A 57,671-nucleotide genomic window follows, 5' to 3' on the forward strand; every position below is an offset into this window, starting at 1 on the left:
GGGTACGCTCAATCATACCTTCTTATCACTTGAGGCCCTTTGGAGGCGTGATATACCTATTCTGGGAGTTGTCATGAATGGTCCGGAGCACCAGAGTAACAGAGAGGCAATTCAACACTACGGCAATATTGATATTCTTGCCGAGATCGACACTATGCAGGATATTAATCCCAATGCATTGCAAGCCACTTTTGAAAAGAGTTTTCTATAGTATTTAACTGTATTTTAATTTTAAAGGATATATTATTTACCGTGCCTGAATTTCATCGAAACATTTGGTATCCATTTACCATCTTAAAAGAAGCACCCACGCCTGTCAAAATTGAAAGGGGCGACGGTCTTTGGCTTGAGCTTGAAGACGGTCGCCGCATCATGGATTGTATTTCCAGCTGGTGGGTTAACATTCATGGACATGCTCACCCCAAGATGGCCAAAGCTATTGCGGAACAAGCCGAAAAGCTGGAACAGGTTATTTTTGCCAATTTTACGCATGATCCTGCCGAGCAACTCGCTGAACAGGTTACCGAGCAGCTCCCCGGTGATCTTAATCGTGTATTTTTTTCTGATGATGGATCTACGGCCGTAGAAGTAGCTATGAAGATGGCCTATCAGTATTGGCACAATCGGGGCCAGGAGCGTAAAAAATTTATTTGTTTTGAGGGCGCCTATCATGGTGATACATTTGGAGCAATGTCGGCCGGAGAACGGTCGGTATTTACCGAAGTATTCGATGATTTGTTATTTGATGTAGATTTCTTGCCGTATCCCGATACGTGGATTGGTGACCAGACGGTCGCCGAACGTGAAGATGAGATTATTACTCGGTTAGAGCAGATGCTGGACGAGCACCCCGAAACCTATGCGGGCATTATGATTGAGCCGCTGATACAGGGAGCGGGGGGGATGCGTATGTGTCGCGAAGATTTTTTACAGAAACTGCACTGGGTGAACCGACAGTTTGATACGTTACTTATTTTTGATGAAGTAATGACTGGTTTTGGCCGCACCGGAGATTGGTTTGCCAGCCGCCGTGCACAGGTTGAACCAGATTTGATTGCACTTGCGAAGGGACTTACTGGTGGTTTTTTACCGCTTTCTATTACTGTTGCTTCTGATAAGATTTTTGAGGCTTTCAACAGCTCAGATCCTATTAAAACATTTTGGCACGGACACAGCTATACGGCAAATCCCATAGGGTGTGCGGCAGGACTGGCATCAATGCAGCTGATGCATGAAAATGAGCCTACCTTTACTGAGATGGAACGATGGCACAAAGAGGAATTACATCAGCTGAGAGATCATCCCAAGTTAAAGAAGCACCGTGTAAAAGGAACGATAGCAGCTGTAGAAATTGATAATGAAGGCGAAGACGGTTACCTAAACCCCGTAGCTAACCGCATAAAAGAAAATTGTGTGGATGAGGGATTGCTGCTGCGTCCGCTTGGTAATGTGCTGTACCTGATGCCCCCGTATTGCACCACCAGAGAACAGCTAAGTGAAATGTATGAAGGTATCAAACAGTTACTTGAGTAAACCCTTTGCAAAGCCCTGTTGAGTAATAATAGTATTAAGTTAGATTCCGAAAACTGAGCTTGCCATCCATCTGCAAATTAATTCGCAGATGGGGGACCATATGCCTTTAGTTATTCGCCGGAGCCTTGTTGGTTGTGAACATTGATATCGTGGTTTTGGAAAAAAGCTTTTATTTTTTCGAGCATTTGTTGTTCCAGAAACAACGGACGGCCTCCGAATTCAAAGACATATAAACGGTTTTCGGTGTCATTGAAAGCAACTTTCATTGTGGCCGAACGAGGTAAAAAGAATCGTTGTATAATATTTTGACCAGATTGGGTAAGAAATAAATAATCTATTGATGAGGCATCAAATTGTTCTTCATGTATTGTTCGGCTTCCCTGTTTATAGGTAACAAGCAACTTGTCATCAGAGAATGAGGCAATAATATTGAGTGCCCCATTCATAGTATTCAGATATCCCAGTACCGTCAGGGCAAAGAAGGCAAAGGAAAGCAGTCGGAAGATGCTTATCCAAAACGCATCAGAGAGATTCCAGAAAATGATAAACAGCACTAGGCAAAGGAGGCCCGAGAGATACGTACCCGCTTTCCAGTATTTATGTGTTTGTTCTTCTACTTGAACGGATGGATCCATTATAATAATTTGACTTTATCAATAGTAAATGACTATAAAAACTGATAATAGGTTTTTTGAAAGTAAACTTGCAAATGGAAACACAACCGCATAGCTTACTTCAAAATCCAAATAAACAATAACTGTGATGGCTGCCAAAAACAATAAACCTCCTTCCAAAAAAGAAATGTCAGAAGGTAAAGCCATAACAATTACCGTATTATTGATTGCAGCAGGGCTTATTGCGTTGATATATGGGGTTCAATTTATGATGGAATATTTCTTCCCAAATTTTTGAAATTTCTAATTTGGTTATCCTCTGTTAAATACAGAAGTTAGAGAGACTAGGAGAATGGCTTTAAGTAGTTAGAGTACGGCTTTTTAGGTACAAATTTGCCCATTTGGTTCTTCTTGACTATCAATTATGGCATTAATACATTATTAATTAATAATTACTGACCACTCAGTAAAACAAATAGTTTAGGAATTATGAAGACAATTGCATTTACAAATCAAAAAGGCGGGGTAGGGAAAACTACTTCTACCATTAACGTTGGTGCTGGTTTGTCTAGAGAAGGATATGATGTGTTACTGGTTGATTTAGATCCACAGGCCAATTTGACATATTCTTTGCGGTTAAGTTCTAATCGGCTTGATACCAGCATTTATGATGTTTTAAAGGGTAATGCAGATGCAGAAGAAACCCTTATTACCCATAATGACGGGTTTGATATTATGCCGTCTTCTATTGATCTGTCGGGTGCCGAAATGGAGTTTGCCAACGAACCTGCTCGTGAACAGATTTTAAAGAATAAATTGCATCCATTTTATGACAGATATGATTATATGTTGGTAGATTGCCCTCCGAACCTGGGCTTATTGACTCTGAATGCTTTTACTGCGGTTAATGAGATTTTTATTGTTCTGCAGTCAGAATATTTGGCTCTGCATGGACTTTCTAAGCTTATGGATGTGGTGCAGGTTGTAAAAGATCGGCTAAATCCGGCGATCGAAATTACTGGTATTATTTGTACATTATATGATGGTCGTAAGAATCTAAACCGAGAAGTAGTTGATCATATACAGGACTATTTTGGTGATAAGGTTTTTGATACGCTTATCAGAGATAATGTAGCTCTGGCAGAAGCTCCTAGCCACCATAAAACAATTTTTGAATATGATCCGTCCAGTAATGGTGCCAAAGACTATGCCGCTTTGGCGAAGGAAATTAGAAATGGTCAAAGCTAAAAGAGCTTTTTATTATGTCGAAAAATAGTAGTTTAGGTAGTAGTCCGATAGGGGGATCGTCTAAGAAATCGGAACGTTCATCTCAGAAAGATACAGAATCAAAAAAATCTGATGATGAAAAGAATACGGGCCGAAGCTTAGGCAGCAGTCCTGTTGATATTAAACCTGATAATAGCCCCAAGTACGACTTTATTCCTGATTTGGGAGTTTCCAAATCACAGCAAAGCACATCTAAAAAGAGTTCTGGCGAAAAGAGTACCTCAAAAAGCAGCGACAGTTCGTCTGATTCATCAAAAAAGCGAATTGTAAGTTATAACTTAGAAGTTGATTTAATTACCAGAGTTAAAAAAGCTGCCAAAAGAGAAGAGATGTACTATTCAAGCCTCGTAAGCAAGGCGTTAAAACAGTGGCTCGTCGAAAATCAGTAATAGTATGTTCAAATACTGCCTGTGATTAAGAATTACATTTTACTAATAGTTTCTTTATTTCCTTTCAAAAATATTTCCTTACTTTAAACCTGTTTGTTTAATTAAATAGTTATGTATGTCTGTACCGAACAGGTTTTCAAAACAATTACCTTCTACAAATAAATATCTGGTTCGTATTGCCGAAACAGATAAAGAGCTTAGGCAGGCCCAGTCTCTGCGATATAATGTATTTAACGTGGAATTGGGAGAAGGCCTTGATAAGTCTCATCAAAATGAGCTGGATAAAGATAAATACGATCGCCAGTGTCATCACCTGTTGGTAATTGTACGTTCAACAAATGAGATTATTGGTACGTATCGTATGCAAACCTATGAGGAGGCCCAAAAGCATGAAGGGTTTTATTCTGCTAACGAGTTTAAGCTTTCCATGCTCCCCGATGATGTGTTAAAAAACGCAGTTGAGGTTGGTCGTGCCTGTATTGCTAAAGAACATCGCAACGGGCGGGTATTATTCTTGCTTTGGAGAGGAATTGCAGAGTATATGAAAGCAACAGACAGCCGATATCTTTTTGGCTGCTGTTCCTTTACTGGTACTGATGCACAATTAGCTCGAAATGCTGAACGATATTTAACTGATCAGGGATATCTACATGAGGAGCATGTTATTGATACAACTTCAGATTTTGAATGTCCTGAGGTTTCAGTTGATGAAAATGAAGCTGAAAATACTGAGATCCCGCAATTATTTCGCCTCTATCTTAACGTGGGGGCTAAGGTGATTTCAAAACCAGCTATTGACCAATCATTCCAGACTATAGATTTTTTGATACTCGTGGATGTACAAGAACTTGATTCTAAGAGTAGAGCCCTCTTTCTACGATAAGTTTTATCTATCAAATGATTCCAACCCTGCGTGCATCAGTGCGGATGACATTGTTTATGATGGTATCTCTGGTAACCGTTCTGTTGGTTGCAGCGGGAAATGCAGTGTTATATTTCTTTAAGGATGAGTGGAGGATATACTGGAAAAATAGTGTTACCAGCGCTTGGGCAAAAATAACGGCCTTTGTTTTGGGCTTGCAGGTTGAGGTTAAAGGACAGCCTCCCAGCCCACCTTTCTTTCTGGTATCAAATCATCTTAGTTATATTGATATTGTATTGTTGTGGCAAAATATAGACGCAACCTTTGTGGCTAAGGGTGAAATTAAGTCGTGGCCTTTTTTTGGATGGGCGACTCAAACACTGGGTGTATTGTTTATTAACCGGTTATTAAGACGCGATGTATATAGAGTCAATGAAAAGATATCAGAGGCCATAAGTTCTGTTCAGGGCATCATTCTTTTCCCCGAGGGGACAACAAGCCCCGGAGCTGAGGTTTTATCTTTCAACGCACCACTTTTGGAGTATCCGGCTACAAAAGCAATGCCGGTACATTATGCAACAATATCATATACAACCAATGATGTTGAGAAACCGGCATCCAGACACATTTGCTGGTGGGGGGATATGGAATTTATACCGCACCTTTGGAAGCTATTGCAATTGAAAAATTTTCGGGGTACAATCACCTTTGGAGAACATACGGTGAAGGAAAATAGCCGAAAAGAGCTGGCAAATAAATTACATGCTGCAGTACAACGACAGTTTATTCCAACAGCAGAAGAGGATAAACCTATAACGGGACAGGAGTGAAGGAATAAGTAATTATGTTGGGATTAACGGGGTGGAAAAAATATTTAGGGATTTATCTTATCCTTTTGGTGGCTTCCCATCTGACGATTTCTCTCTTTGGTGGAGCAATGGATCAGCAAAAAGCATCCGGCCAGTCTATATCTTTGCAAGTCGTTACCTCCGATTCATCTCAGTCCGACCAAACCTTTAATTTATTTTATGAGGACCGGTACAAAGGCAATGAAGAAAATCCAACAGTGTTATTTCTTTTGCCCGGTGGGCCGGAAGGACCTGAAGTTTTTGATAGTCTTGCTGCAGATCTTTCTAGTCAATTTCGAGTTATAATACCCCATCTAACTAGTGGTAAGGAGGGCACGAATGAACTACCTGACTATTCGTTCCAAACCAGAGCTGAATACGCTCATCAATTGCAAAAAGAGTTGGGATTTCAAAACGCCCACGTTGTTGGATATGGCCTGGGTGGAGCCAGCGCCATCAATTTAGCTCACAGCTATCCTTCGGATATCCAGTCACTAAGCCTTATCTCATCTATTGGTGTGCAAGAGCTGGAATTGCTGGGGAGTTATCGATTGAATCATGCCGTGCATGGTGTACAACTTGCTGCGGTATGGCTGTTGCACAATGCTGTACCTCATTTTGGTTTGTTAGACAGCGTGGGTTTTAATGTATCATACGCCAAAAGTCATTATGAGTCAGACCAGCGTCCGATTCGGTCATATCTGAAACAATACCAGAAGCCCCTGTTGATTCTTCATGGGCGGGATGACCCGTTTGTACCTGTTGCAGCTGCACAAGAACATTACCGAATTGTTCCCCAGAGCAGTATTCAACTTTTTGATGCCGATCATGATTTGATAAAAACACACAGTGATTCGGTCAGTCAATCCTTGGTGCAGTTTGTTTTAGACGTTGAAAATGACAAAGCTCTAGCAGCGGATGATGCGTCAGCCCAACGTGTGGAGCAAGCACAAGAATCATTCTCAAATGTGGATTTCCAGAAGTTTAAGGGAGTTTCGCTGGCTATTATTATGCTTATTATTATTTTTAGTACGCTAATAAGTGAAGATTTGACCTGTATCGGTGCGGGATTGTTGGCCGCTCGGGGACTTATTGGTTTTTGGCCCGCGGTCATTGCCTGCTTTATTGGCATTGTAGTAGGAGATGTAGCTCTTTATTTGGCCGGCCGATTCTTGGGACGACCCGCTACGAAAAAAGCTCCATTCAAGTGGTTTATTTCCGATAAAGATCTTATACAAAGTGCCGAGTGGTTTGAGTCAAAAGGCGGAACAATAATCATTGCCACCCGATTTTTACCAGGTAGCCGGTTGCCCACTTATTTTAGTGCCGGCGTTATTGGTGCAGGTTTTTGGATGTTTATCTCATACTTTTTGCTCGCAGCCGCAATTTGGACTCCCATTCTTGTAGGTATTTCTGAACTGCTGGGTAATAAACTGTTGGGATACTTTTCCCTCTACAAAGATTATGCACTTTGGGTCGTACTGGGAGCCTTATTTTTGTTTGTAATAGTGATTAAAGTGGTTGTGCCGGTCTTCACCCATAAGGGAAGGCGCATCCTGCTCTCTCGGTATCGCAGGCTTACACGTTGGGAGTATTGGCCTCCTTACGTGCTTTATGCACCCGTTTTTTGCTACATACTTTTCTTAGGGATTAAATATCGCTGCATGACGCTCTTCACAGCGGCGAACCCGGCTATTCCTGAAGGTGGATTTGTAGGAGAGTCGAAAACAGCTATTCTTGATTCATTTAGTCGGCAGGATGTAGCCACATACGCTCGAATATCATCCGTATGGAATGCCCAGAAGAAATATGAACATGTACAACAGTTTATGCAGCAACATCAGCTTGATTACCCCATTGTCCTTAAACCGGATGTGGGCCAGCGGGGAACAGGCGTTCAGGTGATCCGTCATGAAGAAAAATTACATAAATACCTGGAAGAAGCTGAAAAAGATATTATGGTGCAGGAATACTGTGGTGGAAGAGAGTTTGGTATTTTCTATTATCAGTATCCTGATGATGAAACCGGCAACATTTTTTCAATCACCCAGAAGCATTTGCTATCAGTAACCGGAGATGGGAGGAAGACGGTTGAAGAGCTGATCCTTGATGACGATCAGGCCGTAGACCTTGCTAAATATCATCTCAGTGCTAATCGCTATCAGCTCTATGATATACCTGAAGATGGGGAAGAAATACCGATTGTGGAGTTAGGCACTCACGCCCGCGGTGCGGTCTTTACTGATGGACAATCACTCATAACTAATGCACTTGTTGAGGAAATGGACCGTATCTGTAAGATGGCGTCGGGCTTTTGTTTTGGTCGTTTTGATGTAAAAGCCCCTTCGGCTGCCGAGTTGAAGGATGGAAAGAATATTACCATAATTGAAGCGAATGGCGTAACGTCTGAATCAACGAATATTTATGATTCTAAGTTTTCTTTTTGGGACGCTCAAAAAACGCTCATGAATCAATGGAAGCTAGCTTTTGAAATTGGCCAACAAAACCGAAGTCATGGAGCAGCTGTTACTTCATTGAGAGAATTCTTCCAGCGGTTGGGGACATATATCGTAAAGTAATATAAAATTAACTTTCAAAGTATTGGCTAACCATTTGCTGTGCCTGATCATAGCCCATTTTATCTGCTTTCCTTAAATCTTTTTCTGCCAGCTCAAACTGATTCAAAATAAGGTAGCTGCACCCTCGGTTAAAGTAGGTAGCAGCATTATCTTTGGTCAGTGCTATAGATTTGCTGAAGTGGGTAATAGCTTGTTCATGATCATCTAGATACTGAGCACTAATTATTCCCATAGAGGTATGTGCCGGCGCATTATCATTATTCAGTGCTATTGCTTTTTGTAATTGGTTCAGCGCCTTCTCGTATTCATCTTGTTGGTGGTAAAAGTTACCCAGGATTTGGCGTAATATATCATCTTCAGGTTGCTGCTCAACCGCAAATAAGAGAAAATCCTTTATGTCGGTGGCATCATCTTCTTCAATTTTTATCAATGCTTTATTTTGTAAGGCTCTGGCATGGCTAGGTTCTCGGTTTAATACTTGGTTGAAAAGGCGAAGTGCTTGTTCGCGATTATCATTATCGAGATACCTTTCTGCCCGGTCGCAAATTTTTTCAGTTCTTTTACCCATTAGTATTATAATACCTATTAAAAATTATGATAATTAATTAGTCAGCTAGCAAGTACAGTGTTGCTAGCCGTGCATTTTCTTTGATACTACAACCAGATTTAGGAACCTTAAATGTAATTTCAATTCGCTTATTGGCTGAGTTATTTTTAATAATAGATGTGTTGGCAATCAATCCCGCTTTTCGAGCATGAGGATGAAGACTCAGCAGGGGAGCAGCCTGTTTAGACGTGTTAAGTTCTTCGTTCATTACTGCATTATACATTCCTTCGGATAATTCCCACCATCCATAGTCGTCATCGTCATTTCTTTTTTGAGGAATGATAGTTTCTTCCTGAGCCGCTTCAAACTCACTGCCTCCAAAGTCCAGTGCTCCCTTTTGGGTGAGTACAGAAATGCTGGAAACTGTTAAATCAAAGTGATCCTCATGTTGTTGCGTGTCTTGGTGGATGAAAGAGTCTATGTATTTGGTCAGTTCATCGGATGTAATAAAATGCATAGTCGGTTACCCAGAGGTTATTTAATTTTACGTAATAATATAACAAAGCATGCGCGGCATGATGAATCTATTATCCCTAATAAGGGGTATCATGCTCCCGTTCCTTTTTTAAAGCTCGCAGATACCATTCAAACTCATCTAAAAATTGGGCAGATCGTTTATAGTAGGCGTCATCGTTGGGGATCCCATCTTTGGTGAATGCTTCCGTAATTTTGGGGATAGGGAGTATAGATGGGATACTACTCATTCCCATCTCAGCGAGCATACTTCGTAGCTGCATAGCTGCCCGCACGCCACCGAAATGTCCTTTTGAATAACAAACTATGCCCGAAGGTTTAAAGAAATATTCTTCTAAAAAGTGATCCAGCAAATTAGAAAGAGCGGGAGGGATGCTATGATTATATTCCGCAGAAACGATAATGTAACCATCAGCCTTCCTGATAATTTGCGCTAGCTGCTCAAGCTTATCAGGAGCCTCTCCATCCTCAAACTCTTTGTACATTTTATCCAATAATGGCAAATCAAAGTCGGTGGGATCCACCAGCGTAGCATCATGATCGCGATTGATACATTGTTCAGTGATGAACCGAGCTGCCCGCATACCTTTTCTATGGTGACGTACTGATCCGTAAATTACTGCAATATTATAATCCATGATATTTACCTGAGGTTAATTGGTACAGTTTTAAAAAATGGAGAAGCTAAATTTACTTCCTATTTAACCAGCTTCCATACAGTTCGGGACGCCTATCGCCTAAAAACAGTTTTTTGGCGTGAGACTGAGATACCTCATCCAGGTCTATTGAACAGTAAAGGATTTCTTCGGTACCTCCTTTAGCTTCAGCAATAACTTCTCCCGATGGATTACAAACGAAGGATTCTCCCGCGAAAGTAAGTTTAGGTTCGTTCCCCACACGATTGCAGAGTGCAGTAAAATATCCGTTTTGAAAAGCTGCTGTGCGTAACTCCGACTGGTAGAGTCCTTCCGGCCATTCACCCACAGCGCCGGCCTGTGGCACAAACACGATATCAGCACCGGCCAAAGCCAGGGCACGCATGTACTCGGGATAATGCCGATCATAACAGATAGCTACGCCGATATTGCCAAATGGAGTTTCATAAACCGGAGCTCCGGAATCCCCCGGGGTATAATACTGCTGTTCGTGGAAGCAGGCATAATCGGTAATATGCACCATGCGAGTTGTACCCAGTATAGATCCGTCAGTATTAATGACCGGAGAACTGTCATAAGCCTTGTCTCCGGCTTTTTCGTAAAGATTTAATATGAGGACCACGCCAAACTCTTTGGCCAATTCAGAAAAGGCCTGTGTGGTAGAGCCCGGAATCGGTTCGGCATTTGAGATGGGGTTCTCAGGATTATTGAACTGTGGGTAGAAGGGTTCAAATGCAAGTTCAGAGAAACAAATAATATCAGCACCGGATTTTGCTGCCTGCCGGGCATTTTGCAATCCCTTTTCTATATTTTGGGATTTATCTGTTGAGCAACTTTGCTGGATGAGTGCAATTTGCATGGGTAGAGACTTAATCTAATTATTGAGAATAGAATATTGATATAAATATAAAAAGCTGCCCACCGTCAATGATGAGCAGCTTTTCGTTTTACTATCACAAAAATTAGTAAGAATTACTGCGGGTATAGCTTGTGCAGCTTCCGTTTTCTTTTCCGTCTTTCTTTGCATCTTCTTTTGTTTCAAATCCGCCGTTGGAGTAGGCTTCAATATCACCGTTTTTTGCAGTTTGTCGCCATCTCCATTCTCCGTGGGCGTCCTGATATAATTCACATCGTGGCATAAAAAATATCTACCTTATTAGTATTCTTATGATCTGTTTAGCACCCAAAATAGTTTTGGGAGCTTTAGTAAAGGTGCAAAAAAAATCGCAGATTTCGAAGTAAAATTGCGGTTTCTTTTCGTGTCTAACGATTCCAAATATACAATATAAATGCGTTAATTATTCTCCGGAAGCAGTTTAAAGTCATAATCCACATTATCCTTCACTTCTAATCTCGGCAGATCGATAGGCACGTCATGTTCTTCGGCTTCCTTTTCAAGCGCTGTATAGTAGGTTCTTGAAACCAGCAGCCGTTTATATTCTACTCCTTTATCGTAAATATAATCTGTAATTGCATCACGCAGGCGATCCATCTTTTCCATGGTAAATAGGTGATCTATAGATTATTATTCTTTGTTTAAAAGCATAACTTAACATTATTTACGAGCGGTTCAAGATAAAAATCTGTTGTGTATAAAAGGTTTAAGCAGTAGATTAAAATATTGAATGTATAGCTTGTGATATTTCATAAGGTCCAAAAAGAAATAGGATACTTGATATGGAACTGAGTAAAATATTTTTAGCTCTTATCACAGATACACTTATAATCTTTGCAGTAGGAACGGTAGCCTCACTGTAAGGACACTCATTAGCGGGGCCTGAAAGTAGGTATAGCTTGCTTTGGAGTATACCAAAAGTATGGTATCATAAATATATCTTTGAATCTAACTAAATTATGATGGCTAAATTAACTAAAAATCTTCGTATTGTACTTCCAATACTATTAGCTGGAGTCTTATTGATTGGTTGTGAAGCCAGACAAGAAAATAATGCTCAAAAAAATACTGTATCTACTGATAAGGCAAATAAAGTTGTGCAGAATTCTGATCCTAAGGCATTGGCTATAGCTGATAGCGTAATTGAAGCAATGGGAGGTGCACAGGCGTGGGAGGAGACGAAAGTTATTCGCTGGAATTTCTTTGGCCGGCGAACACATACCTGGGATAAAGAACAAGGCCGTGACCGTATATCAATACCCGGGCAAAATATGGAGATAACCCTTGATCTGAAATCCAAAGAGGGAACGGTTGTTAAAAATGGCGAACCACTCACACAACCTGATTCAGTGCAAAAATATCTCGAAACAGGATATAGTATGTGGGTTAATGATTCATATTGGCTGGTGATGCCGTTCAAACTTAAAGATCCGGGCGTTTCATTGGGGTACATGGGGTTGGATACCACTCGGGTCGGAACACCAGCGCACAAGCTTAAACTCACCTTTGGCGATGTGGGGATGACACCCGAGAATAAATATCATGTTTATGTGGATACAACAGATCACCTGATCAAGCAGTGGGCATATTTTTCTAAGGCATCAGATGATACTGCTCGATTTGTTTTGCCGTGGAAAGATTATAACCGATATGGTAATATTTTACTAAGTGGAAATCGCGGCTCAAATACACTTTCGGATATTGAGGTGTTGGAGGAATGGCCTTACAAACAGTAGGGGGATTTGCAAAACGAAAGATTTGGTCACTTCGATTTTAAGTATCCGGCGGGGAATGCTCTGGTTTAGGTATTGCTCAAGCTGTTAGATACAGGTTGAGAATAAAGATGATCTTCATTTCAACTATTCACCTTCTTGGGGTGATGCAGTAATAATTGGAAAAGTACTATTCATTAATCTGTCCCAGTCGAAGAAATATGGGGAATTGGACTTCAAAATTCTGCGGATTGGTAATTTTTGCTTCTAACTTTTTAATGGTTTTGTTTATGGGATTATAATCCTGCTCGGTTTTTATCTTTTGAATGGCTGACCAAGAATTAAAATACCCTTCCAGCTGATTGAGTGTCCACTGGTACGTATTTATGATGTGCGGTGTGGCAATTTCATCAAACGGAAAGGGAATAGTTTTATATTCTTCATCGAGATAGGTGCGGTTTTTGTCGTAATAAGTTCCAAACGCTTCTTCATATAGCTCATCAATAATAGGGTTAGCTGCCGCATTGACCCGTACCATGCCGTAACCAATTACTGCTAACAGCGCATCGTGTTTGGCTACGCGTCGAACCTCTTGATAAAACTGATCAACATTAAACCAGTGGATGGCCTGTGCTACTGTTATTAAATCAAATTTATTTTCAGCTAACTCTGAATCTTCGGCACGGGCTATTTGGTATTGAATGTTATCCTTTTTGGGAGCATGTGACAGCTGTTCTTTACTAATATCGGTAGCTAAGACTTCATCAAAATGGTTGGAAAGGTATTTTGCTACTTGCCCCGAACCGGTGGCACAATCCCATGCGGACTTATTTGAAGCAATATGATTAAAAATAATGTCATACATGTCCTCGGGATAATCGGGACGGTACTTGGCATAAAGGTCGGCTTGTTTTGAGAATCGAGAAGCCATAAGCGCTCTTTATTTGTTGTTATACATTTTTTCGCCAGCGGTAATTTTTACATCCAGACGGTTTTGCGTGGGCGGCAGTGGACAAGTGGCAAAGTTGGTAAATACGCAGGGTGGATTGTAGGCTTTATTAAAATCGATGTGGGTGATGTTGTTTTCGTCTGGAGTCGAAACATACATATATCGTCCTCCGCTGTAGGTGCTTTCACCGTTGGTTTGATCCCCGAAAATGATAAAAAACTCCTCATCGTTTTCCGGGTGTCCCAGTGGGGAAATCGAATAGTCTTGTCCATTGATATTAAACTCAAGCATACCGTATAAACTATCCTGATAGACTTCTCCCATTACATCGGGGATAGAAATAACTTTGGGCTTATCAAAGGGAATAAACTGTGCTTTTTTGCGCCAGCGCTTTGTTACGGGAAAATGCTTTATCCCGCTAAACGAAGTCAGGTTTGGGTGGTCGGTATCCTTAAGTCGCAGATAATAGGTGCCGCGTCGCTCAATGATATACCATAGCAGATCATTATGCCGAAGGGTAGTGGGTTCATCCTTTAAGTCGGTTTGCAATTGCATGGATGAAATGCGGCTGGTGTCATGCATAACGGTGATACCTTGTTTGATCTGAACACCAAATGAGCTGTCCTTTTTGGTAATGGTACCTATTTGTGCCGCAGCTTTGGCTGGAAATATGATATCATTGGATGAGTCGGCTCCAAAGGTATGAGTTCCGTCCGGTAGAGTATATAAACCGGCAAGTGTAAGCCAGCTGTCCTCTTCAGTTAATGAGCTGGCACGCTGCTGATGCCATTTTCGAATCTCTTGTTGATACTGTTGGTCGGTTTGTTGATCGGGGTTGTTACTGCAAAAGGTAGTGACAAACAAGAGAGGCAGAGAAATAAGGAGCAAAGATGGAAATTTGATCTTATTCATTTTTTAATAATGTATTTATAAAAGTTAAAAGAATATTTTTTTTAACTCGATTCCCTAATCTCTCTTCCCAAAGGAGGGAAAGTCTTGGCAATTATCCTACCTACTGAAAGCGGAGATTAAGAAAGGTTAAGAATCATATGCCAGCTCTTAATGCTAGCTTCGCAACTAATTACTGATCTACATCCAACTCAATGGCTACTTCTTCGTATTGTTTATGGAATATGGGTACTAGCATACTCCAAAGATAGCAAATAATACCTATGATCATGAATATCACGCCAAAGGTGATGTCATGTTCCAAGGCACCCATTTGAGTAAGCAGGTTATGCCAGTCATGAGATTCTTGGCCGAGCCCGCCAATAAGGGGCAGTTGGGCGGCTCCACCATCAGCGGCATAGGCAGCTATATCCATCCAGCTGTATCCCAATAGCACCAGTGAAAATTGCATACCAATATTTTTTTGATTAACCCAGCAAAAGAATACGATAGCGGATGGGAGTAGTATTTGAAACAGAGATCCTCCTAAAATTGTGATAAAACGAATACCGAAAATACTAAAGAAGGTATGTCCGGCTTCATGGGTAATCAGTAAAAAGGTATGTACACATAAGTGAATGATGTTTAAAGGGAAGGGATAGTCGTAGTTGTAAGAGTAAAAAATATTGTACTCCAGGGCCCAGTAATAGTGGTGGATGGAGTAGATAATGAAGGGTAACAGGAGTAGCACTCCCCACCAATTCTTTAAAAAATAGATGCCCCAGCTTTTAAGTTTTTCGGTATTCATTACATTAAATCACCTAAGGTTACAGAATGTTTTTATACCTTTGACAAAGTATTGAAAAATGATGCTAACTTGTTGTATTGTAGGGGGATCGGAGTGGGTGGTACGACTATTTTGTAAGGTTGACCGCTTTTGACTTGTGGCCGAAAACGATCGCCAAAAATCCAGATGTGCACGGGCAATTGCTTTGTATTCTTCCCAGTTGCCGGTTACTAAAGATCGCAGAGCGGCGATAAAGTCGAGCAGGTAGCGACCTCCGAATCGCCAAATCAAGCTTTTACTGCTGCAGTTTTTCCACAGCATGCGCAGATTATTTCGATAGTTATAATATACTTTTCGTGGAGATCCCATAGCCATTGATCCGCCACCCAGATGGTAAACGGTACTTTTAGGGGTGTATTTGATGTTGTAACCGGTATTCCAGAGTCGCCAGCAGAGGTCAATTTCTTCCATATGGAACTCAAAATCCTCATCAAAACCGCCCAGGCTTTGAAATTGTTGCTTTCGAACTGCAAGTGCCGCACCGCTGGCCCAGAAAATGTCTGTTTCATTGTCGTATTGTCCCTGGTCTTTTTCAATGGTCTCAAACAAACGTCCTCGGCAAAAGGGGTAACCAAAACGATCGATGAATCCGCCTGCAGCACCGGCATACTCAAAATGATCAGGCTGTTTATCTGCAAGCAGTTTAGGTTGTACGGCTGCAGTCTGTTCATTTCGTTGGAAACAGTCGGCTATACCATCTAGCCAGTCAGGCTCTACACGAACGTCATTATTTAGGAACAGCAGGATTTCGCCATTGGCATAGGGTACAGCCCGGTTATTGCCTCCGCAGTATCCGTAATTTTCATCCAGGGCTGCAATCTTCACTTCTGGAAAATGTTCTTGTACCCATGCTTTGGATCCATCATCAGAGGCATTATCAGCCAGTATTATTTCGTAGTTGGGATAGCTGGTGGCTGCCACGCTGGGCAAATAGTTTTTAAGGTGGCCTAGCGCATTCCACGAAACAATGATGATACTAAAAAAGGGCATATTTTGTTTTTAATGACGAAGAATTTGTGTTGTTTGATGTGCGATTTGCTTTTACCTTGTACAAGCAAATCACGTTGATACTCGAGCTGAAAATCGTAAAGAATTATCTATGATCAAAGTTGGACTTATTTCGGATACACACAGCTATTTTGATCCCCAGATACGGGATTTTTTTGATGGCCGTGATGAAATTTGGCATGCCGGAGATTTTGGCACCTTAGAGGTTGTTGATCAGCTAAACGAGATTGCCCCGGTAAAGGGGGTTCACGGTAATATTGACGGACAAGCAATCCGAAGGGAGTTCCCAGCACATCAACGATTTGAGATTGATGGTATTAATTTTTGGATGACGCATATCGGGGGCACATTGGGACGCTATTGTCTGCCAATAAGAGAGGAGATTGCAGAAAGTCCACCGGATGTATTTATTTGCGGACATTCGCATATTCTGAAAATTGGCCGTGACCAGGACCACGATAAAATGCTTTTTATAAATCCAGGTGCTGCTGGCCGACACGGTGTTCAGATATACCGCACTTGTGTACGCTTTACGATCCAAGACGGAACAATTGAGAATGTGGAGGTTATTAATTTGGGGAAACGAGGGGAATAATCTGTAGATTGTATTAAGTATCAAGTAAATAGTATAAGATACTGAGCAACAATAAATTATAGGATGCAAAAGAAATATAAATAGTATAAAGAGGGGCATATTCTGAAGACGTGATCTTTTGGAGTATCACGTTTCTAGCATCCAGAGTCTAGTGACTAACAGTCTGAAATTAGGTTTCATACCTGTCAATAAGATTTACGGCATGAAAAGCAGAAAGGGTAACAAGTGGAATTCCGCCTCCGGGATGTGTACTTCCGCCAACGAGATAAAGTCCATCTATGGCTCGGGATTTATTACGGGGCCGCATAAATGCTGCGAATTTACTATTCGAAGAAGTACCGTAAATACTGCCGCTGTTGCTCCGATACATCTTGTAAAAATCGCGGGGGGTAATGGTTTGGGAATATACAATATGGTCTTCTAAATCTGTTAATCCACGTTCTTGCAACGTGCGAATAATATGATCTTGATACTGTTGGGTTTGTTGGTTATCCCATCGATAATTATCGGTTAAGTAAGGGGCGTTGACTAATACAAAGAGGTTAGAACCTCCATCCGGGGCATGGTCAGGATTTGTCTGTGAAGTGTTGGCAATGTAGATTGTCGGGTCGTCGGGCATCACCTTCTGGTCAAAAATATCCTGAAATTCTTGCCGGTAGTCTTGTGAAAAGAATATATTGTGGTGGGTAAGCCCATTATATTGTTTGTCGGTTCCCAAGAGCAGTACAAAGCCGGAACAGGAGGGCTCAAGAGTATCCATTTTGTTCTTTTTGCGGGATGAAAGTTCATCCTCGTCAAGTAAGTGCCGATAGGTCTCATAGGCATCGGCATTTGAGACAACTAAATCAGCAGGGTAGCGATGTCCCGATGTATCAACCAGCTCCCTGACGCTGTCGTTTTGTGTAGTAATGTGAGAAATATCTACATTGTACTTCAGTTGCACGTCAAATTTATTGGCAAGTTCGATCAGTGCTTCAACAAGGGCGTACATACCACCGTTGATATAGTATCCTCCCATGGTTAATTCTACATAGGGGATGATATTGAGAGTAGCCGGAGCCTGAAAGGGAGAGGAGCCATTGTAAGTGGTAAATCGTTTAAAGAATTTTCGTAGTTCAGGGGATTTAAATTTTTGATCAATACTTTCTGCAACCGTGTTAAAGGCATCAATTTTAAAGAAATCTATGGGATTAAGTGATAATAGATCGGATAGTTCATAAAGCGGATTAAAAAGAAAAGCGTCTTTAGTGTGTTCATAAATTTGTTCAGAATAGGATAAAAATTCTTTGTAGGATTGGACATCATCAGGTGCAAAATCTTGAACTTGGGCTATATTTAAGCTTGTATCTCGATAACAGTCGAATTTGACTCCCTGTGGATAAAAATACCGGCAAATGGGATCGGTAGTTTGGATGTCTAAGAAATCATCCATATCCGCATCACACTGGTTAAACAGTCTCTCGAGGATAAAGGGCATTGTAAGTAGCGAGGGACCAATATCAAATCGGAAATCCTGCGCGTGGATTTCGTTTATTTTACCGCCGGGAGTGCTGTTTTTTTCTAAGACAGTAACAGTATGTCCTTGTTTGCCCAGCAGACAAGCAGTAGCCAAGCCCCCGAGTCCAGCACCAATGATTTTGATATTCATGCGTTATGTAATAATAAACTTTGCCTGGGCATTAAAGATCCCCAAAGTGGCAAAATTTAGATTTAGTTGCCTGTAGCGTTGTATTGGGACGCAGGGGATGGGTTTGAAATTACGGATTTGATTCTTATTCATCTTCTCCGGTAATGTAGGTCCCAAACTGTAGAGCAAAAGCATGTTCAGGAGTACTTACTTCTTTAAGCTCATTTGTTACAATTTCCAGTTGTTTCATTGCAATCATTGCCAGAGTCTCCATAAACTTAACAGCAATACTTGGATGTCTCTTTTTGAGGGTTTCAAAATCTGGTTTAAAGAATCCCATTAAGATACAGTCAGTCAAGCACTTAGCACTTGATATTCTGCGCAGTTCATATCCGATGGAGAGGGCTCCAAAACTTTCGGGAGCTGTAATGGTGCGGCTTTGTTTGCTGTCGTCACCGTCAGACTTATGTTCAACAATAAGTTCCACTTTACCGTCTTCAATAAAATACATGCCTGTACCGGGATCACCCTGATAATAAATATGATCGTTTTTTTTGTACCGTCGTCGGTGGCAATACTGCAAAAATTCGGACCGTTCCAGAGTTGTTAAATTTTGAAGAAACCTGGAGTTAAAAATAATTTCGCTCTGATTTTTGAGCTTATTGAACTTTTCGGATCCCAGCATAGCAGATTGTTAGGTTATAAAGTTTGTTCCGTACGGTAATTAGATATGCAATATATTAACTGAAGGTGTTTTTCAAAACGAATGTCCAATTCCAAAGCTAAAATATAATTTTTTGTCCTCAAACCATCCCTGTTGCAGATCATGTATCCGAAATGCAAAGTCAAAACGAGCTACTACATATTCCCAGTCGAGACGAATGCCTAATCCGGATCCAACTGCTATTTGTTTATAAAACTCATCAAAATGAAATTTACCGCGTTCGAGTAGTTGCTCACGCTGTGATTGATTGGGGATGTTATTCATTTGGGATTGTCCGGATGGGAACTCCGTTTTCGGTCCATACCAAATATTGCCGGCATCTGTAAACCAAGCGGCAATCCAGTTGGCCGAAATAAAGTCTCGGATAAAACGCTGCCGCACTTCAGTTTGAGCTAGCAACTTTATCTCACCTCCGTTAATGGTAACATTGTCAAGGGCAATGCCACCAGGTCCCAGGCTATATATATCCCATCCGCGGATGTCATTACTACCTCCTGCGTAAAATCGCTGGTTGAGAGGGATAGAATTGCTGTTTCCATAAGGTATTGCGACCCCAAAAAATCCGCGATAGGCAAATACGCCGTTATTTGAAATGGGTATATATTCACGGTAATCGGCAGTTCCTTTTACAAACCTGCTGTATGCAAGACTGTTTTGACTGTTGGGAAATATTGGTGGCAAGTTTCCCTCAACGGTATCGGGAGTAATGATATACCGGTCACCCAAATAGGGCAGGTTGCCGCCTAGGGCAATAGAATATTCACTAAAGTAACCGTAATTTCGCTTGATGAGATTTGTGCGCTGGCTCCGGAATGTATACCGCAATATAGATGAAACCTGGGGACGAAAATCTTCGAGGATCCGTTGGTATTCAAAGGAATTTTCGCCGAAGTCCTCGCGCAGTGACTGACGAAATTGTGGGGAGGGGTCGGTATCTAATAAGTCAAGTTCAATAAGATCTAAATAGCTGGAAAAACGTTCATTATGGTCCACCTCATACCGCAGATTGAAACGAATATCGGAGTTGATATCAAACAGCAGCTGATTAGATCGGCTAAATGATAGGCTATATCGGGTGCGACCATTCAGGAAGTTAAGGTTATCGTCCAGGGCGCGGAATGGAAAGGTTAAACGGGGTAGTGAGTATTCTAGACGAGACTCAAAATTTTGAAAAAAGCGTCCATTGAATGATTGAGTAGATGAGTCTGGTACAATATCGGCAATAGTATTGGAACTAACGTACTCGAAGCTACCGTTAACACTTAGCTGAAGGTTCTCAGCCTTCCCAAATAAATTGTTATTAGTATATGTAAGCCCCGCACCGGATCCGAAGCCGTATCTTTTCATTCCAAAAATATTGAAGTTGATGGAATGCTTGGGCAATGTCTGAAGGGTAAAAGTTACCGGAATTTGCTCTTTGGAGTAGTCGGGCAGAGAACCATCTTCACTTAAACTAAACTGTTGAATAGTGAGCATCCTCAAATTCTGAAATTCGTTAACCGTTCGTATATATTGGGAGTTGTCGAACGTATCGCCCGGTTTAAATAAAATCTGGTCTGTTAATAAGCTAAACTTTGTTTGAGCTGAGCTTTCCTTCTGAAGAAATATTGCATTATCTCCAGCAGTAAGGGAAGATTTTCGTACTGTATCTTGTTGATTATATGTCAGTGTATCGTCTGGGCCGGCCAGCGAAATGCGAAGGTCGCCAAAGGTATATTTTGGACCGGCATTTATCTTGAAAAGGCCATCTAGTGTAAACTGATCAGTTGAATCGTGCTTTATGAGTATCTTTACCGAATCTCTTTGTACCGAAGCGTGCCCATTATTTCTCAGAAAGGTGATAATACGATTTCGTTCCTTGGCAAGTTTTTTTTCGGAGTACTGCTTGTTGACCGCATATGTGGAATCGTTAATACGACCTTTAGTAAGGGGACTGTCTTTAAAAAATTTGCTTACTTTAGTGGTATCCTTAAAATCGGGAAGTCCCGAATAGGAGAGCGATTGGATAGAATAGGCGTTACCCTCATCAATTAAAAAAGAAACTTCAATCTTGTCTTTTTTGAATTCAACGACATTCGTATCTACTGTGGCGTCAAGATAGCCTACTGTCTTGTAATATCGTTTAATTCGTTTGATATCGTTGCCTGTGGTAGATCGGTTGAACAGAGCAGGACGTTCGCCAAATTTACCGGTAAGCTTGAAGATGAAATACCAGGGCGTAAAACGGGGAATGCCGAGAAATTCTCTGTTGGTCTTAGTACGTATTAATGTTTCCAGCGTGTTGTCCTTCACATTATCGTTCCCTACAAAACGTATAGCCCGAACGACGTTGTCAGTGGTGTCATTTTCTGTAGCATTTGTTTGGGCAATAGTAATAGCAGGAAGAGCTACCAGTATTATAGCTGATAGATACAGTATAGATTGTAAGGTCTTAGCACAATCCTTCAAGGGGGCAAAGATATTATAAATTCAAAAAAAACGGTTGCATGCTATAATAACATGCAACCGCCAGAAGATAATCTTATTACACTAATATTTAAACGTCGTCGTAATTAAATCCTTCATCGTCTTCGTTGTGAAAGAAGTCCTCCTTACTGATATAGTCGGGCCAGATATCTTCTATACCTTCGTAAACAACATCTTCTCCCTGTTCGATTATTTCGAGTTCATGTAAATTATCGAGTACTTGTTGGGGACTCCCATTTCGTTCTGCCCATTCGATAAGTTCATCTCGAGTAGCGGGAAATGGGGCTTCATCTAAAGCAGCCGCTAATTCAACGGTCCAAATCATAAATAATGTTTCTTGTTTTTAGTTCAAGTTCAATTACATAACCAAGCACCTTAAGAAAAGGTTTCATACATTAAATGCAAGTCAATTTTTAGTGAAAATGCAATTATTTTTTCGATTGATTTACTCAAAGATCTACAAAATTATTCTTATCTTCTGCTTTGAAGATAAATATTAATTAAATATCAGCAAATATGGGCGGTACATTTGGTGGCATGGAAATTCTAATTATCCTGTTGGTGGTCCTACTCTTTTTTGGAGCAAAGCGCATTCCCGAGTTAGCTCGTGGTATTGGGCAGGGCATTAATGAATTCAGAAAAGCCTCAGACGAAATTAAAAAAGAGCTTAAGGAAGGAAAAAAGGAAGGTATTTCTTCGTCAGAAACTTCTGAAGAAGACAAATCAACAGAAAGTAAAGCTAATTAAACCATACCAGATCGTTGCATTCTACAACTTTTACCCAGATCCGAGAATCGCTGTCATCAGGTGAGGAAACACTTTCGGATATCGTATCACAGTACATTGACAATATTGAAGATAAGAATGATGAGATTAATGCCGTTATCAGCATTGACAAAGAACGGGCATTAGGGCGTGCAAATCAGATCCAACAGCGCATTGAAGACGGTTCGGCCGGCAGTCTTGCGGGTATGGTCGTCGGAGTTAAAGACTTGATATGTGAAAAGGATATACAAGCCACTTGCGCTTCTAATATTTTATCTGACTTTGAAAGCATCTATGATTCTACCGTTATAAAACGTCTTCGAGATGAAGATGCTATTTTATTGGGACGCTTAAATATGGATGAATTTGCAATGGGTTCATCTACTGAAAATTCTATTTATGGCCCAACGCGAAATCCCTCTGACACATCCAAGGTAGCCGGTGGATCATCGGGTGGAAGTGCAGCGGCTGTAGCAGCTGATTTTTGCACTGCTTCTTTAGGGTCTGATACGGGTGGTTCCATTCGACAGCCGGCATCGTATTGCGGCGTTGTAGGATTGAAGCCAACATATGGACGCGTGTCACGTCACGGACTGATTGCTTTTGCTTCTTCTTTTGATTGTATTGGTCCATTAACGCATTCAGTAGAAGATGCGGCTATTTTGTTACAGACTATAGCCGGTTCTGACGAGCACGATAACACGTCCTCGAGCAGAGCGGTTCCTGATTATCAGCAATTTGTTAAAGATCCGGATGTGAATATAAAGATCGGAGTTCCGGAGGAGTACTTTGGAGAAGGACTTGATGATGAAATTCGTGAGGGTATTGAACAAAAATTGGATTCACTTGAAGAGTCAGGAGCCGAGCTGGTACCTATCCATCTGCCACATATGAAATACAGTATTGCGACTTACTACATTTTAGCTACCGCCGAGGCTTCGAGCAATCTGGCTCGGTACGATGGCATTCGATATGGGCATCGTGCTGATATTGAGGAGGTGGAGCAGGAGTTAAAAGAAGAGAAGCAGGCCCTTGAAAAAGAACTTAAAACGGCAACTGGAGAGGAGCAAGAAGAGGTCAGCTCCCAGATCCAAGATATTGACTCGTCACTAATCCGATTGTACAAAAAAAGTCGTACAGAGGGATTTGGACCGGAAGTAAAACGTCGAATTATGCTGGGCACATATGTGCTTAGTGCGGGTTATTATGATGAATATTATGGCAAGGCCCAGAAAGTGCGCCGATTGATTAAGCAGGATTTTACGGAGGCCTTTGAAAAGGTTGATGTCATTGCGTCACCAACGGCACCTACTACTGCTTTTGAGCTTGGGTCGAAGAATGAAAATCCGATGCAAATGTATCTAAATGATATTTATACCACATCAGCGAATTTAGCGGGAATTTGTGGACTTAGCGTTCCTGCAGGTACTGATTCGGATGGTTTGCCGTATGGTCTACAGTTTATGGCTGATACTTTCGAAGAAGGTAAATTATTTAATGCAGGTCGGCTGATAGAACAGCTACCAGAATAGAAAAGGTATTATACTATGAGAAATCGTCTAGAAGAAAAGTGGGCATTCATCACCGGTGCAACAGCGGGTATTGGTAAAGCTACGGCTGAGCTTTTTGCACAGTCTCAATGTAATGTAGTTATCAATGGTCGCCGTAAAGAACGTCTGGAGAATTTAAAGAATCATTTACAAGAGGAGTATAAAGTAGCGGTAAGAATAGCTTGTTTTGACGTCCGTAACCGGGAGGCTATTTCTGATTGGTTATCTGCCTTTGATCAACCTATCGATATTTTAGTTAATAATGCCGGATTAGCTCGTGGGGTTGATGCGGTTTTTGATGCCCAGTTTGACGATTGGGATGATATGATAGATACGAATATCAAAGGGGTACTTAATATGACGCGGCTTATTGCACCGCAGATGAAAGAACGCAACAGCGGACACATCATTAATATTGGATCCATTGCGGGACATGAAAGCTATGACGGGGGATCTGTTTATTGTGCAACCAAACATGCTGTTAAAGCTTTTACCGAATCTACCAAAAAAGATCTTCACGGTACTAAGGTTCGGGTCAGCATGGTATCACCGGGACTGGTAGAGACTGAATTCAGTAATGTACGTTTTAAAGGCGATGATGATCGTGCTGACGAGGTTTATGATGATATGCAACCCCTTACTGGCCAGGATATTGCCGAAGTTGTACACTTTATTGCCAATCGTCCGCCTCATGTAAATATTATGGATTCCATCGTCTTTCCTGTTGACCAATCTTCTTCATCAATGGTTTATCGGGATGAGTAAACTGCGCTATGCCATAGTCTTTCTTATTTATGGGTTGGTGATAGGCTGCGGTGCTGGTTGTGAATCTAAAAACCAACTCACTTTTGAGAAACAGGGCAGAAATGTACCTTCCTTTAATGCCGACAGTGCCTACCATTTTATTGAGCAACAAGTTACAATGGGGCCACGAGATCCCAATTCTAAGGGGCATAAGCAGACCAAGCAATATTTATTGAACAAACTTCAATCCTATGCTTCAGATCAAACCGTTTATCCCCAGAACTTCTCTGCAGAGGGTTATGAGGGGGAAACACTGGAGCTTACGAATATTATTGCTGCTTTTAATCCACAGGCCACAGACCGGATCATGCTTTGCGCGCATTGGGATACCCGTCCGCGAGCCGACAGGGATACGATAAACACGCAAGAACCTATTTTAGGAGCTGATGACGGGGGTAGTGGCGTTGGAGTATTATTGGAGCTTGCCCGCCTTTTTGAGCGTCACAATCCGCCCATAGGCGTAGATATTGTGTTGTTTGACGGTGAGGACTATGGCAAGGAGGGAACTCTGTCAAAGTACTTTTTAGGATCCCGCTATTGGGTTAAAAATCCACCGGTGCCGGGCTATAAACCTCGTTTTGGTATTTTGTTGGATATGGTAGGAGGAAAGGCTGCCCAATTCCCACGTGAGGAGTATTCCATGCAATATGCCCCAGGGCTGGTCAGTGAAATTTGGGGCATAGCAGACAACATGGGCTATAGCAATCTGTTTTTGGATAAATCAGGCAGTGCAGTTTCTGATGATCATGTGATTATTAATAGAGAATTAGGTATTCCCACTATCAACATCATCAATCATACGGTTACCTCTGATGGTGCTGAATTTGCTCCATATTGGCATACTCACAATGATGATATGGATATCATCCAAAAAACTACATTGCAAAAAGTTGGCCGTGTAGTGGCCGAGTTGATTTATAATAGGATAGAAACCGATTCTTAGGAAGTTTTCTTCTGCTACGTTTTAAAATTTAAAGAGCAGGACTAAATCATTCTTTTCAACCTAATACCTGGGGCAGGTAATAGCTCATTAAAATCTTGTTTTAATTTTCAAATAGGTTTCTTTTGGGCAAATAGCTTGAACTGATAACTGGTGATAAATATAAAGAAAGATTAACCTGTTATTTTTATACATTCTAGTATATAAATGATTGTATCAGGGCAAGCTACTCAGTATATCTATTGATACCTAATGATGCAATATGTAAAGCTGGTTATTGAAATTTCAGAAATTCATCAGGAAAGCCTGATTGCTGAGCTTTTTGAGATGGACTTTACCGGCTTTGAACAGCGCGGAGGACAAATCATCACTTATATTGAAGAAAAGAAGTACAACCACTCCCAGAAAAAGCGTATTGAGCAGTTGTTGGCTACTTATCCCCAAGAAGGCTTCATCGAATCTGAAGAAATCATTGCGGATCGAAACTGGAATAGGCAGTGGGAACAAACGTTAAAGGCACAGACCATTGGGAAGTTCTTCGTTAAGCCTACATGGAGCAGGGAAAAATGTCCAAACAATAAGATATTACTTGAGATCGATCCCAAGATGTCCTTTGGCACCGGCTATCACGAAACTACACGCCTTATGTTAGAGGCATTACCATCTATTGTTACCAATGGTGATCATGTTATTGATGCAGGTACCGGTACGGGCATTCTGGCTATTGCAGCCGTAAAATTGGGCGTATCTCGTGTATTTTCATTTGATGTTAGCGAGTGGAGTGTTAACAATGCCCGTGAAAATATTTTGCTTAATGATGTTGCTGATGCTGTGACGGTGAAACCTGGATCAACTGAGGAAATTCCTGATAATTGTAGTGCCGATGTACTGTTAGCAAATATAGAGCGTAACGTGATTTTGTCAATGGTTCCTGACTTTAAAAAAGTTCTAAAACCCGAAGGTCAGTTATTACTATCAGGATTGTTACAAAAAGATCTAGACGTTATTTGTGATAGGCTGGGAGATGATTTTGAGGTCACAGATATAGCCCAGAAAAATGAATGGATCAGTATTCATGCAAATCGAATAGTTTTATGAAAGCTTCTATTGATATTGGTACAAATACCGTGTTGCTTTTGGTAGCTGAGGCCGAAGGTGACCGGCATATTCGAGTCGTTGAAGAGCAGGAACGCACGCCGCGACTGGGCAAAAATGTAGATGGTACTAATATTCTTGATGAGGATGCAATTGCCCGGACGATTGATGTGCTACTTGAATTTAAGTCGTTGCTCAATAAAGATTATTCTCATATAGAAGAGACTGTTGTTACAGCTACTAGTGCGGTGCGGGATGCTGGGAATCGTGCTTATTTTTTAGAACATGTTAAGAGTGAGACTGGATTTGAAGTGCAAGTATTGAGCGGGTCCGAGGAGGCTCAATATGCCTATTATGGAGCACAAAGTGTATTGTTAGGGGGCAACTTAAACCCCAGTAAAACCATTATTGATATAGGCGGTGGCAGTACCGAGATAGCATTGGGTAGTGAAGGTACTATTTCAGATTATCATTCTTTTGACATGGGATGCGTACGATATACCGAGCGCTATTTGGTGGATGATCCTCCAACCAGTGGACAGATACAATCGTGTAAAACGGCCATTGCAGATATGCTGATTCATCATCCGTTTGAGATATCTGGAGATACTTCTCTCATGGGAATTGCCGGCACTGCAACTTCACTAGCCTTTATAGAACAATCTCTTAGTAAATATGATAGGAATGATATTAATGGCTACCGTATTTCTTTGAATGATTTGGAGAGACGTATTTCGTTTTTACAAGAACTGTCGGCTAACGAGATTAGAAAAGAATACCAGTCCGTTATGGAGCACCGCGCAGATATTTTTCTTGCAGGATTACTGATCCTAGAAGGATTTATGAACAAATATGATTTGGAGGAGATAGTTGCTTCAACCGGTGGGGTAAGGCATGGAGCAATATTATTGGCTTAAAATAAAAAAGGTCCCGAAAATCGGGACCTTTTTTAAAGAAGTTGATTCGAAAATTATAATCCGAATCGCAAACCAGCAGAAATGTCAAACTGATCGAAATTGCTTACTGCATATTTTGCCTCAGTAAAGAAAGAACCAACGCCTATTCCAAATTCCGCACCGGCACCTAAGTTTAATCCGATTTCGGAATTACTAACAGTAACAAATTGGTTACTAACCGACTGTTTTGCATAGTTAAGTCCTGCTAAAGCATATACGCTTGTTGAAGCTTTAGAAACAAAAAGGTAATGAAGATTGGCATTTAACTCCCAGAAATCAGTATTGTCGGGGAAGAAAAATTTAAAATCAACAGCTCCTCTGAATTGATCCGAAAAGCCAGCGACTGCACCACCTTGGATACCGATAGCTTCAATTTGTGTACCATAAGTAGCACCCAAGCCGACTTTAAAGTCTTGCGCTTGTGCATTATTGTTAAAAAATAAACCGATCCCTACGATTAAAAGGGAAACTGTAAGTAGTTTTTTCATAGTATTGTTGTTCTGTTTGATTTAGTTTTGATAAGTTAAATTTAACTTTACTCAGAACACTAAGGATACCCCTACAACCCATTTTCCACAATGGTGTTAGTTCTCCCTTGGTTCTTGAGCTAATTGTAAAAAGAATTAATTTTATTCACAAATAAGAGTTCTTTTTAAAAGTAACCCTAATATTATTAGGATATCATACAATAGTTAAAGTTTAAAAGCTACACCAATATTTAACCAGCCCCAATTATTACCGAGTTCAGCATAAGCTCCTAATTGTTCAGAAAAATAATAACGGGCTCCTAAGTGAAAAGCAGCTACCATACCGCTACCTACATTACTCGAGACAAACGAATTAGAAAAACTGTAATTTCTGTAGTACAGTCCTAGCCCGCCATACAAGTCAAGGTTATCATTTCCCAGCTCCAGCAGCTCATTAAAGTGGTACGAGCCTTTACCACCTATATATAATATGCTTACACCACTACCTGATATAAACCCAAAGTCACCGCCAACCCCAATGATTCCGGTTTCAAGATCGGCGACACCGTATTCGGCACCGGCTCCCAACGGCAGTCCCAATCCTCCGCCTCCAAAGGTTGAATAGGTTGCTCCCAAGCCAATGCCGGCATTAATAACTAAGTCGCCCTCTTGAAAGGGGTATGAGGTTGCCATATTATCCTGGGCATTTGTGCTGTAAGCTGAAAAGAGTGTAAATCCTAATATTAACCATCCGTATGTAAGTAGCTTTTTCATAGTTTGTATTTGTATGTTGGATTAAAAAGAATAAATAGTTCGTTAAACATATAATATGCGTAAAAATAAATTAAATTGGGTCATATTTTATTAATATTTTTTATAAAGGCCAATGGGAATAACGATAATGATTCACTATGTTTAGCATTTTAATGGAAGTTAATATTTGCCAGACACTTTATGCCCGATCAGAGTACCGAAAAGTCTGAAAATTATTCACCCAGAGAAAATGCCTCAGAAAGTAGCTTAGAGGACGATTCCTTAGTAAAAAAAGCTAAGGGAGGGGATGAGCAGGCATATAGTCAACTAGTAGAAAAGTATGAACGGGCCCTGTTTTATCATATCCTAAAAATGGTGAATGATCGAGAGCAGGTAGAGGATTTGGTACAAGAAACATTTGTAAAAGCTTTTGACAATCTTGATACGTACAGCACAAACTATGCCTTTTCGACTTGGCTGTATCGTATTGCTACCAACCACACTATCGACTACCTGCGCAAGAAAAAATTAAATACTCTTTCGATTGATAGTCCGGTTAAAACCAAAGAGGGCGAAATGGAGATGCAGCTACCGGATGAGTCTGCAAGTACTGATCGCAAAATTATACAGAAACAGCGGCAGAAGATTGTTCAACAGGCTATACAGGATTTACCCGAGAAATATCGCAAGGTGATTGAACTTCGTCACATGGAAGAAAAAAGTTATAAAGAAATTTCGGAAGTACTCGATTCGCCATTAGGAACAGTTAAAGCCCATATTTTTAGGGCACGTGAGCTGTTATATAAGGAACTAAAAGATAAGAAAGGGCGGTTTTAGTAATCTGGGCTCAGATGTGAAGTATGAAACGCCTGTCATTTTTTAAATTTTACGTTTGTCTTATCATTAGTCACCTTTAATATTTGCTGCTGCAGCTGCGACGTTGTCTTTATATTTTTCAAATTTAGCCCGCCGTATTGCACTCCCCTCAAAAAGAGCATCATACTGCTTGATATCCAGTTCTTCCCAAAAATTAATGTCGTGATTAAGAATTTTGTCCCGTGGGGCCAAATCTTCCATTTGTCCGTATTGGGCATTCCGATTCCAGGGACATACATCCTGGCAAATATCACAGCCAAACATCCAATTGCCGAGATCATCGCGATGTTCGTCGGGAATTTCCTCTTTAAGTTCAATAGTTAGGTATGATATACACTTTGTTGCATCTACGCGATAGGGCTCGTAGATGGCGTTAGTGGGACAAGATTCTATACAACGGGTGCAACTGCCACAGTGATCTGTAACAGGCGTATCATACTGAAATTTGGCATCCACGATCATTTCTCCGATAAAGAAAAATGATCCTAAATTTTTGTTTAGGATATTAGAGTTTTTGCCCATCCAGCCAAGTCCGGATCGTACCGCCCAGGCTTTGTCGAGTACGGGGGCAGAATCTACAAAAACGCGTCCTTCTAGTCCGCCCAATAGTTCTTCAGTTTCGGCAAAAAGTGCTTTCAATTTCTTCTTATACACTTTGTGATAATCACGGCCCTGGGCATACTTTGCAATTTTGGGACTATTTTCTTGTTCTTGCTGCTGTTCGTGTTTGGGATGGTAATAGCTGCCAATAACAGATACCACTGATTTTGCGCCCGGTACCAGCTTGGTAGGATCTACCCGCTTATCAAAATGGTTAGCCATCCAGCCCATTGTACCTTGGCGATCTTGGTTGAGCCACTCTCTGAGCCGGCGTTCCTCAGTTTCCAGCCGTCCGGCTTTTGCAAATCCACAGGCATTAAATCCGAGCCGAAGAGCGGCTTCACGTACCTTTTGTGTCCGTTTTCTTAAATTCATAGTATAGTTAAATGGCTATAGGATTGGTCTTATAAAGTCAAGCATACCAATAACTAAATCATAAATTCTTTGGATCAACTTCTTTGGTTTTCCCATCCTGTAATTTTAGCGTACGCCGCGGATATTCCTTTACGGTATCGTAGTCGTGGGTGACCATGAGCACTGCCATACCGCGGTTATTGATTTGTTTGAGCAGCTCCATAATTTCGGCCGAAGCTCCGGGATCAAGGTTACCGGTAGGTTCATCAGCCAGCATAATACGTGGTTCGTTAGCTAAGGCTCTGGCAATAACGACGCGCTGTTGCTCGCCGCCGGAGAGATCTTCGGGCATATTTTTACGCTTATGACTTAGTCCCACCATGCCCAGTACTTCTAGTACGCGTTGTTTGATATAGCTATTTTTTTCGCCAGTCACCTTTAAGGAAAAAGCTACATTTTCATAAACCGTGCGATCGGGCAACAATTGGAAATCCTGAAATACAATACCCAGCCGGCGCCGAAGGTGCGGTACTTTTTTATCTTTCAGGGAAGTGACTTCAAGTCCTGCTACCTTTACAGAGCCACTGTCAGGCAACAAGTCGCGATAAATAAGCCGCAAAAAAGAACTTTTACCGGCACCAGTTTCACCAATAAGATAGGTAAAATCACCGTTTTCAAGATTAAAATCGAGATCATCGAGTACTGTTCGATGACTGTATGAGACACTTACATTTTGAAATTCTATTACTGAGTGTTGGGACATTGCAGGACCATTGTGATTCGAAGACTCTGTTCATCGGCTTCCTCAAAATCAAAGCCGTCATATTTTGCACGTATGTTATACGTGCTTTCGTTGATAATATCAAGCATTTGTTGTAGGGTGTATGCCCGCTGTTGATGTGTTTCTCTATATTGCTGGATTACCGTCTCTTGGTCATCTGCCAGTTCCTCAATCTTAAAACTGTTTGTATGGATTTGCTTATCGGGATTATAGCTGCTTTCTCTGATAAAGCGGTATCCATCATCTGTATATCCCTCTTCATCGTCAAGGTAGTCAATGGATTTAACTGAGTTTTTGGGAGTTGTAAAATCAAAAATAAGCAGGCTATTGGGCGCAAGTACCTTTTGCGTTTGGGATAGAAATTGCTGCACTTCATCTGCGCTCTGTAGGTAATTAATGCTGTCAAATATTGAGACCACAACATCAAATGTGCGGTTAATGTTGATGTCTAGAAAATCCATTACTTGGAATTGAATAGCATTATTGGATTTATCCTTCTTTTTGCGGGCTTTGGCAATCATTTCGTGAGATTTATCGGTGGCCAGAATTCGGTAATCATCAATTTGCCGCAGGGCATAAGAGAGGGAGCCGGTACCACAGGCCAGCTCGAGTACAGTTTGGGGATCAGGATGATGCTGAAGCATTAGTACATCAATAAAGTCGGCCCAGAGTCCGTAATCAACATCTTCCATGAGCGTGTCGTAAACATCTGCCAGCTTGGTATATTCACTGCCTTGGGTGTTTGTCATAGAGATACGGTTTGCTTTGCACGATGTTTGGACAACATATCTGCCAGTTTATAAGCCTGCTTGAACGAAGATGGATTAGCTTTATGCTGACCGGCAATATCAAAGGCAGTACCGTGATCGGGTGAAGTTCGGATGATTGGCAGACCTGCCGTAAAATTGACTCCTGCACCAAACGAGAGTGTTTTAAAAGGGATTAAGCCTTGGTCATGGTACATTGCCAGAATGCCATCGTAATTCTCATATTTTCGATTACCGAAAAAGCCGTCTGCCGGATGAGGACCGCTGGCATCGATATTTTGCTGACGAGCATTATTAATAGCCGGACTAATAATTTTGGTTTCTTCACTGCCTATAATACCGCCGTCACCTGCATGGGGATTCAATCCCAACACCGCGATTTTGGGGCGGGCGATAGAAAAATCTTTTTGCAGACTCTGGTTCATAAGAGAAATCTGATGGGTAATATCATCTACGGAAAGAGAGCTTGCTACATCTTTTACTGGAATATGAACGGAGGAGAGCCCCACTCGCAAATCATTATTGACGAGCATCATCATAAATTCATCAGTATCGGTTTGTTCAGCTAAAAATTCGGTATGCCCGGGGATGTTATATCCTGCAATGTTTACAGCTTCTTTAGAAATAGGAGCAGTAACTATTGCATCAGTTGTACCGTTCAGGCAAAATTCAATAGCCTTTTCGACAGCCAGCATAGCACATTTGCCGGATTGTTTGGTAAATGCTCCTGGTTCGATGACGGGACTTTCATCTTTATAGGGATTTAGGACATTAATTGCGTCATCTCTAATATCTTTTGCTGTCTGGGCCAGATGATATTTGATTTTAGAATCTAAATCCGATTGATAAAAATCAATAACACTTGGCGAGCTTAGGATAACAGGGGTTGTATTGCTATCTTGTTGGTCAGAAAGTGTTTTTAAGATGACCTCCGGACCAATGCCGTTAAAATCACCTCCGGTTATGGCTATACAGTTATTCATCAAAAATATCCGATCTTTATTTTCTAGTTTGTTCAACCAAGCGAAAATCTCCGAATCCGCTAGTGGCTTTAAAGATAAATTCTCGAGAAGGGTATGACCATATTTCTGTGGTGGCTCCCTTCGTTGGGAATTTTCGTTCAATATCATTGGGTGGCCCGTATTTTATATACACCTTACCCTGATCGGTGTTGTAGCCAAGTTTTTGTTTGGATGAGTATTTTTCAAAGGCGTAATCAATACGATTGTAATATTCGGTCATAAGCTCATTGAATTCGGTCTTGGGAGAAGGATCCCGTTTCTTCCAGTAATCTCTGAATTTTTGCTCTCGCTCTTTTTTAGTACCGCTTGAAAGCCGATTGATTGTTTTGTCATCGGCAATAAACCGGAGCATATCCACCGCTACATCCAGACTTAGCAGGCTATTGGGTATATCAGGCCAAACGGTTTGAAAAACAGTTTGTGCCACTGGTTTTGTTGAGCTTTGAGTGTCAACCGTAAGGCGATAAACCGCGTTGGGAAGTTTGGTGCCCGGTATTTTTATCAATGCGTAAGTATATCCATCTGATACTTGTTGCAAATCTACTCGTACACGTTCATTGTTTGTAGCTACCAGCGAGGGTTTGATACCCTTGTTGATATGTTTTTTTGCAAGCTTTTTGGAATAGACACTCTTAGCCTTACTGGTGTCTTTGTCCTGAATATTTAAATTTGTTACGGTAAGGCTGTAATTAGATTCTGTGTTAAAATCAGGTAAATAGACAAGGGCATAAAAATCAGTAGCGTATTTTACGTTTTTGCCGAACCGAGACAGCACTAATTGTGATAATTCCTGACCTTCGATGAAATTTTCGCCGAGAATAACATTCCCCACTTCTATTGTGTTATACCTAGAGATAGACAAGGTTTTTGCCCGTGATCTTCTTGATTCCGTTTCTTGTCCTTGTTTCATCTGAAGAACATAGCTGTAAACTCCGGGTGTAAGTGAAGTTTTAACATATCCACTCACAAATTTATCAGTAGATTGACTTTGTTGGTAATCGGCAGCAAAAGCAGTGTCAGACCACATGGTACGTCCCACCGAAGGCAAACCTTCAACCGAGACGTCCTTCCGTTTACCCAGTTTTGATTTATTAGATTTAAAAACTTCCATGTTGAGTTGTATCGCACTGTAAAACTCTTTTCCGGAAGGCCCGCTATTGTTCTTTTTAAACGACAAATAGCTATAGGGCATATTAAAAACCGTGGCGAGAGTAACTGTAGAATCTGTGTCACCGGGTAAGATGATTTGATCAAAAGAGGCAGGTTCTTGTTTATTACTCCGTGCAAGCTGCACATATTCGGGAAGACGTTGCGCGAAAAGATCGGTTCCATTGAAGGGGAGCAACAGGACAACAAAAATAGCTGAGTAAAGAAGCTTGGATAAGTTCACGATTCCAAAATTTAATTAAGAATGTTAATAAGTACTACAGCAATCTAAATTAATGAAGATAATCCGAAATACATATATTCATTACTTTCGGGATTGCTAAAAATCGTTATTTTAAACGCTCGAAATTGCAATCTATTACCTACAAAACGTAATTCACTCTATGAGTTCCAGCAATTCCGGTTCAACTTCTGCACAGGATCTACAATCACTTATTAAGGAAATCAATAAAACTGAGGCCGAGATCAAAAAGGGAGGAGGAGAGAAGCGAATTAAGAAGCATCATGATAAAGGCAAACTCACCGCCCGCGAACGTATTGATATGCTGATTGATGAAGACAGTCGACTTTATGAGCTGGGGCTCTGGGCCGGATACGAAATGTATGAGGATGAGGGCGGATGTCCCTCGGGCGGTGTGGTCACAGGAATTGGCAGCGTATCTGGACGCGACTGTGTGATTGTAGCTAATGACGCCACTGTAAAAGCCGGAGCGTGGTTCCCTATTACAGCCAAGAAAAATTTGCGGGCTCAGGAGATTGCTCTCGAAAATCGGTTGCCAATTTTGTATTTGGTAGATTCTGCCGGCGTTTATCTGCCGATGCAGGATGAAATTTTTCCCGACAAAGAACACTTTGGACGTATTTTTCGCAACAACGCACGGCTTAGTGCCGAAGGCATCCCACAGATTGCCGCCATTATGGGCAGTTGTGTAGCCGGCGGCGCCTATTTGCCGATTATGAGCGACGAGGCTCTTATTGTAGATGGAACCGGCAGTGTATTTTTGGCCGGCAGTTACTTGGTGAAAGCGGCCATTGGTGAAGAGGTGGATAATGAAACATTGGGTGGTGCCACCACACATACCGAAATTAGCGGTGTAACCGACTACAAAGTAGAAGATGATGAAGAATGCTTAAGTACAGTTCGGGATTTGGTAGATAAATTGGGTCCTTTTGATACTGCAGGATTCAATCGTAAAGATCCGGTAGCCCCCGCCCGTGATGTGACCGAAATATTTGATGTTTTCCCTGATGATAGAACCAAGCCATATGATATGCATAACATCTTAGAATGTGTTGTAGATGAGGATTCATTTACTGAGTTCAAAAAAGGTTATGGGCAGACACTCATCACTGGTTTTGCACGCGTGGATGGCTGGAGCGTAGGCATTGTTGCTAACCAGCGGAAGATTACGCGCACCAAAGAGGGCGAAATGCAGGTTGGAGGGGTCATTTATTCCGATTCCTCCGACAAAGCGGCCCGGTTTATTATGAACTGTAATCAGAAGAATATTCCTATTGTATTTTTGCAGGATGTGACCGGATTTATGATCGGCAAGCGTAGCGAGCACGGGGGAATCATCAAAGATGGGGCCAAGATGGTCAATGCAGTATCAAACAGTACGGTGCCCAAGGTTACGATTGTGATAGGTAACAGCTATGGTGCTGGTAATTATGCGATGTGTGGACGTGCTTACGATCCTCGATTTATGTATGCTTGGCCATCAGCTCAAATTGCAGTGATGGGTGGTACACAGGCGGCAAAAGTATTGACTCAAATCCGGGTTTCATCACTTGAGAAAAAGGGAAAAGAAATTACCGAGGAGGAGGAAGAAGAAATTATGAAAGAGATTAGTGAACGGTATGAGCATCAGACGGATGTACGTTATGCGGCGGCACGCTTGTGGGTAGATGGAATCATCAATCCTGTTGAAACGCGTGATCGTATTTCACATTCCATTAAATGCGCGAACTATAATCCCGATATTCCAGAGTTTAAAACTGGCGTGATGCAAACCTAATACAATAAACAGTAGTCAGTTAGCAGTATATTTTTTATTACATTTTTTTAATTAAGTATATCTCTTATCACATTTTTCAATTGTAAATTATAACCTAATACCAATCTTATGAAGTTAGTGCGTACTTTTGTTCTTTGTTTCGCCTTTCTGATGGTATGTTCATTGCAGGGATGGTCGCAGTCCTCACCCGCTGAGGCTTTAGAAAATGTGACGATCCATACTGCAGATGGCAATACTATTGAAGGTGGCACTATTGTTTGGCGTAATGGTGTCATTACAGCGATGGGCAGTGATGTATCTGTCCCGTTTGATGCCTACGTTCGCAACGGTGGCGACAGTCTCCATGTTTATCCCGGATTTATTGATGGCTTGGCGTTGTGGGGAAGTCCTGATATTGAAAAAGATTCTGGAACTCCTGATGAACCAGGTAACCCGGGTTATGCCAGGGCAGGCATTCAACCGGATCGCGAGCCGGCCGGCAATCTCAATTATGATACTAAAGTATTGAGAGAAGCTCCAAAACATGGTTTTACAACGGCAGCATTAGCCTTAAAAGGACGAATGTTATCTAGCCAGGTTGATCTTTTTTCCATCAACGGAAAACAGACTAAAGGTCATGTTCTGAAAAGTGGACTGGGCATACTTGCACAGTTCGAAGAAGCCGGGGGCACAGCCTATCCTTCTACAACGATGGGGATTATGGCACAATTGCGTCAGCTTTTTAATGATGCCAAAGCCCTAAAACAACAACAGCATTATTACGCATCAACGTCGGGCAATTATTCTGCTCCGCAAGAAAATCATGTATTACAGTCACTCTATCCAGTGATGCAGCAAGAGCAGCCGCTTTATTTTGTTGTTGATAGTAAAGAAAATATTGAGCGTTTGTTTGAGCTTCAGGATGAACTGGGTTTTGAGGTTGTGCTTGTATCCGGAAAAGAGGCATATAAAAAGGCTGATGAGTTGAATGATCGAAACATTCCGGTATTAGCCAGTATCGATTTACCGGAGAAACCGGAATGGAAAAAAGCACAGGAAAAGAAAGAAGAAAAAGAAAGTGAGTCTGTGGAAGAAGTGACCGATGAGATGCGCATTTTTCGGGAACGTCAGCTGGCAGCTTATAAAGCGGATGTCCAAAATATAAAAAAGTTACTAAATGCTGGTGTACAGGTTGGATATGCCTCGAATGGATTCAAGCTTACTGATATCCAAAAGAATATTGCAACGCTCAAAGAAGAGGGCGGACTAAAGGATGAGGATATCTTACAAATGCTAACGCAACATACTGCCGATATATTGGGCTATGGACAGAAATTGGGTGATGTTACTGAAGGACGCATGGCCAACTTTACCGTGTTCACAAAGCTATTCACCGATGAGAAAACCAAAGTGCTTTACTCGGTTACTGATGGTACACTTACCGAATTTGAATCAGAATCTTCCAACGATTAAGTATTATGAAGAAGATAATTGTACTGCTATTTACACTGTGCCTTAGTTTTAACGGCTTGGCACAGGAAACAGGATCCGTACTGATCAAAAACGGAACAGTCATTACTATTACTAATGGCAATAAAGTTGATACCGATGTATTGATTGAGGATGGAACCATTACTGAAATAGGAAAAGATCTTTCTGCTCCAAACGGAGTTGAAACGGTTGATGCTGAAGGCAAATACGTGATGCCCGGCATCATTGATGCACACTCTCATATTGCAGCTGTTGATGTTAATGAATGGACCAATCCCGTAACGGCCGAAGTATCAATGGAGGAATCCATTAATCCCAATGATATTAATATTTATTGGGCGCTGGCCGGCGGTGTAACGTCTATTCATCTAATGCATGGTTCAGCTAATGTGATTGGAGGGCAAAATGAAACACTAAAGCTTCGTTACGGAGCAAATATGAATGAGATGCGTTTTAAAGGTGCTCCTCGAACCATCAAGTTTGCGCTTGGTGAAAACCCTACTCGTGTACATGGACAGGGATTTGGCGTAAAGCCGCGCACCCGCATGGGCGTTGAGCAGGTTATTCGTGACCATTTTGATGCTGCTCAGGATTATAAACGAAATCGACAGCAGTATCTTGATGCCAAAGAAGCTTACGAAAATGGCAATCGGGATGAACCACCTGTTCCTGTTGCCAAAAATGAACGGCTGGAGGTTTTGGTTGATATCCTGGAAGGAGATGTGTGGATTCACACGCACTCGTACCGCGCTGATGAAATTGCCATGTTGATGCGGGTCTTTGATGATTATGGCATTGAGAATTTTACCTTTCAGCATGCTAATGAAGCGTTCAAGGTTGCGCCTGAACTGAAAGAGAATAACGCCTATACTTCGGTTTTCGCCGACTGGTGGGCTTATAAATTCGAGGTTTATTACTCTACGGCTTACAATGCTTCGATCCTGAATGCTAACGGAGTGCGGAACAGCATCAACTCCGACAGCGGTGAGCTGATCCGTCATCTTAACCACGAGGCTGCTAAAGCGGTGCATTACGGTAATACCAGCAAGCAAGATGCCTTAAAGATGATTACAATTAACCCTGCTATGCAGCTGGGTATTGATGACAAGGTAGGTAGTATTGAAGAAGGCAAGCACGGTGACGTAGCTATCTGGAGTGGTCATCCATTAAGTATTTACAGCAAGACGGAAGCTACTTATGTGGACGGCAAGAAGTATTTTGATCGCTCTGAAGATAAGAACGATATGCGCTTGCAACCTGATGCTGAGACCGACTTTGATGAGGGCAGAAACCGTTGGTACAACGAAAACGGTCGCCAAGACAAAACATGTCTGCAAGGTGCTGAAATTCGATTCAGCAAGAAAGGCATGAAGCTTAACCAGAGCAATAGTAATTAGAAATGAGAAACGCAGGATTTTTTATGAAATACTTTAAACGACTTTTTACAACGAGCCTGCTGGTGTTAGTTATCGGGATGGCTACTCACGCTCAGATCACCGAAAAAGCCAGCTATGGCAAATTTGCAATTACGAATGCAACCATTCACACTGTCACTAATGGTGTGATCAAAAATGGTATAGTGCTGATTGATGGAGAGACAATTGTTCACGTGGGCAAGAATGCCAAGATCACAACCGACTATAAGCGCATAGATGCATCAGGTAAACACGTATATCCTGGTTTTATGGATGCGGGTACGCAGCTCGGTCTCCAAGAGATTGGGGCTGTGGCGGTGACCAATGACCAGGCTGAACTGGGCGATTATAACCCTCATGTTCGAGCATTTACGGCTGTTAATCCCAGTAGTGTTAGTATCCCGGTAACCAGAGTTAATGGTGTTACGCATGCGATCTCTATGCCCGTATCAGGACAATTGTCCGGCAAGGCTACACTTATTGATTTATACGGTTACTCACCCGATTCGATGGCCGTTCAGCCCAATGCGGCAATGCACTTAAATTGGCCAACCGCTCAAAAAGCAGGCCAGTGGGATGACCGTAGCGATAAAGAGATCCAAAAGGAGTACAAAGAAAATCTCAAGAAACTCAATGATTTTTGGTCAAGAGCGGAATTCTATAATAAAATGATGTCCGCCTATGAACAGAATCCTGACCAAAAAGAAAAACCGGATGCTAACAAGAAGATGCAGGCCATGCGAGAGGTGGTTACTGGTCAAATTCCGGTTATTGTTTCGGTGGATGCCAAGAAGGATATTCTCAATGCTATCGAATGGATAGAAAAGCATCCCGATGCGCGATTCATTTTGGCAGGTGTTCAGGATGGATGGCGTGTGGCCGATGAGATTGCAGAAGCGGGACTTCCGTGCTTGGTTTCTACACTTTATACGCCGAACCGTGATTACGATAATTACCAACGACCGTATCAAAATCCTGGAAAGCTACATGAGGCGGGAGTAAAAGTTGCTATCGCTACCGGGGGAGTTGAAAATGTTCGTAATGCGCCATATCACGCTGGATTTGCAGCTAACTATGGATTAGGTAAAGAAGAGGCCCTGAAGGCAATTACTATTAACGCTGCTGAAATTTTCGGCGTTGATGATAAGTTAGGTAGCATTGAAAAGGGCAAAAAGGCAAATCTTTTTATTGCTGATGGCGACCCTTTTCAACCAATGAATCATATTACCCAGGTATTTATCAGCGGATATAAAATTCCGATGGTGAGTCGACATACACAGTTGTACGAAGAATATCTGGACAGAGGAGCCAAGAAAAACAATTGACTTGGCAATTAGTAAATCTTTTAGAGGTGTGGCATGAGAGGTGTCACACCTTTTTTTATGTTTTAATCATTAATTGGTCATTTTAAAATGATATCAACCATCTATTTTTCCCGAGCGAAGATGTAAGAGGCATGCAAGGAGGAATTCTTTAACTAATTATTTCAACAGATTATAAATCCATGTTTTCATCTTCTTATAAAGCTGCAGTCATCCAGATGAATAGCCGGACTAATCTGGATGCTAACCTCGAACAGGCTTATAATTTTATTGAGGAAGCTGCTGAGCAAGGGGCAAAGATTGTTGGGCTTCCCGAAAATTTTTCATTTCTGGGAGGTCTGTCAATGCGGATGAAACAAGCGGATGAAATAGCAGAACGTGTACCTGAATTTTTATCCCAAACGGCCAGCGAATTTTCTATTTATCTGATGGGTGGCAGTTATCCTGTTCCCACATCGGATAATAAGCTGTATAACCATTCTACACTCTATAATCCACAGGGCAAAGAGCTGGTATCATATAACAAAATTCATCTCTTTGATGTGGATTTAGGCAATAATGAGTCGTATCGAGAATCAGATTACGTAGAATCAGGAGCACTGAATCCAACAGTATATGAGGACGAAAATATCGGTAGCTGGGGACTTACAGTTTGCTATGATCTTCGATTCCCCGAGTTGTATCGCAAATTAATGGAGAAGGGATCGCATGTTTTATCTATCCCTTCAGCCTTTACCTATACCACGGGAAAGGATCACTGGCGTTTGCTGTTAAGAGCACGAGCCATCGAAAATACGGCATACGTTTTTGCTCCCGCACAGACAGGTACGCATGGCTCGGACAGAAGGACATGGGGACATGCCATGATTGTGGATCCCTGGGGTAACGTAATTGCCGATGCCGGTACTGAGCCGGGCGTTGCCTATGCTGAGATTGATCATAAAAAGATAAAAGAAGTACGATCACAGATCCCTTCACTGGAGCATCGCCGTTTATAGAGATTAAATGTAAGAGTCTAAAACACCCTAAGGATAACAGATACTCTTTTTGAGTCTTGAGGTAGGGAGCCGTATAAAAATACCAGGTCAAGAATTGGAAGAATATTGATACAGAAGTTGATCTGTCAATAAAAGCGTAGCTGAAAGGGCGGCAAGGAGAATAACACTTAACAAGGGTTCCCAGATGATAAATCCGCCTACAAATCCCAATACAGCACCGAGGTACTGGATGTATTGCAGCTGCTCATTGGTAGCCGAACGGATAATGTTAGCAATATGCTGTTCGTCATAATCGCGCAGATTTTCTTCAACCAATTTTTGCACATCAAGTTGATTGATAAGTTTATATAGTAACGAGGTGACGATATCTTCGATAGTATTGCTGTGACCGTCGATTTTTTGAGGAAGCTGGTCGAGTAGTTCATCTACTTTATCAAGACCATCTTCGACTGAGGTAGGTATTTGCTTAAGAGCTTCTTCGATGATTTGCTGCATTTCTTGTCCCTTTACAAAAGAGTAGGCCTTAAGTGCCACTTTCTCGAATGATTTATCATGGATAGCTTCTTCAATTTGAAGGAGAATGCGCTGGGCCAGTGCTCCGCGTATTTCCGGATCAGCAATCATTTCATCAAGGTAAGAAATGCCCCATTGTTTTAGATCAGATCGGAACTCTGGATCATCTATAATACTTTTTATGTATTTGGTTGATTGCTCACGATAGCGGCTGATAGCGTTCGACTCATTGATTTTTTTCTTAATGATTTCCTGGTTAATAAGATCATCAGAAACAGTTTTAGCCAGCCTAAAAGCAATACGGTCTTTCTGGGCGGGAATAAGTCCGTGACCCAATATAGGGCGTTTTTCAGCCGGTTTAAACAACATGGTAATAGCCAGCCAGTTGGTAGTGAAGCCAATTAAACCGCTGACACTCACAATTTTAAGCAGTCCTTCAAATTGCAGTGATAATCCCCATACTTCAGCAGTTAAACCATTAAAATCCCAGAAAAAAGATATGCCAAAAGTAATAGCCAGCACGTAGGGTACTGCAGAAAGCAGGTCAATAAGTGTAGAGCTGTACTGTGCTTTACGTTTGGGTTGAGTAGTGTCTACGTTATCTGATTTTCTGAGGCTTTCAATATAACTGTGTCGGGCCACAATTTGCCAAAGCTGTTGGGCATGGTGCCGCGTTTTATCTTTGGCTGCTTCAAGAGCCTTTTTGCTTGTTTGGTCTGTCTCTAGCTGCTGTTCACTCATGGCAGTTAATTTATTTGACGTCTAACACAAAAGCTATACGCAAATATGGCGAAGTAGTTAGGGTATGTATATTTATAATGAACTGTAATTAATTTTTCTGCCTGTTTTATTTTAGGCTGCTTACAAACTAACCACCTTCAGAGTTCTTCTGCACTTGATTATGATGCTAAGCTATTTTTAGAACCTCTATTCTACTTCATTTAAATAAAAGTCCTCACGGGCGGTCATCTGCTGTTTTTGGTCGTTGGTTTTATCTTCGTAGCCTGCTAAATGCAGTAAGCCGTGAATGTAGATCCTTAAAAATTCTTTTTCAGGGGATTCGTTGAGCTCTTTCGCCTGTTCTCTAATTCGGGGAGCACAGCAGAACATTGTGCCTTCAATAGCACTGTTATCCTCAGAGTTATCATAGCGAAAGGTAATTATGTCAGTAATGTAATCGCGCTCGAGATGCTCTTTATTTATACGTACAATTTCTTCCTGATCTACATAAACTATTTCAACAAAGTTAAATGAACAGTCCTCTGATTTAGAAAGGGTAGTGGCGGTTGAATCAAAAGTTGAAGAGGAGAGTGGAATATCCGAGTCTGTTTCATTAAAAACCTGGATATCAGGCTGTTTGTCAGCCATCGATTTCATCTTCGTCAAATGAGAAATTATCGGTCTCTACAGATTCAGTAAGCGATAGGGCAATAGCACACATCATCACATCTTCGGGAAGGGTCGTAAAATCGCTGTTTAAGATCGCATCACTTACATTCGCATACAAGCTGCATCCTGCTGCTTCTTCTACGATTAATCCTGATGTACGTCCTTGTTGTCGCCCAAAAAAGGTAACCTGTTGTAGCATATCACTGGCAATAAAAGCCGTGCAGTTGTGGAGCTGCAAAAAGGTGTTTTGTGCATAGACAGATACCATATTCATTTCTTCGTCTTCAATATCCAGCCCAAGGTGTATTTCGAGTGCTAGTTTACGACCCTCTTTTTTATTTTCGACTTCCAACCGATATACATCATTGCCTAATGGTTTTGCGGTTGTTCCAAGGACATCTGCAATAGCATCGATATTTTCTTTTGTAAACTGGTGAACCATGAAGTAAAAATTTTAGCAGACTATTATATTGAATATGATAGTTAATATACTATTCGCTGCCAAAAATTAGAAATTTTTGGTTGATGATTCCATATTGTTATAAGATATCACCTAACTGGTCTATCTGAGCCTTATTTTCTTCTTTTGATCCGGGTATCGAAATGAGCTGACCAGTGATGTCATCCACCTGTTTTTTAAGTTCCATGGCTTGATCGTTGTTACCCGCCATAAACATTATCCGTTGTATGATGGTCAGGTGCGAAATGTTACGAGAAACATTTCGAGCTATGTTTTGTCGCTGTGATGCAATGTCTTTAAGCTGATTCCTAAGTTGCTGTTGCTTATTCATATTGGCATTCTTCCGCGCTGTTTTACTCCGCTGATCGATTTCACTGATTTGGCTCTGAATATCCTGATAATCATTCATATCAGAACGCAAGTTATCCAGCACTCTTTGTTTAACGCTGTTTGCCAACCTCAGGGCATTGGTAGTGTCACCGACATCAGCATAGCTGAAGGCATAAAGCACTATGGGATTTGCGCTCATTGTTTGCCTGTTAAAAGGGAGACGTTCTTCGCCCCATTGTAGCCAGTGACGAGCACTGTCCGCCTTACCCATTTCTTTGTATTTGCTGGCCAGTTCGGTAATACTAAAGCGGTAATTCGTTAACATGCGCCGAATATTCTCATCAAAATAGGCATCAGGGTTATTCCACTCACGAAAACGAAATTTATTAAGTCGCTTGGCGTGAATTTGCGGATCCAGCCATCCGAACCGTTCCGCTTTATGACGTTTGGGAACAACTCTGAAGGCCTTACCCTCGAACCGGAAGTAGGGTTGTAAATTCAGCTGACTTTGGGTAGAAACGGTGTTGGCAAAATAAATGGGCCGCAGCCAATCGTTGGTTCGAAGAATATTTAAAATTACATCATCCTGCACTTGGGTATAATAACGTTTCTTACCGTCACGTCCCTTGCCGGCAGGTCTTCCTTGGTAATACCAATCCATACTGTCATCCAGAGAATCAACGGGCATGCCAAATCCAATACCCTCTTTATAGATGTTAAGTGAGGTGTCCGGATTTACATTTAGTGCTTTTTTATAGGCTCTATCGCTGGAAAAAGCGTTTTTAAGCATTTCTTTCCCGACCGGAATGGAAAGTGTATCCGGATTATAAAGATCATAGCTTTGTGTAGCCTTCTCAATTTCTTCTTCCGACATTGAGATAGGCAATGGCGGTGATTCATGTGACCATTGGTTTTTAAGCTGTTTGATATACCAGTCGGTATTAAGCAGACTCAGGCAAACAATACGTACATCTGTGCGTATTCCCTCAACTTCTTGGAGATACCAGAGGGGAAAGGTGTCATTGTCACCATTGGTAAAAATGATGGAGTTTGGTGCTGTTGACTGCAATAAGTTATAGGCATAGTCAGGAGCAACATATCGTTCACTTCGATCGTGATCCTGAAAATTCTGTACTCCCATTAGTAGAGGTGAAGCACAGAATAATATTCCCAGTAATCCATATGCCGCAGCCTTACTTTTACCTAAATAATCTTTAATTAATTCTACTAATCCTATGCTACCCATACCAATCCATATGGCAAAGGCAAAGAATGATCCTACGTAGGCATAATCCCGCTCGCGGGGCTGTAGGGGTGTTTGGTTCAAGAAAACAATAATGGCCAGACCCGTAAAGGCAAAGAGGGCAAAGACCGAGAGCGCGCGTTTCCAGTCATTCTGGAAGTGAAAGAGCATACCAAATATGCCCAGTAAGAACGGGATATAGAAATAACTGTTATGTGCGGGATTATTTTCGTGCTCTGTTTCACTTAACCCTGATTGCCAGCCGGCATCCTGCATATCAGCATCGCGGCCAATAAAGTTCCAGGCAAAATAGCGCCAATACATATGTTTGACTTGGTAATCCAGAAAGAACTCAAAATCGCTGGAATACTTAGAATACTGGCGGACATGTCTGGGGTTACCGGAATATCGACGGGGAAAAAATACCTCTTCTTGTCGGTTAATACCTCCTTGAGAGTTATCAAAGGTATATCCTGTTAACAGTGGTGTATTCCCGTACTGTTTGCGCTCCAGGTAGTCAATAAAAGATTCTACTGTTTCGGGATCATTCTCATCAATAGGCGGGTCGGCGGCAGAGCGGATAAAGATGAGTGCATAAGAAGAGTACCCAATTAATATCATCGTATAACACAGAATGATGATGTTAGCGGTCCGGTTGTTATTTTTGTGGGTATAGTAAAGTCCGCTGGCAATGGCAATTATCACCATGATGATAAAGCTCAGCGGACCAATAAGTCCATAGCTGGCCTTTGTTACCTGTTCCATGATAGATGGAATAGACTGTAGGGTAAAGGGGTAAATCAAAAGGAATGAAACGACAGCTAAACCGGCCATACCAGCAAACGAAGTCCAAGTAAATTCTTTCTTTTTAAAGTAGATAATGAGTGCTACAAAGAAGAGGGCCAGCAGATTCAGCAGGTGAAGTCCCAAAGCAAGGCCAAACAAATAGGAAATCAGAATAAGCCAGCGCTCATTGTGGGGTTTATCATGATTTTCGGCCCAGACCAGAGCAAGCCAAACCACCATAGCCGTAAAGAACAATGAAATAGCATAAACTTCTGCTTCGACGGCATTGAACCAGAAGGTATCAGTGACCGCAAAGCTGAAAGCACCGATCAGAGAACCACCATACATACCAATTTTGTCAAAGCTAACCATTTGTTCGGGAGCGCCTTTCCATTCGCGTACTAATCGTACGCTAATAAGATAAAGCAGCATTACGGTGAGTGCCGAGCTAAGGGCGCTGATAAAGTTAATGCTCACAGCTACATAGCTGGTCGGCATAAACATGGAGAAAATGCGTCCCAGTAATGAGTAAAGTGGTGCCCCGGGAGGGTGGTTAACTTGTAGTCCATGGCCTACGGCAATAAATTCACCGGCATCCCAAAAACTAGCCGTGGGTGCCATTGTGAGCATGTACAATATTAGGGAGGCAACAAAAGTGAATAGTGCTAAGGTACGATTCGTTGATTTGTGGTCTGAAAACATTCGTGCTTAAATTAAATACAAGAAATTGCCATTAATCAGCAGGCAATAATAGTGATAGGTGTGTTGGATTCAAAATAAGAATTTTTGTTCCCGCTGTTAAAATATTCAACGCAGGGAGATGACAAATATTTTTATTTGGATGTAATTTCAGAATAACGATTGCCAATCGATAAAAAAAGACTAAAAATAGCTGTCACGTAATTTTATTGACAAAGGCTTTTAAAAACTGTTTAATTGGCAGTGGTCCCGAGTTTGTAAAGGAATATCGATTATTTATGTGATATTAAGGTTGCGGTGACCTATACGCAGTGGTATGATAGGTTTTAAAAGTCTTTCAAGAACTAAATCTATAGGATGCTATGAGTTCAACAAATAATAGTAACAATCTATTTTCCTCAAAGTTGGGGTTAATTCTAAGTGTGCTTGGCATTGCAGTGGGTACCGGTAATATCTGGCGCTTCCCGCGTATTGCTGCACAAAACGGTGGACAAGAGGGGGCTGGAGCATTTCTTATCGCCTGGATCTGCTGCCTATTTTTATTTTCTATTCCACTGATCATTGCTGAATATGGCATTGGTCGGCATGGGCGTAAAGGAATAATTGGCTCATTTATTAAACTAGTGGGTCGAAAATATGCCTGGATGGGCAGCTTTATTGGTTTTGTAGCTACGGCTATCATGTTTTATTACAGTGTAGTTGCAGGATGGTGTCTCTACTATTTGGTTGAATCCATCACAAGTAGCCTGCCGACAAATGTGGCGCAGGCCGAAGCAGTGTGGTATGGCTTTCAGGGTTCATATCTGCCATCGGTTTTTCATGCTGCCATGATGGCTATTGGTGGATATATTGTTGTAAAAGGTATCTCATCTATCGAACGTATCAATAAGGTGTTGATTCCCTCACTGCTGTTGGTAGTTGTAATATCACTCATCCGGGCGGTAACCCTGGAGGGGAGCGGACAAGGACTTGAATATCTTTTTACGCCTGACTGGTCGATGCTCAGCGAACCAAGCTTGTGGCTTGAAGCTCTTACACAAAATGCCTGGGATACCGGTGCCGCATGGGGACTCATTTTAACGTATGGTGCGTACATGCGAACGCGCGATGATATTACCATCAGTGCTTTTCAGACCGGTATTGGCAATAATATTGTATCACTGCTGGCAGCAATGACCATTTTTGCTACCGTTTTCGGTACGTTGGGCAGCAGTATGGCTAATAAAGAAATTATTGAACTTATGCAGACATCAGGTCCAGCCTCTACAGGACTTACCTTTATGTGGATGCCGCAGCTATTTAGTAAAATGGCCGGTGGATCTATCTTTGCTATCCTCTTCTTCCTTGGATTAACCTTTGCAGCCTTTAGTTCACTGATTTCAATGATTGAGCTGGCCAGCCGTGTTTTTGTTGACATGGGCTTCCACCGCAGAAATGCGACTATTGGCATTTGTATTACCGGCTTTTTACTGGGGATGCCATCTGCGATTTCAACAGATTTTTTAGCTAATCAAGACTTTGTATGGGCAGTGGGACTAATGGTATCCGGAGCTTTTATGTCTTTTGCAATCATTAAATTTAAGCCCGAGAAATTTCGAATAACCATTGTTAATAACAAGGAAAGTAAAGTTCAGCTAGGCAAATGGTGGTCCGTTATTATCAAATATGTGGTTCCTGTTGAGGTTATTTCGCTACTCATCTGGTGGATATATCTGAGCATAACTTCTTATGCTCCTGAGAGTTGGTATAATCCGCTGAGTGCTTTTTCAGTAGCTACCATCGCCGTTCAGTGGGGTATTGGCATGGCATTATGTTACTTCTACAACGATAAGATTACCGAAAAGACAATAGCTGCAGATAAAGGTTAATCCATCTTTTGCTCAATTATTTTCAAAGAATCCCTAATTTCAGAGAGAATGCTTAGAGTAGATTCATCTGCAGCAGATGACGATTGCGGCTGAGTTCTGTTGGTAACTTTATCACGTTGGTTGAGTACTAATTTTCTAAATTCGGCTGCATTTTCAATCCCGATAAGTTTAAGGTTCGCTTGTCCCTGTGCGCTTCCGCCGGCCGTTTCTACTTTCAGGATGCTCATTTCAAAATATTTAAGCAGCGGACCTTGCCGAAAGGTAAGATCCTGGATTTTGTCCAGTGGAATGGTCTTTTCCATGTGGAAAATATAGCCCCTTTCGAATTGTAGTGTCCGCTCGCTAAGATCAGCTCGTAAATAGCTGTAATACTTTTTGATGAAGAAGGGGGCAATAATAAAGTAAAATGGCAGTAACACAATGCCTACAATGGTACAAGTTAATATTATAGCCCCTGAAACAAGAAGATATGTTTTAACTTTTGGTGTGAATTTGGCCTTTTTGATAATGTTCGGTTCCGACATAATTAGGTTTGTTTAGTTGATTAATTACTCAGTTAACGCAATATATACCAATCATTATTAGCTGCAATTAAGATCATCAATTAATTTTGATTAGGTGGTTCAGCCTCAACAAATACACGTTTTACATTTGGGAAGCTTTGCTTAATCTCTTTTGTGATTTTATCGATGTCTTCTTCAATTAGTGAAGCCGTCAGTGAATCCTCAAAATCTACGCTAAGCGTAGCCAGAATGTATTCAGGCCCCATGTGTATGGTAAGTGCTTCATTTATAGCCTTAATGGCTTTATGACGTGAAGCAATATTTTTGATCCCGGATATAATTTTTGGATCTGCGCTTTCACCAATTAAAAGGCCTTTTGTTTCATAAGCCAACCACGCGGCTGTTGTCCCAAGGATGAGTCCGATACAGATAGATGCAATACCGTCGAAAATGGGATTGCCTGTCCATTGGCTAAGGCCAATGCCTGCAAGTGCTACAAATAAACCGGCCAGGGCAGCCGAGTCCTCAAAAAGAACCACAAAAGTAGTAGGGTTTTTCTCTCCGTGGACGGTTTCAAAAAACCCTTTGTCTTCTTTTACTTGGTTGAACGCTTTAAGCGCAAAGTACCAGGCGATACCTGTGGCAATAATCGCAAATCCCAATACCCCATAGTTAAGCATTACATTTTCAATGGGATGGGGATCCATAACGCTGTGAATCCCTTCATAAATGGAGACGCCCGCGCCCACAGCAAATACCATTATGGCTACAATAAAGCTCCAGAAATAAATTTCTTTACCATAACCAAACGGGTGATTTTCGTCTGCAGGTTTTTGAGCTTTTTTAATCCCCAGTAAAAGCATAAGTTGATTTCCAGTATCAACAGTCGTATGAATACCTTCAGAGAACATAGCTGAGCTGCCGGTAAGAAAGGCGGCACCAAATTTAATTAAAGCGATTATCGCGTTGGCAACAAGAGCAGCATAAATTACTTTTTTTGAAGAAGCAGCCATAGAATCAATATTGGTTAGATTAATATAAATTGGGACCAATTATAGGTAATAATAAGCAACAGCGAAACGGTAATAATGTATCTGATAAAAAAATTATATTTGGTTGTAAGTTTTTGGGGTTGGCAAACGACTAACATTATGTAAGAGACAAGGAGCTTTGATTAGGCCTATAAGACCTATATAATTTTTTTGTGAAGATTACCGAGCAGGATTTTTTCGACATTATTGAAGAGTATTACCCGACTTCGTCATTTGTGTCGCATATATCCAGATGGGATGGAAGAGCAGAAAGATATCTATCAGGTAATTATTGCTGAAGCTTGGCGTCCGCTTTCGTCATTTAATGGGGAGGCCCGCATAGGAACTTGGATATATCGTTTGGCTGTAAATACAGCTATGTCTTATAATCGTAAAAAGGAAACCAGACAAAACTATCACTCCAAGTATAAAAAAGAACAAGGAAAACCAACTTTTACACCTAAAGATCATGGACAAGATGAAATGTTGTCGAAGTTGTATCGGGCCATTGTAGGTTCAATGCATCAGAAAAAGCTACTATCACCATGTATTTGGGTGATTTTAGTTACAGAACAATTGCTTTTGTCACTGACATTACTGAAAACTACGTGGGTGTAAAGTTGAATCGTATTAAAAAGAAATTATCACAAAAAATAGAAGAAAATGATGGAGCTTGATGAATTGAAAAAAGTATGGAAGAATGAGCAGCCTGATCCGCAATGGGAGTATTCCCGAGCAGAGCTTTTAATGCTTCTTAATAACAAAGTCATCTCTTTTGAAAAAGAAGTACAGTCAAGAGATAAACTGGAAATTCTTGCCTGCATTATCGTGGTTATTTTCTTTGGAGTAACGTTTTTTCTGACCAGCTCTATATGGCAAAGAACAGGAAGTGCCATCCTGGTTGTAGCTGCCGGATTTATCTGTTACCGACTGTATGCTACCAGCAAGCGCTCTGCTGATAAAGATCATTCAAAAGACCAGACAATGGCGGACTATCTGAAGGCTGAACTTGAGTTTGTCAAGCGACAAAAGCAGCTGCTAAACAATATTTTTTGGTGGTATATTTTACCACTTACAATCGGTTTACTTTGTTTTGCCGCTGGTTTCCAAATATCCCCTGTGTACAAATACGGTTATATGGGAGTAGTGCTTTTAATTGGAGCTATTGTCTGGAAGCTTAATCGTAATACTGCAGCCCAACGGTTTGATCCGCTTCTGACCGAAATTGAAGATGCCCTGCATTTATTAGAAGAAAATGAGTAAATTATAATTCAATTATGATTTTTATGAGGTCCTTACTGCGACGATTTTTATGTGGATGTCTCGTCGGTTTATTCCTTTCTACTGTAGCACTTGCACAGACCGATAAACTGGAAAAGGTTCGACAAAGCGTTGGGCAGCATATCGCAGAAAATGAATTTATAGGGGCTGCTATTGCGTATATTGATTCTAGCGGCCAGGCATCATTTATACTGGATGGTACTCAAAAGAAAGGCGGACAGGCCGTTGATAAGAAAACTATTTTTGAGCTAGGTTCCATTACCAAAGTATTTACTGCCCTTGCAGTAGCTGATTTTCTTGGCCGTGATAAAGAGGTGCGTCTGGATAGTAAAGCTGAACCTTTGCTCCCCGAGGGATATCAGCTGCCCGAATACAAGGGAAAAGGCATAACCCTGCAACATTTAGTTACACATACTTCCGCACTTCCCCAAATTCCGGACAATCTGCCGGTCTCTTCTGCTAATCCTTATGCCAGCTACGGGGATTCTCTGTTTCAATCCTACTTGGTTGACACTGAACTCAGTCGTGCGCCCGGAAGTCAATTCCAGTATTCCAATTCCGGTATGGCATTAGCGGGACGTATTCTTGAACATCAGTCGGATCAGTCTTTTGAGCAAATTATTAAGAATAAAATTGTAGGTCCGTTACAGATGCAAGATACCTTTGTGCAAATTTCACCCGAAGATTCTGCTCGCTTTGCTCAGGGACATCTTGGAAGCGAACCGGCCGAATATTGGAACTTTAATGTTTTTGCTCCTGCAGGAGCGCTCCGTTCTACGATAGTTGATATGGCAACGTTTTTGTCGGCTCAGATGTCAAATACTGAAACAACACTCAGCTCAGCCATAAAGCGTAGCCAGCAGCCTTTGCATGATATACAGAATAAGGGACCACGCCTCGATAAAGTGGGTATGGGATGGATCTATGAAACGCGAAAGGATACGATAATGTGGCACAATGGTCAGACTGGCGGCTTTCGATCCTTTATGGGGATAAATACCGAAACCAACAGCGGAGTGGTGGTGCTCATTAATGGAACTGCTCCCATTGCTGATATTGCCCTGTATTTGTTAGATGCTGATTTTGAGCTAAAAGAGGTTCAAAAGAATATTTCACTGCCGGTAGAGACACTTAAGAAGTACGTTGGAGAATATAAGGTGACTAACCAAATATCATATTTTGTAACCTTACAGGATAAACAGCTGTATTTTAGAGTCAGCGGACAGCAAAAGATACCCTTCTATCCTAAATCAAAGAAACGGTTTTACTGTAAGCTTATTCCCGCTGAAATTGAGTTCTCAGTCGATTCTACGGGGACGGTAAAAAGGGTGACATTATTTCAAAATGGGCGGGAATTTAAAGCCCAAAAATTGCAGAAAGATTCAAAGAATTAACCAAAAGGTGCTTTGTAAAACCACAAAATTTGTCTAAGTGGCTATATCAAAGCATCTCCCATTAAAGCTAAGATTTATAGAAGGAGATCCTTAAGCTATATTCAGGGTGACAACTGGTTTTGCAAAGCCCCAAAAGCTAGTTGCCGGTGTAGACGATCCTCCAGATTTTGCCTTCCTGAGAGTCAGATATAAGCAACGATCCGTCTTTGTACTGAGCAATGCCCATCGGTCGATATTGAGCTTTGCGGGGAGACTGCAGAGAATCCTTGCCAGCAAATCCATCAGCAAACTCTTTGTAATCTCCTGAAGGGGTAGGGCCATCAAAAGGAACAAATACAACTTTGTATCCTTGCTGAGGTTCCGGAGCGCGATTCCAACTACCGTGGAACGCTATAAAAGCACCGTTTTTATATTTACCAGAGAATTGCGATCCATTGTAAAAAACGAGGTCATTCGGCGCCCAGTGGCCGGAAAAAGCCATAATGGGATTTTCATATTTACCTTTCTCGGCCGGTGTTTCACCGTCACCGCCGTACTCGGGTGCTTTCATTTTTTGTTCTTTCTTCCAGTTGTAATAAGTATATGGCCACCCAAAATTGTCGCCTTTATTTACTCGAAATAATTCTTCAGCTGGTTGCTCCGCATTTTCTTTGGTGGTATAATAGTCTGACCACAAAGAGTGTAGCTGGTCGCGCCCATGTTGAGCAACATACAATTCGTTAACATTCAGGTTCCAGTCTAAAGCAACAGAATTACGGATTCCTGTAGCATATCGCTGCCCATCTTTCTGAAAAGTTTGGCCTGTCTCTGTAGCACTGAATTGCCAGATACCACCGTGATTTTTGAGTTGAGGGCAGGGATCCATACCTGCAGAGCCAGGCGTACGCATTTGCTGTTGACAGGCATTTGAAGGTGCCCCGATATTAACATATATATTACCTGATCTATCAAAGGTAAATGGTTTAACTGCATGCTGTTGCTGTGTAGCAAATCCCCCAACAACGGTTTCGGGATCAGCCTCCGGAATAAGTTTTCCATCTGTCATTTGATAACGAACTATTGAGGTATCAGACCCAAAATATAGATAGCCACTATGTACTTGAATGCCCGTTCCGGTTTGGTTACCAAAATATTTGACGGTTTCAGCTTTTCCATCTTCATCATTATCGCGTAGTGCTGCGATACCGTTACCGTTGTGAAGTTCAGAAAGAGCCATATAAATATCCCCGTTTGGCGCTGTGGTGATGTGTCGTCCTGCGCCTATATTTTTGGCTACAACTATAGCTTGAAAACCATCTGGGAGGGTGATACCACCATCGTCTTTTTCAAAATTTAGTTTTGTTTCTTGGTTAATTCCGCTATTGCAGCCAATTGTAAAGGCTAAAAAGAGCAAACAACAATACTTTAGTATATCCATAATCCCATTTTTTATTATTGATTGTGATATCTGTGTAATTAAATGGCAAGAATTATTGAATCATTCACTTAGTCTAGTAGTTAATACCTAAAGGGTTCGATTATGCTAATCAGCACGTGAAGCATTAATTTTTTGCTGCGTTATAAATGAAATGACCCATATAGCCCCCCATGCTATACCTAAATACCACCAGCTAAACCAACAAAGTACGGCTGTATTTGTCCCGTACAGCATGTGATTATACCATTCGGGAGCTTTGGTGTCAGCTTTATCCATCAGGTTTAAAAAGTCACCGCCAAATAAAACAAAAAACTTTACCAGCAACAAAAGGCCTGTATATCCCCAAACGAGCCAGGTGAGGATAGGGTGTCCGATAAGGACGGTTGCTATAATTGTGAGTGTAGCAAGGGTATCAACAAGAACATCTTTAAACCAAGACATGCAAATTGCAGTTTAATGAATGGTACAATTTGCACGTAATTAAAGAATTGTTAGGCTCTTAATCCAAACTAATTCGCTGGCTTTTTCCCCTTGGTCACCGCGTTTGAGTGATGATTTAAGGTTCCAACCACCGGGAAATTTTGCATTGACAAGATAGCCATCGATTTCCACAATATGTCCTATTCGAAGTGTTTTAATTTTATCACGTATTTTCTTGGTGGGAGCAATAATATGCATGTTTTCGGCGTAGCCCCACATTTTTTCCGGTTTGATAGGTGGACGGCCCATGTCCCAATGGTACGAACGCTCTGACTGTCGCACCATTACTTTATCTAGATGCCGCTCATTAGACATGGGGCCCCATCCGAAGACAATATCAGTCGTTGTAAGATCCGAATATTTATCATCATACTGGGTCATGGCTAACACTCTGGCCTCCATATTGATGCTTGCCTTTGCATCAATTTCGATATCGCCAATATTCAGATCTTTGGTATTAAATACGGTTTCCTGTACAGGTTCGTCAGGAGCTACAACCCCGGGACCATGAGTTATCGGACGCGTGGTCCAGTAATAATAAATCCCACCACCAATAAGAAGTAATATGAGTATCTTTTTAATCATAGCTTAGAATGCTGAAAAAGTTGTTGGAACAATGTCTTTTACTAACAAGACCATCTTACAAGATATTTTCCTGATTGTAAATTCTCTTAAAATATCTTAATAATTGAAGGAAACACCCACTTGCCAGTTTCGGCCTGGTGCAGGCTCATAATAATTTCCGCCGGAAGAGTTTACCACTACTGAGCCATTGTACCGTTGGTTTAGAATATTATTTATATTGATGAACGGATGAAAAGTTCCGGATTTTTTTGAGAAAGGTATTTTATAGCTAAATTTTGCATCTAGCACGTTGTAGGCATCATTTATAGCCGTATTTTTATTATTTACAGCATAGCTGCTGACCCGTTCATAGGAGAGTGAGGTGATAAAAGAATCAGGGGACCAACGAATGTTACTATTAAGCCGAAAATTGGGGATACCCGGCACATTATTCCCATCAATAGAGGTTGTGTCGTGCGTTAGCGCATCTTTAAATATAGCTTTGTTAAGATTGATATTGGTGCTCAAAGTTAATTCCCGGTTAATAGTCCATGATAAACGACCTTCAATACCACTGTGCATTGTCTTACCTTGGTTGCGATAAAAGGTAGGGCCGTTTTTGCTTAGTTGATAGGGAAAAAGCAATTCACTAATCCAAAGGCGGTATAGCGCTACGTCATATTGTAATCCTTGGTCAAAGATAGTGCCTCGAATTCCTGTTTCAACTCCAATGGTTTTTTCGGGTTTCAGTTGGGGATTAAAACCATTGCCACCACCAGGCCGGTTAACCAGTTCTGTTGTAGTAGGTGCTTCGAATGAAGTGCTGATATTGGCAAACAGTGTTTGGTTTGATGGTTTGAAAGTGACACCAAAGTTGGGACTTAAAGCCTGAAAGTTACGTTTACCGGATACATTTGCAGATTGGGCATCAGTAGTAAAGGTAAGCTTATCAAAGCGAAGGCCACCCAGAAAACGAAGATTGCCCAGACGATAAGATCCCGAAACAAAAGCCGCCTGATTCCATACACGTTCAATCTGATTAACAGTTTCTGCCCCCCGCGTCGCATCACCGGCATTGTCGAATTCAGTCCGGTCATCGTTTTGTAGCTTGGATTCAATGCCTACCTGTAGTCCAAACTGATTCCAGTCTCTCTTTAAGGAAGATCGAAGACCGCCCACCCAGCGATTAACGGTAATTATTCCAAAGGGCAGGGGATTGCTTAGATCACGATAGATACCATAACCATTAATGGTAATGATACCTGCCGGTGTATCCAGAAGGTATGAAAGCCCGGTTTGTGCCTGCGTAATTTCTTTTCCAGCTTTGGCTGAATCTGCAAATTCAGTTACAGCCATTTGCGGATTATTCTGAGCTTGCTGAGCTGTTAAGCTGCTGGGATGTTGTGCTTTGGGCATATGGATACCTGCCGCCTGATACCTAAGCTGACTTCGGGAGGTAAGATTTATCGAACCTGTTATTCCTGTTCTAAGTATTTCAGCAGCGCTGTAATCCCGAAACCCATTGGTGCTAAGGTAGCTACCATAGGCTGAATATTTATGACCTGAATTGTGATTAGAAAATGATGCTTCGGCCTTTTTTAATCCAAAAGAGCCGCCTTGTAGCCGTACTCTTGTATTGCTTGTATCATCAAAGGAGGGCCGAGTAGAAAGATATAATACACCGCCGCTGCTATTCCCCCAATAAGTAGCGGCCGGACCGCGGATGAGCTCGGCTTTGCGTATAAATGAAGGTTCTACAATGTTGATCATCGTTTGTCCGTCGGCTACGGTAAGTGGAATGCCGTCTAGTACTACTTGGATACCCCGAACCCCAAATGAAGATCGCCATCCTACTCCTCGGATAGTCAGTCGTTCTCCCAGGGCATAATTTTGCCGGTCATTAATCCAAAGGCCAGGTAGTTGTTCTCCCACGGCCGACAATGATAATGAAGAGGAGTGGTTGACGGATTGTAAATCTCGAGTTAATGAGGTAACTGATAATGGAGCTCCAGGTGAACTGATAACTGACTGTA

At 41.5% G+C, this 57,671-nt stretch carries 58 protein-coding genes (2 of these 58 running past the window's edge); 26 read left to right on the forward strand and 32 right to left on the reverse strand.

Translation table 11 applies throughout. From position 1 onward, the window contains the following. Both bioD and bioA read left to right on the forward strand, forming a co-directional pair. A protein-coding gene (gene bioD / locus LX73_RS02020; protein ID WP_148897796.1) for a dethiobiotin synthase crosses the window boundary here: on the forward strand, window positions 1-211 show its end. It extends 419 nt beyond the left edge of the window; 211 of the gene's 630 nt are visible here — the last part of the coding sequence; the start codon falls outside the window, past its left edge; it ends in the stop codon at window positions 209-211. Window positions 212-252: 41 nt separating this feature from the next. Next, window positions 253-1,533, forward strand: a complete 1,281-nt coding sequence (bioA, locus tag LX73_RS02025; RefSeq protein WP_148897797.1) for an adenosylmethionine--8-amino-7-oxononanoate transaminase — start codon at window positions 253-255, stop codon at window positions 1,531-1,533. Window positions 1,534-1,643: 110 nt separating this feature from the next. On the opposite strand, the gene LX73_RS02030 is transcribed toward bioA, so the two are convergent. Then, a complete protein-coding gene (locus LX73_RS02030; RefSeq protein ID WP_148897798.1) occupies window positions 1,644-2,168 on the reverse strand; it encodes a hypothetical protein in 525 nt (174 codons plus the stop codon). A 127-nt stretch (window positions 2,169-2,295) separates the two neighbouring features. Between LX73_RS02030 and LX73_RS12885 the strand changes: the two genes are divergently transcribed. From LX73_RS12885 to LX73_RS02055, 6 genes are all read left to right on the forward strand, one after another. After that, window positions 2,296-2,445 (forward strand): hypothetical protein, encoded by a 150-nt coding sequence (locus LX73_RS12885; protein ID WP_170245551.1) that lies wholly within the window; start codon window positions 2,296-2,298, stop codon window positions 2,443-2,445. Between the two features lie 191 nt (window positions 2,446-2,636). After that, complete coding sequence (locus LX73_RS02035; protein WP_211359341.1) at window positions 2,637-3,395, forward strand: ParA family protein; 759 nt, start codon at window positions 2,637-2,639, stop codon at window positions 3,393-3,395. Window positions 3,396-3,409: 14 nt separating this feature from the next. Continuing rightward, window positions 3,410-3,823 (forward strand): hypothetical protein, encoded by a 414-nt coding sequence (locus tag LX73_RS02040; RefSeq protein WP_148897800.1) that lies wholly within the window; start codon window positions 3,410-3,412, stop codon window positions 3,821-3,823. Between the two features lie 115 nt (window positions 3,824-3,938). Further along, complete coding sequence (locus LX73_RS02045) at window positions 3,939-4,706, forward strand: GNAT family N-acetyltransferase (protein ID WP_148897801.1); 768 nt, start codon at window positions 3,939-3,941, stop codon at window positions 4,704-4,706. Between the two features lie 14 nt (window positions 4,707-4,720). After that, window positions 4,721-5,515: a lysophospholipid acyltransferase family protein gene (locus LX73_RS02050; protein WP_148897802.1), complete on the forward strand. Its 795-nt coding sequence runs from the start codon at window positions 4,721-4,723 to the stop codon at window positions 5,513-5,515. A 14-nt stretch (window positions 5,516-5,529) separates the two neighbouring features. Further along, a complete protein-coding gene (locus LX73_RS02055) occupies window positions 5,530-8,112 on the forward strand; it encodes an alpha/beta fold hydrolase (RefSeq protein WP_148897803.1) in 2,583 nt (860 codons plus the stop codon). Between the two features lie 7 nt (window positions 8,113-8,119). Here the strand turns inward: LX73_RS02055 and LX73_RS02060 are convergent, their stop codons facing one another. The 6 genes from LX73_RS02060 to LX73_RS02080 all read right to left on the reverse strand — a co-directional run bounded on the left by LX73_RS02060 (window position 8,120) and on the right by LX73_RS02080 (window position 11,350). Further along, window positions 8,120-8,680 carry a tetratricopeptide repeat protein gene (locus LX73_RS02060; protein ID WP_148897804.1) on the reverse strand — a complete coding sequence of 187 codons (561 nt, stop codon included), beginning with the start codon at window positions 8,678-8,680 and terminating at the stop codon, window positions 8,120-8,122. A gap of 37 nt (window positions 8,681-8,717) precedes the next feature. Beyond that, the gene (locus LX73_RS02065) at window positions 8,718-9,176 is read right to left on the reverse strand and encodes a dCTP deaminase/dUTPase family protein (RefSeq protein ID WP_148897805.1); all 459 of its coding nucleotides are present in this window, start codon (window positions 9,174-9,176) and stop codon (window positions 8,718-8,720) included. 76 nt (window positions 9,177-9,252) lie between these two features. Beyond that, a complete protein-coding gene (locus LX73_RS02070) occupies window positions 9,253-9,831 on the reverse strand; it encodes an NADPH-dependent FMN reductase (protein WP_148897806.1) in 579 nt (192 codons plus the stop codon). 52 nt (window positions 9,832-9,883) lie between these two features. Next, window positions 9,884-10,708, reverse strand: a complete 825-nt coding sequence (locus LX73_RS02075) for a nitrilase-related carbon-nitrogen hydrolase (RefSeq protein ID WP_148897807.1) — start codon at window positions 10,706-10,708, stop codon at window positions 9,884-9,886. Between the two features lie 103 nt (window positions 10,709-10,811). Then, window positions 10,812-10,988 carry a YegP family protein gene (locus tag LX73_RS12890; RefSeq protein ID WP_170245552.1) on the reverse strand — a complete coding sequence of 59 codons (177 nt, stop codon included), beginning with the start codon at window positions 10,986-10,988 and terminating at the stop codon, window positions 10,812-10,814. Window positions 10,989-11,143: 155 nt separating this feature from the next. After that, the gene (locus tag LX73_RS02080) at window positions 11,144-11,350 is read right to left on the reverse strand and encodes a hypothetical protein (RefSeq protein WP_148897808.1); all 207 of its coding nucleotides are present in this window, start codon (window positions 11,348-11,350) and stop codon (window positions 11,144-11,146) included. Between the two features lie 353 nt (window positions 11,351-11,703). Between LX73_RS02080 and LX73_RS02085 the strand changes: the two genes are divergently transcribed. Then, a complete protein-coding gene (locus LX73_RS02085; RefSeq protein WP_148897809.1) occupies window positions 11,704-12,480 on the forward strand; it encodes a hypothetical protein in 777 nt (258 codons plus the stop codon). A gap of 166 nt (window positions 12,481-12,646) precedes the next feature. Here LX73_RS02085 and LX73_RS02090 read toward each other — a convergent pair whose 3' ends face one another. The 4 genes from LX73_RS02090 to LX73_RS02105 all read right to left on the reverse strand — a co-directional run bounded on the left by LX73_RS02090 (window position 12,647) and on the right by LX73_RS02105 (window position 16,130). After that, window positions 12,647-13,387 (reverse strand): class I SAM-dependent methyltransferase, encoded by a 741-nt coding sequence (locus LX73_RS02090; protein ID WP_148897810.1) that lies wholly within the window; start codon window positions 13,385-13,387, stop codon window positions 12,647-12,649. A 9-nt stretch (window positions 13,388-13,396) separates the two neighbouring features. Further along, window positions 13,397-14,317, reverse strand: a complete 921-nt coding sequence (locus tag LX73_RS02095) for a DUF1684 domain-containing protein (RefSeq protein ID WP_148897811.1) — start codon at window positions 14,315-14,317, stop codon at window positions 13,397-13,399. A gap of 169 nt (window positions 14,318-14,486) precedes the next feature. Further along, window positions 14,487-15,101 (reverse strand): hypothetical protein, encoded by a 615-nt coding sequence (locus LX73_RS02100; RefSeq protein ID WP_148897812.1) that lies wholly within the window; start codon window positions 15,099-15,101, stop codon window positions 14,487-14,489. 9 nt (window positions 15,102-15,110) lie between these two features. Next, window positions 15,111-16,130, reverse strand: a complete 1,020-nt coding sequence (locus LX73_RS02105; RefSeq protein ID WP_148897813.1) for a glycosyltransferase family 2 protein — start codon at window positions 16,128-16,130, stop codon at window positions 15,111-15,113. Window positions 16,131-16,239: 109 nt separating this feature from the next. On the opposite strand from LX73_RS02105, the gene LX73_RS02110 reads away from it, so the two are divergent. Beyond that, entirely contained in the window at window positions 16,240-16,743 is a 504-nt protein-coding gene (locus LX73_RS02110; protein ID WP_148897814.1) for a metallophosphoesterase family protein, read from the forward strand. Window positions 16,744-16,912: 169 nt separating this feature from the next. Here the strand turns inward: LX73_RS02110 and LX73_RS02115 are convergent, their stop codons facing one another. The 4 genes from LX73_RS02115 to LX73_RS02130 all read right to left on the reverse strand — a co-directional run bounded on the left by LX73_RS02115 (window position 16,913) and on the right by LX73_RS02130 (window position 21,885). Next, window positions 16,913-18,391, reverse strand: a complete 1,479-nt coding sequence (locus LX73_RS02115; protein ID WP_148897815.1) for a phytoene desaturase family protein — start codon at window positions 18,389-18,391, stop codon at window positions 16,913-16,915. A gap of 124 nt (window positions 18,392-18,515) precedes the next feature. Next, entirely contained in the window at window positions 18,516-19,055 is a 540-nt protein-coding gene (locus tag LX73_RS02120) for a cyclic nucleotide-binding domain-containing protein (RefSeq protein WP_148897816.1), read from the reverse strand. Window positions 19,056-19,127: 72 nt separating this feature from the next. Continuing rightward, on the reverse strand, window positions 19,128-21,542 hold the full coding sequence (locus LX73_RS02125; protein WP_246138144.1) for a BamA/TamA family outer membrane protein: 2,415 nt from the start codon (window positions 21,540-21,542) through the stop codon (window positions 19,128-19,130). A gap of 88 nt (window positions 21,543-21,630) precedes the next feature. Further along, entirely contained in the window at window positions 21,631-21,885 is a 255-nt protein-coding gene (locus LX73_RS02130; RefSeq protein WP_148897817.1) for a DUF2795 domain-containing protein, read from the reverse strand. A 191-nt stretch (window positions 21,886-22,076) separates the two neighbouring features. Between LX73_RS02130 and LX73_RS02135 the strand changes: the two genes are divergently transcribed. The 6 genes from LX73_RS02135 to LX73_RS02160 all read left to right on the forward strand — a co-directional run bounded on the left by LX73_RS02135 (window position 22,077) and on the right by LX73_RS02160 (window position 27,631). After that, entirely contained in the window at window positions 22,077-22,307 is a 231-nt protein-coding gene (locus LX73_RS02135; RefSeq protein WP_148897818.1) for a Sec-independent protein translocase subunit TatA/TatB, read from the forward strand. 14 nt (window positions 22,308-22,321) lie between these two features. Continuing rightward, on the forward strand, window positions 22,322-23,857 hold the full coding sequence (locus LX73_RS02140) for an amidase family protein (RefSeq protein ID WP_148897819.1): 1,536 nt from the start codon (window positions 22,322-22,324) through the stop codon (window positions 23,855-23,857). Between the two features lie 15 nt (window positions 23,858-23,872). After that, the gene (locus LX73_RS02145) at window positions 23,873-24,640 is read left to right on the forward strand and encodes an SDR family NAD(P)-dependent oxidoreductase (protein ID WP_148897820.1); all 768 of its coding nucleotides are present in this window, start codon (window positions 23,873-23,875) and stop codon (window positions 24,638-24,640) included. Further along, the gene (locus tag LX73_RS02150) at window positions 24,633-25,622 is read left to right on the forward strand and encodes a M28 family peptidase (protein ID WP_148897821.1); all 990 of its coding nucleotides are present in this window, start codon (window positions 24,633-24,635) and stop codon (window positions 25,620-25,622) included. The genes LX73_RS02145 and LX73_RS02150 overlap by 8 nt, the downstream gene beginning before the upstream one ends. A 249-nt stretch (window positions 25,623-25,871) precedes the next feature. Then, complete coding sequence (gene prmA, locus LX73_RS02155; RefSeq protein WP_148897822.1) at window positions 25,872-26,717, forward strand: 50S ribosomal protein L11 methyltransferase; 846 nt, start codon at window positions 25,872-25,874, stop codon at window positions 26,715-26,717. Then, entirely contained in the window at window positions 26,714-27,631 is a 918-nt protein-coding gene (locus tag LX73_RS02160) for a Ppx/GppA phosphatase family protein (protein ID WP_170245553.1), read from the forward strand. Before prmA ends, LX73_RS02160 begins: the two co-directional genes overlap by 4 nt. A 53-nt stretch (window positions 27,632-27,684) precedes the next feature. Here the strand turns inward: LX73_RS02160 and LX73_RS02165 are convergent, their stop codons facing one another. Next, on the reverse strand, window positions 27,685-28,158 hold the full coding sequence (locus LX73_RS02165) for an outer membrane protein (RefSeq protein ID WP_148897824.1): 474 nt from the start codon (window positions 28,156-28,158) through the stop codon (window positions 27,685-27,687). 204 nt (window positions 28,159-28,362) lie between these two features. After that, window positions 28,363-28,911, reverse strand: coding sequence for a hypothetical protein (locus LX73_RS02170; RefSeq protein WP_148897825.1), 549 nt, complete (start codon window positions 28,909-28,911; stop codon window positions 28,363-28,365). A gap of 180 nt (window positions 28,912-29,091) precedes the next feature. Here LX73_RS02170 and LX73_RS02175 point away from each other — a divergent pair, with 180 nt between their 5' ends. After that, window positions 29,092-29,727 (forward strand): sigma-70 family RNA polymerase sigma factor, encoded by a 636-nt coding sequence (locus LX73_RS02175; protein ID WP_148897826.1) that lies wholly within the window; start codon window positions 29,092-29,094, stop codon window positions 29,725-29,727. Window positions 29,728-29,793: 66 nt separating this feature from the next. Here the strand turns inward: LX73_RS02175 and queG are convergent, their stop codons facing one another. Genes queG through LX73_RS02200 form a run of 5 tightly spaced genes read right to left on the reverse strand, consistent with a single transcriptional unit; the run spans window position 29,794 to window position 34,680 of the window. Continuing rightward, window positions 29,794-30,741, reverse strand: coding sequence for a tRNA epoxyqueuosine(34) reductase QueG (queG, locus tag LX73_RS02180; protein ID WP_148897827.1), 948 nt, complete (start codon window positions 30,739-30,741; stop codon window positions 29,794-29,796). A 58-nt stretch (window positions 30,742-30,799) separates the two neighbouring features. Continuing rightward, window positions 30,800-31,483 (reverse strand): cell division ATP-binding protein FtsE, encoded by a 684-nt coding sequence (gene ftsE / locus LX73_RS02185; protein ID WP_148897828.1) that lies wholly within the window; start codon window positions 31,481-31,483, stop codon window positions 30,800-30,802. Further along, window positions 31,465-32,250, reverse strand: coding sequence for a class I SAM-dependent DNA methyltransferase (locus LX73_RS02190; protein ID WP_148897829.1), 786 nt, complete (start codon window positions 32,248-32,250; stop codon window positions 31,465-31,467). Before LX73_RS02190 ends, ftsE begins: the two co-directional genes overlap by 19 nt. Beyond that, on the reverse strand, window positions 32,247-33,251 hold the full coding sequence (pdxA, locus tag LX73_RS02195; RefSeq protein WP_148897830.1) for a 4-hydroxythreonine-4-phosphate dehydrogenase PdxA: 1,005 nt from the start codon (window positions 33,249-33,251) through the stop codon (window positions 32,247-32,249). The genes LX73_RS02190 and pdxA overlap by 4 nt, the downstream gene beginning before the upstream one ends. 16 nt (window positions 33,252-33,267) lie before the next feature. After that, window positions 33,268-34,680: a GWxTD domain-containing protein gene (locus tag LX73_RS02200; RefSeq protein WP_148897831.1), complete on the reverse strand. Its 1,413-nt coding sequence runs from the start codon at window positions 34,678-34,680 to the stop codon at window positions 33,268-33,270. 160 nt (window positions 34,681-34,840) lie between these two features. Between LX73_RS02200 and LX73_RS02205 the strand changes: the two genes are divergently transcribed. From LX73_RS02205 to LX73_RS02225, 5 genes are all read left to right on the forward strand, one after another. Beyond that, the gene (locus tag LX73_RS02205; RefSeq protein WP_148897832.1) at window positions 34,841-36,475 is read left to right on the forward strand and encodes an acyl-CoA carboxylase subunit beta; all 1,635 of its coding nucleotides are present in this window, start codon (window positions 34,841-34,843) and stop codon (window positions 36,473-36,475) included. A gap of 108 nt (window positions 36,476-36,583) precedes the next feature. Further along, window positions 36,584-37,927 carry an amidohydrolase family protein gene (locus tag LX73_RS02210; RefSeq protein WP_148897833.1) on the forward strand — a complete coding sequence of 448 codons (1,344 nt, stop codon included), beginning with the start codon at window positions 36,584-36,586 and terminating at the stop codon, window positions 37,925-37,927. Window positions 37,928-37,932: 5 nt separating this feature from the next. Then, window positions 37,933-39,342, forward strand: a complete 1,410-nt coding sequence (locus tag LX73_RS02215) for an amidohydrolase (RefSeq protein ID WP_148897834.1) — start codon at window positions 37,933-37,935, stop codon at window positions 39,340-39,342. Between the two features lie 23 nt (window positions 39,343-39,365). Further along, complete coding sequence (locus LX73_RS02220) at window positions 39,366-40,685, forward strand: amidohydrolase family protein (protein WP_170245554.1); 1,320 nt, start codon at window positions 39,366-39,368, stop codon at window positions 40,683-40,685. A 179-nt stretch (window positions 40,686-40,864) separates the two neighbouring features. Then, complete coding sequence (locus LX73_RS02225) at window positions 40,865-41,680, forward strand: carbon-nitrogen hydrolase family protein (RefSeq protein WP_148897836.1); 816 nt, start codon at window positions 40,865-40,867, stop codon at window positions 41,678-41,680. Between the two features lie 87 nt (window positions 41,681-41,767). Here LX73_RS02225 and LX73_RS02230 read toward each other — a convergent pair whose 3' ends face one another. The 4 genes from LX73_RS02230 to LX73_RS02245 all read right to left on the reverse strand — a co-directional run bounded on the left by LX73_RS02230 (window position 41,768) and on the right by LX73_RS02245 (window position 47,103). Further along, window positions 41,768-42,934 (reverse strand): DUF445 domain-containing protein, encoded by a 1,167-nt coding sequence (locus LX73_RS02230; protein WP_148897837.1) that lies wholly within the window; start codon window positions 42,932-42,934, stop codon window positions 41,768-41,770. A 186-nt stretch (window positions 42,935-43,120) separates the two neighbouring features. Continuing rightward, window positions 43,121-43,561 carry an rRNA maturation RNase YbeY gene (gene ybeY / locus LX73_RS02235; RefSeq protein WP_148897838.1) on the reverse strand — a complete coding sequence of 147 codons (441 nt, stop codon included), beginning with the start codon at window positions 43,559-43,561 and terminating at the stop codon, window positions 43,121-43,123. Then, on the reverse strand, window positions 43,554-44,024 hold the full coding sequence (locus LX73_RS02240; RefSeq protein ID WP_148897839.1) for a hypothetical protein: 471 nt from the start codon (window positions 44,022-44,024) through the stop codon (window positions 43,554-43,556). The genes ybeY and LX73_RS02240 overlap by 8 nt, the downstream gene beginning before the upstream one ends. 97 nt (window positions 44,025-44,121) lie before the next feature. Then, window positions 44,122-47,103: a glycosyltransferase family 117 protein gene (locus LX73_RS02245; RefSeq protein WP_148897840.1), complete on the reverse strand. Its 2,982-nt coding sequence runs from the start codon at window positions 47,101-47,103 to the stop codon at window positions 44,122-44,124. A 359-nt stretch (window positions 47,104-47,462) separates the two neighbouring features. Between LX73_RS02245 and LX73_RS02250 the strand changes: the two genes are divergently transcribed. Next, window positions 47,463-48,968 carry a sodium-dependent transporter gene (locus tag LX73_RS02250; protein ID WP_148897841.1) on the forward strand — a complete coding sequence of 502 codons (1,506 nt, stop codon included), beginning with the start codon at window positions 47,463-47,465 and terminating at the stop codon, window positions 48,966-48,968. Here the strand turns inward: LX73_RS02250 and LX73_RS02255 are convergent. Continuing rightward, the gene (locus LX73_RS02255; protein WP_148897842.1) at window positions 48,965-49,492 is read right to left on the reverse strand and encodes a PH domain-containing protein; all 528 of its coding nucleotides are present in this window, start codon (window positions 49,490-49,492) and stop codon (window positions 48,965-48,967) included. The two genes, LX73_RS02250 and LX73_RS02255, sit on opposite strands and share 4 nt — an antisense overlap. 80 nt (window positions 49,493-49,572) lie before the next feature. Further along, a complete protein-coding gene (locus LX73_RS02260) occupies window positions 49,573-50,484 on the reverse strand; it encodes a cation diffusion facilitator family transporter (protein WP_148897843.1) in 912 nt (303 codons plus the stop codon). A gap of 252 nt (window positions 50,485-50,736) precedes the next feature. Here LX73_RS02260 and LX73_RS02265 point away from each other — a divergent pair, with 252 nt between their 5' ends. From LX73_RS02265 to LX73_RS02275, 3 genes are read left to right on the forward strand one after another with little or no spacing between them, the layout of a single operon-like run. After that, complete coding sequence (locus LX73_RS02265; RefSeq protein WP_281289649.1) at window positions 50,737-51,120, forward strand: RNA polymerase sigma factor; 384 nt, start codon at window positions 50,737-50,739, stop codon at window positions 51,118-51,120. A 45-nt stretch (window positions 51,121-51,165) separates the two neighbouring features. Then, a complete protein-coding gene (locus LX73_RS02270) occupies window positions 51,166-51,765 on the forward strand; it encodes a hypothetical protein (RefSeq protein ID WP_148897845.1) in 600 nt (199 codons plus the stop codon). Between the two features lie 23 nt (window positions 51,766-51,788). Beyond that, window positions 51,789-53,177 carry a serine hydrolase gene (locus LX73_RS02275; RefSeq protein ID WP_170245555.1) on the forward strand — a complete coding sequence of 463 codons (1,389 nt, stop codon included), beginning with the start codon at window positions 51,789-51,791 and terminating at the stop codon, window positions 53,175-53,177. 136 nt (window positions 53,178-53,313) lie between these two features. Here the strand turns inward: LX73_RS02275 and LX73_RS02280 are convergent, their stop codons facing one another. From LX73_RS02280 to LX73_RS02295, 4 genes are all read right to left on the reverse strand, one after another. Further along, window positions 53,314-54,594, reverse strand: a complete 1,281-nt coding sequence (locus tag LX73_RS02280; RefSeq protein ID WP_148897847.1) for a PQQ-dependent sugar dehydrogenase — start codon at window positions 54,592-54,594, stop codon at window positions 53,314-53,316. A 105-nt stretch (window positions 54,595-54,699) separates the two neighbouring features. Further along, entirely contained in the window at window positions 54,700-55,035 is a 336-nt protein-coding gene (locus LX73_RS02285; RefSeq protein ID WP_148897848.1) for a hypothetical protein, read from the reverse strand. A 39-nt stretch (window positions 55,036-55,074) separates the two neighbouring features. Beyond that, window positions 55,075-55,659 carry a hypothetical protein gene (locus LX73_RS02290; protein ID WP_148897849.1) on the reverse strand — a complete coding sequence of 195 codons (585 nt, stop codon included), beginning with the start codon at window positions 55,657-55,659 and terminating at the stop codon, window positions 55,075-55,077. Between the two features lie 96 nt (window positions 55,660-55,755). Next, window positions 55,756-57,671: the 3' portion of a TonB-dependent receptor family protein gene (locus tag LX73_RS02295; protein WP_148897850.1), read on the reverse strand. Its footprint extends 124 nt past the window's final position; the window shows 1,916 of its 2,040 coding nt (coding positions 125-2,040); its start codon lies beyond the right edge, outside the window — the gene reads right to left on this strand; its stop codon occupies window positions 55,756-55,758.

The organism is Fodinibius salinus (genome assembly GCF_008124865.1).
Classification (GTDB): domain Bacteria; phylum Bacteroidota; class Rhodothermia; order Balneolales; family Balneolaceae; genus Fodinibius; species Fodinibius salinus.

Coding starts and splice junctions, on each gene's coding strand:
- LX73_RS02060 (WP_148897804.1), bottom strand. CDS start 8,680: ATGGGTAAAAGAACTGAAAAAATTTGCGACCGGGCAGAAAGGTATCTC.
- LX73_RS02090 (WP_148897810.1), bottom strand. CDS start 13,387: ATGGCTTCTCGATTCTCAAAACAAGCCGACCTTTATGCCAAGTACCGT.
- LX73_RS02085 (WP_148897809.1), top strand. CDS start 11,704: ATGATGGCTAAATTAACTAAAAATCTTCGTATTGTACTTCCAATACTA.
- LX73_RS02270 (WP_148897845.1), top strand. CDS start 51,166: ATGATGGAGCTTGATGAATTGAAAAAAGTATGGAAGAATGAGCAGCCT.
- LX73_RS02110 (WP_148897814.1), top strand. CDS start 16,240: ATGATCAAAGTTGGACTTATTTCGGATACACACAGCTATTTTGATCCC.
- LX73_RS02170 (WP_148897825.1), bottom strand. CDS start 28,911: ATGAAAAAGCTACTTACATACGGATGGTTAATATTAGGATTTACACTC.
- LX73_RS02175 (WP_148897826.1), top strand. CDS start 29,092: ATGCCCGATCAGAGTACCGAAAAGTCTGAAAATTATTCACCCAGAGAA.
- LX73_RS12890 (WP_170245552.1), bottom strand. CDS start 10,988: ATGCCACGATGTGAATTATATCAGGACGCCCACGGAGAATGGAGATGG.
- pdxA (WP_148897830.1), bottom strand. CDS start 33,251: ATGAATAACTGTATAGCCATAACCGGAGGTGATTTTAACGGCATTGGT.
- LX73_RS02115 (WP_148897815.1), bottom strand. CDS start 18,391: ATGAATATCAAAATCATTGGTGCTGGACTCGGGGGCTTGGCTACTGCT.
- LX73_RS02100 (WP_148897812.1), bottom strand. CDS start 15,101: ATGAATACCGAAAAACTTAAAAGCTGGGGCATCTATTTTTTAAAGAAT.
- LX73_RS02165 (WP_148897824.1), bottom strand. CDS start 28,158: ATGAAAAAACTACTTACAGTTTCCCTTTTAATCGTAGGGATCGGTTTA.
- LX73_RS02240 (WP_148897839.1), bottom strand. CDS start 44,024: ATGGTTCACCAGTTTACAAAAGAAAATATCGATGCTATTGCAGATGTC.
- LX73_RS02150 (WP_148897821.1), top strand. CDS start 24,633: ATGAGTAAACTGCGCTATGCCATAGTCTTTCTTATTTATGGGTTGGTG.
- LX73_RS02080 (WP_148897808.1), bottom strand. CDS start 11,350: ATGGAAAAGATGGATCGCCTGCGTGATGCAATTACAGATTATATTTAC.
- LX73_RS02135 (WP_148897818.1), top strand. CDS start 22,077: ATGGGCGGTACATTTGGTGGCATGGAAATTCTAATTATCCTGTTGGTG.
- LX73_RS02040 (WP_148897800.1), top strand. CDS start 3,410: ATGTCGAAAAATAGTAGTTTAGGTAGTAGTCCGATAGGGGGATCGTCT.
- LX73_RS02190 (WP_148897829.1), bottom strand. CDS start 32,250: ATGACAAACACCCAAGGCAGTGAATATACCAAGCTGGCAGATGTTTAC.
- LX73_RS02260 (WP_148897843.1), bottom strand. CDS start 50,484: ATGGCTGCTTCTTCAAAAAAAGTAATTTATGCTGCTCTTGTTGCCAAC.
- LX73_RS02290 (WP_148897849.1), bottom strand. CDS start 55,659: ATGATTAAAAAGATACTCATATTACTTCTTATTGGTGGTGGGATTTAT.
- LX73_RS02065 (WP_148897805.1), bottom strand. CDS start 9,176: ATGCATTTTATTACATCCGATGAACTGACCAAATACATAGACTCTTTC.
- LX73_RS02230 (WP_148897837.1), bottom strand. CDS start 42,934: ATGAGTGAACAGCAGCTAGAGACAGACCAAACAAGCAAAAAGGCTCTT.
- LX73_RS02130 (WP_148897817.1), bottom strand. CDS start 21,885: ATGATTTGGACCGTTGAATTAGCGGCTGCTTTAGATGAAGCCCCATTT.
- LX73_RS02055 (WP_148897803.1), top strand. CDS start 5,530: ATGTTGGGATTAACGGGGTGGAAAAAATATTTAGGGATTTATCTTATC.
- LX73_RS02145 (WP_148897820.1), top strand. CDS start 23,873: ATGAGAAATCGTCTAGAAGAAAAGTGGGCATTCATCACCGGTGCAACA.
- LX73_RS02030 (WP_148897798.1), bottom strand. CDS start 2,168: ATGGATCCATCCGTTCAAGTAGAAGAACAAACACATAAATACTGGAAA.
- LX73_RS02075 (WP_148897807.1), bottom strand. CDS start 10,708: ATGCAAATTGCACTCATCCAGCAAAGTTGCTCAACAGATAAATCCCAA.
- LX73_RS02215 (WP_148897834.1), top strand. CDS start 37,933: ATGAAGAAGATAATTGTACTGCTATTTACACTGTGCCTTAGTTTTAAC.
- LX73_RS02280 (WP_148897847.1), bottom strand. CDS start 54,594: ATGGATATACTAAAGTATTGTTGTTTGCTCTTTTTAGCCTTTACAATT.
- LX73_RS02160 (WP_170245553.1), top strand. CDS start 26,714: ATGAAAGCTTCTATTGATATTGGTACAAATACCGTGTTGCTTTTGGTA.
- queG (WP_148897827.1), bottom strand. CDS start 30,741: ATGAATTTAAGAAAACGGACACAAAAGGTACGTGAAGCCGCTCTTCGG.
- LX73_RS02045 (WP_148897801.1), top strand. CDS start 3,939: ATGTCTGTACCGAACAGGTTTTCAAAACAATTACCTTCTACAAATAAA.
- LX73_RS02245 (WP_148897840.1), bottom strand. CDS start 47,103: ATGTTTTCAGACCACAAATCAACGAATCGTACCTTAGCACTATTCACT.
- LX73_RS02070 (WP_148897806.1), bottom strand. CDS start 9,831: ATGGATTATAATATTGCAGTAATTTACGGATCAGTACGTCACCATAGA.
- LX73_RS02050 (WP_148897802.1), top strand. CDS start 4,721: ATGATTCCAACCCTGCGTGCATCAGTGCGGATGACATTGTTTATGATG.
- LX73_RS02255 (WP_148897842.1), bottom strand. CDS start 49,492: ATGTCGGAACCGAACATTATCAAAAAGGCCAAATTCACACCAAAAGTT.
- LX73_RS02035 (WP_211359341.1), top strand. CDS start 2,637: ATGAAGACAATTGCATTTACAAATCAAAAAGGCGGGGTAGGGAAAACT.
- LX73_RS02220 (WP_170245554.1), top strand. CDS start 39,366: ATGAAATACTTTAAACGACTTTTTACAACGAGCCTGCTGGTGTTAGTT.
- LX73_RS02120 (WP_148897816.1), bottom strand. CDS start 19,055: ATGCTGGGATCCGAAAAGTTCAATAAGCTCAAAAATCAGAGCGAAATT.
- LX73_RS02205 (WP_148897832.1), top strand. CDS start 34,841: ATGAGTTCCAGCAATTCCGGTTCAACTTCTGCACAGGATCTACAATCA.
- LX73_RS02095 (WP_148897811.1), bottom strand. CDS start 14,317: ATGAATAAGATCAAATTTCCATCTTTGCTCCTTATTTCTCTGCCTCTC.
- LX73_RS02275 (WP_170245555.1), top strand. CDS start 51,789: ATGAGGTCCTTACTGCGACGATTTTTATGTGGATGTCTCGTCGGTTTA.
- LX73_RS12885 (WP_170245551.1), top strand. CDS start 2,296: ATGGCTGCCAAAAACAATAAACCTCCTTCCAAAAAAGAAATGTCAGAA.
- ybeY (WP_148897838.1), bottom strand. CDS start 43,561: ATGGCTGACAAACAGCCTGATATCCAGGTTTTTAATGAAACAGACTCG.
- LX73_RS02210 (WP_148897833.1), top strand. CDS start 36,584: ATGAAGTTAGTGCGTACTTTTGTTCTTTGTTTCGCCTTTCTGATGGTA.
- LX73_RS02105 (WP_148897813.1), bottom strand. CDS start 16,130: ATGCCCTTTTTTAGTATCATCATTGTTTCGTGGAATGCGCTAGGCCAC.
- ftsE (WP_148897828.1), bottom strand. CDS start 31,483: ATGTCCCAACACTCAGTAATAGAATTTCAAAATGTAAGTGTCTCATAC.
- LX73_RS02250 (WP_148897841.1), top strand. CDS start 47,463: ATGAGTTCAACAAATAATAGTAACAATCTATTTTCCTCAAAGTTGGGG.
- LX73_RS02225 (WP_148897836.1), top strand. CDS start 40,865: ATGTTTTCATCTTCTTATAAAGCTGCAGTCATCCAGATGAATAGCCGG.
- prmA (WP_148897822.1), top strand. CDS start 25,872: ATGATGCAATATGTAAAGCTGGTTATTGAAATTTCAGAAATTCATCAG.
- LX73_RS02285 (WP_148897848.1), bottom strand. CDS start 55,035: ATGTCTTGGTTTAAAGATGTTCTTGTTGATACCCTTGCTACACTCACA.